General features: G+C 64.8%; 38 protein-coding genes and 1 riboswitch (1 of these 39 running past the window's edge). Of the genes, 15 read left to right on the top strand and 23 right to left on the bottom strand.

Annotated elements, in window-relative coordinates:
- A partial coding sequence (locus AWB66_RS18560) for a YadA family autotransporter adhesin (RefSeq protein WP_200819013.1) occupies positions 1–1,666 on the top strand: 1,666 nt, incomplete at its 5' end.
- 216 nt (positions 1,667–1,882) lie between these two features.
- Here the strand turns inward: AWB66_RS18560 and AWB66_RS18555 are convergent.
- Positions 1,883–2,722, bottom strand: coding sequence for a MurR/RpiR family transcriptional regulator (locus tag AWB66_RS18555; RefSeq protein WP_087631634.1), 840 nt, complete (start codon positions 2,720–2,722; stop codon positions 1,883–1,885).
- Positions 2,723–3,025: 303 nt separating this feature from the next.
- Between AWB66_RS18555 and edd the strand changes: the two genes are divergently transcribed.
- From edd to AWB66_RS18530, 5 genes are all read left to right on the top strand, one after another.
- Positions 3,026–4,924 carry a phosphogluconate dehydratase gene (edd, locus tag AWB66_RS18550; protein ID WP_087631633.1) on the top strand — a complete coding sequence of 633 codons (1,899 nt, stop codon included), beginning with the start codon at positions 3,026–3,028 and terminating at the stop codon, positions 4,922–4,924.
- Between the two features lie 74 nt (positions 4,925–4,998).
- Positions 4,999–5,631, top strand: a complete 633-nt coding sequence (eda, locus tag AWB66_RS18545) for a bifunctional 4-hydroxy-2-oxoglutarate aldolase/2-dehydro-3-deoxy-phosphogluconate aldolase (RefSeq protein WP_087631632.1) — start codon at positions 4,999–5,001, stop codon at positions 5,629–5,631.
- Positions 5,632–5,896: 265 nt separating this feature from the next.
- Positions 5,897–7,258, top strand: a complete 1,362-nt coding sequence (locus AWB66_RS18540; protein ID WP_087631631.1) for a GntP family permease — start codon at positions 5,897–5,899, stop codon at positions 7,256–7,258.
- Positions 7,259–7,317: 59 nt separating this feature from the next.
- A complete protein-coding gene (locus AWB66_RS18535) occupies positions 7,318–7,812 on the top strand; it encodes a gluconokinase (protein WP_087631630.1) in 495 nt (164 codons plus the stop codon).
- Positions 7,813–7,934: 122 nt separating this feature from the next.
- Complete coding sequence (locus AWB66_RS18530) at positions 7,935–8,600, top strand: hypothetical protein (RefSeq protein ID WP_125469746.1); 666 nt, start codon at positions 7,935–7,937, stop codon at positions 8,598–8,600.
- Between the two features lie 67 nt (positions 8,601–8,667).
- Here the strand turns inward: AWB66_RS18530 and purB are convergent, their stop codons facing one another.
- From purB to AWB66_RS18515, 3 genes are all read right to left on the bottom strand, one after another.
- A complete protein-coding gene (gene purB / locus AWB66_RS18525; protein WP_087631628.1) occupies positions 8,668–10,056 on the bottom strand; it encodes an adenylosuccinate lyase in 1,389 nt (462 codons plus the stop codon).
- Positions 10,057–10,153: 97 nt separating this feature from the next.
- Positions 10,154–10,879 (bottom strand): N-acetylmuramate alpha-1-phosphate uridylyltransferase MurU, encoded by a 726-nt coding sequence (gene murU / locus AWB66_RS18520; protein ID WP_087631627.1) that lies wholly within the window; start codon positions 10,877–10,879, stop codon positions 10,154–10,156.
- Positions 10,880–10,888: 9 nt separating this feature from the next.
- Positions 10,889–11,914 (bottom strand): aminoglycoside phosphotransferase family protein, encoded by a 1,026-nt coding sequence (locus AWB66_RS18515; protein WP_087631626.1) that lies wholly within the window; start codon positions 11,912–11,914, stop codon positions 10,889–10,891.
- A 260-nt stretch (positions 11,915–12,174) separates the two neighbouring features.
- Between AWB66_RS18515 and AWB66_RS18510 the strand changes: the two genes are divergently transcribed.
- The 4 genes from AWB66_RS18510 (at position 12,175) to rsmA (ending at position 17,871) form a co-directional block, all read left to right on the top strand.
- Positions 12,175–14,544, top strand: a complete 2,370-nt coding sequence (locus AWB66_RS18510; RefSeq protein WP_087631625.1) for an LPS-assembly protein LptD — start codon at positions 12,175–12,177, stop codon at positions 14,542–14,544.
- Between the two features lie 104 nt (positions 14,545–14,648).
- On the top strand, positions 14,649–16,010 hold the full coding sequence (locus tag AWB66_RS18505; RefSeq protein WP_087631624.1) for a peptidylprolyl isomerase: 1,362 nt from the start codon (positions 14,649–14,651) through the stop codon (positions 16,008–16,010).
- A gap of 16 nt (positions 16,011–16,026) precedes the next feature.
- On the top strand, positions 16,027–17,013 hold the full coding sequence (gene pdxA, locus AWB66_RS18500; RefSeq protein ID WP_087631623.1) for a 4-hydroxythreonine-4-phosphate dehydrogenase PdxA: 987 nt from the start codon (positions 16,027–16,029) through the stop codon (positions 17,011–17,013).
- Between the two features lie 45 nt (positions 17,014–17,058).
- Positions 17,059–17,871, top strand: coding sequence for a 16S rRNA (adenine(1518)-N(6)/adenine(1519)-N(6))-dimethyltransferase RsmA (gene rsmA, locus AWB66_RS18495; RefSeq protein ID WP_087631622.1), 813 nt, complete (start codon positions 17,059–17,061; stop codon positions 17,869–17,871).
- A 7-nt stretch (positions 17,872–17,878) separates the two neighbouring features.
- On the opposite strand, the gene AWB66_RS18490 is transcribed toward rsmA, so the two are convergent.
- From AWB66_RS18490 to AWB66_RS18425, 14 genes are all read right to left on the bottom strand, one after another.
- Positions 17,879–18,808 carry a DMT family transporter gene (locus AWB66_RS18490; protein WP_087631621.1) on the bottom strand — a complete coding sequence of 310 codons (930 nt, stop codon included), beginning with the start codon at positions 18,806–18,808 and terminating at the stop codon, positions 17,879–17,881.
- Between the two features lie 173 nt (positions 18,809–18,981).
- Positions 18,982–19,383, bottom strand: a complete 402-nt coding sequence (gene gloA / locus AWB66_RS18485; RefSeq protein ID WP_087631620.1) for a lactoylglutathione lyase — start codon at positions 19,381–19,383, stop codon at positions 18,982–18,984.
- Positions 19,384–19,515: 132 nt separating this feature from the next.
- Positions 19,516–20,415, bottom strand: a complete 900-nt coding sequence (locus AWB66_RS18480; RefSeq protein WP_087631652.1) for a M48 family metallopeptidase — start codon at positions 20,413–20,415, stop codon at positions 19,516–19,518.
- A gap of 82 nt (positions 20,416–20,497) precedes the next feature.
- Positions 20,498–21,271: a lysophospholipid acyltransferase family protein gene (locus tag AWB66_RS18475; protein ID WP_087631619.1), complete on the bottom strand. Its 774-nt coding sequence runs from the start codon at positions 21,269–21,271 to the stop codon at positions 20,498–20,500.
- A gap of 46 nt (positions 21,272–21,317) precedes the next feature.
- Positions 21,318–21,875 carry a D-glycero-beta-D-manno-heptose 1,7-bisphosphate 7-phosphatase gene (gene gmhB, locus AWB66_RS18470; RefSeq protein ID WP_087631618.1) on the bottom strand — a complete coding sequence of 186 codons (558 nt, stop codon included), beginning with the start codon at positions 21,873–21,875 and terminating at the stop codon, positions 21,318–21,320.
- Between the two features lie 25 nt (positions 21,876–21,900).
- Positions 21,901–24,000 carry a glycine--tRNA ligase subunit beta gene (gene glyS, locus AWB66_RS18465; protein ID WP_087631617.1) on the bottom strand — a complete coding sequence of 700 codons (2,100 nt, stop codon included), beginning with the start codon at positions 23,998–24,000 and terminating at the stop codon, positions 21,901–21,903.
- Positions 24,001–24,017: 17 nt separating this feature from the next.
- Positions 24,018–25,025: a glycine--tRNA ligase subunit alpha gene (gene glyQ, locus AWB66_RS18460; protein WP_087631616.1), complete on the bottom strand. Its 1,008-nt coding sequence runs from the start codon at positions 25,023–25,025 to the stop codon at positions 24,018–24,020.
- Positions 25,026–25,168: 143 nt separating this feature from the next.
- On the bottom strand, positions 25,169–26,824 hold the full coding sequence (gene lnt / locus AWB66_RS18455; protein ID WP_087631615.1) for an apolipoprotein N-acyltransferase: 1,656 nt from the start codon (positions 26,822–26,824) through the stop codon (positions 25,169–25,171).
- Between the two features lie 99 nt (positions 26,825–26,923).
- On the bottom strand, positions 26,924–27,829 hold the full coding sequence (locus AWB66_RS18450; protein WP_087631614.1) for an HlyC/CorC family transporter: 906 nt from the start codon (positions 27,827–27,829) through the stop codon (positions 26,924–26,926).
- A 224-nt stretch (positions 27,830–28,053) separates the two neighbouring features.
- A complete protein-coding gene (locus AWB66_RS18445; protein ID WP_200819012.1) occupies positions 28,054–28,728 on the bottom strand; it encodes a gamma-glutamylcyclotransferase in 675 nt (224 codons plus the stop codon).
- Positions 28,729–28,744: 16 nt separating this feature from the next.
- Positions 28,745–29,215, bottom strand: a complete 471-nt coding sequence (gene ybeY / locus AWB66_RS18440) for an rRNA maturation RNase YbeY (protein WP_087631612.1) — start codon at positions 29,213–29,215, stop codon at positions 28,745–28,747.
- A gap of 22 nt (positions 29,216–29,237) precedes the next feature.
- Entirely contained in the window at positions 29,238–30,347 is a 1,110-nt protein-coding gene (locus tag AWB66_RS18435; RefSeq protein WP_087631611.1) for a PhoH family protein, read from the bottom strand.
- A 31-nt stretch (positions 30,348–30,378) separates the two neighbouring features.
- Positions 30,379–31,740 (bottom strand): tRNA (N6-isopentenyl adenosine(37)-C2)-methylthiotransferase MiaB, encoded by a 1,362-nt coding sequence (gene miaB / locus AWB66_RS18430; protein ID WP_087631610.1) that lies wholly within the window; start codon positions 31,738–31,740, stop codon positions 30,379–30,381.
- 72 nt (positions 31,741–31,812) lie between these two features.
- Complete coding sequence (locus AWB66_RS18425) at positions 31,813–32,799, bottom strand: LysR family transcriptional regulator (RefSeq protein ID WP_087631651.1); 987 nt, start codon at positions 32,797–32,799, stop codon at positions 31,813–31,815.
- Between the two features lie 142 nt (positions 32,800–32,941).
- On the opposite strand from AWB66_RS18425, the gene AWB66_RS18420 reads away from it, so the two are divergent.
- The 3 genes from AWB66_RS18420 to AWB66_RS18410 are packed head-to-tail and all read left to right on the top strand — an operon-like array spanning position 32,942 to position 35,255.
- Entirely contained in the window at positions 32,942–33,334 is a 393-nt protein-coding gene (locus AWB66_RS18420; RefSeq protein WP_087631609.1) for a VOC family protein, read from the top strand.
- Between the two features lies 1 nt (position 33,335).
- Positions 33,336–34,511 (top strand): MFS transporter, encoded by a 1,176-nt coding sequence (locus tag AWB66_RS18415; protein ID WP_087631608.1) that lies wholly within the window; start codon positions 33,336–33,338, stop codon positions 34,509–34,511.
- 57 nt (positions 34,512–34,568) lie between these two features.
- Positions 34,569–35,255, top strand: a complete 687-nt coding sequence (locus AWB66_RS18410) for an HAD family hydrolase (protein WP_087631607.1) — start codon at positions 34,569–34,571, stop codon at positions 35,253–35,255.
- Here the strand turns inward: AWB66_RS18410 and ribB are convergent.
- The 3 genes from ribB to glpD all read right to left on the bottom strand — a co-directional run bounded on the left by ribB (position 35,252) and on the right by glpD (position 39,503).
- A complete protein-coding gene (gene ribB / locus AWB66_RS18405; RefSeq protein WP_407642291.1) occupies positions 35,252–35,992 on the bottom strand; it encodes a 3,4-dihydroxy-2-butanone-4-phosphate synthase in 741 nt (246 codons plus the stop codon). The genes AWB66_RS18410 and ribB overlap by 4 nt on opposite strands.
- A gap of 147 nt (positions 35,993–36,139) precedes the next feature.
- Positions 36,140–36,300: riboswitch (FMN riboswitch) on the bottom strand.
- A gap of 99 nt (positions 36,301–36,399) precedes the next feature.
- Positions 36,400–37,896 (bottom strand): glycerol kinase GlpK, encoded by a 1,497-nt coding sequence (glpK, locus tag AWB66_RS18400; RefSeq protein WP_087631649.1) that lies wholly within the window; start codon positions 37,894–37,896, stop codon positions 36,400–36,402.
- Between the two features lie 50 nt (positions 37,897–37,946).
- Positions 37,947–39,503, bottom strand: a complete 1,557-nt coding sequence (gene glpD, locus AWB66_RS18395) for a glycerol-3-phosphate dehydrogenase (protein ID WP_087631606.1) — start codon at positions 39,501–39,503, stop codon at positions 37,947–37,949.
- 224 nt (positions 39,504–39,727) lie between these two features.
- Here glpD and AWB66_RS18390 point away from each other — a divergent pair, with 224 nt between their 5' ends.
- The gene (locus tag AWB66_RS18390; protein ID WP_087631648.1) at positions 39,728–40,108 is read left to right on the top strand and encodes a hypothetical protein; all 381 of its coding nucleotides are present in this window, start codon (positions 39,728–39,730) and stop codon (positions 40,106–40,108) included.
- 74 nt (positions 40,109–40,182) lie between these two features.
- On the opposite strand, the gene AWB66_RS18385 is transcribed toward AWB66_RS18390, so the two are convergent.
- Positions 40,183–40,380, bottom strand: coding sequence for a hypothetical protein (locus AWB66_RS18385; RefSeq protein WP_062632610.1), 198 nt, complete (start codon positions 40,378–40,380; stop codon positions 40,183–40,185).
- A gap of 306 nt (positions 40,381–40,686) precedes the next feature.
- Positions 40,687–41,466, bottom strand: a complete 780-nt coding sequence (locus AWB66_RS18380; protein ID WP_062632611.1) for a DeoR/GlpR family DNA-binding transcription regulator — start codon at positions 41,464–41,466, stop codon at positions 40,687–40,689.
- Positions 41,467–41,719: 253 nt separating this feature from the next.
- On the opposite strand from AWB66_RS18380, the gene ggt reads away from it, so the two are divergent.
- Positions 41,720–42,498, top strand: the 5' end (the start) of a protein-coding gene (gene ggt / locus AWB66_RS18375) for a gamma-glutamyltransferase (protein WP_087631605.1). The gene runs 859 nt beyond the window's last position; the window shows 779 of its 1,638 coding nt (coding positions 1–779); it begins with the start codon at positions 41,720–41,722; its stop codon lies beyond the right edge, outside the window.

Raw genomic sequence — 42,498 nt, 5'->3', positions numbered from 1 at the left:
TCCGCTGACCCGCATTGCTGACACACATCACGCGCTCTCCACCTTACTCCGAGGGGCGTCGTTCGTGGATCGCATACAGTTGAACGACAAGGTTGCAGGTCTTGGCGCGGGCGGTCCGAGCCTCGTGACGCAGGCTGCTCCTGACCAGGACGTTCTGGTTGCAGGATCGACGGGCGGCACGCACGTGAACTTCGCAGGCACCGCAGGTCCGCGTGAGCTGACGGGCGTTGCCAACGGCACGGGCGACAACTCCGCAGCAACGGTCGGTCAGTTGAGGCCGGTGGCTGCAGCCCTTGGCGGTGGCGCCGCAGTTGGCGCGGACGGCAAGGTGACGCCTCCGACATATAACGTCCAGGGCGGTACGCAGAACAACGTCGGCTCCGCACTGGGTGCGCTGGATAGCGGTCTTGACGCAGTGAAGACCCAACTCGGTAAGGTCGGTACCAGCCTCGTTACGCAGGACTCCCCGACGAGTGCCATCACCGTCGGCGCGTTGACGGGCGGCACGGAACTCAACATCGCCAACAAGGACGGCGCTGCTCGCAAGATCACCAACGTCGCAGCCGGTGACGTGAGCACGTCGAGCCTCGACGCGATCAACGGTTCGCAGTTGCATTCCGTGGGTCAAGGCCTGGCAACGGCCATCGGCGGTGGTGCGGCATTGGGCAGCGATGGCTCGATCACGCAGCCGACGTTCACCGTTGGCAGCGCCCAACTGCATAACGTCGGTGACGCGTTCGCAACGGTTGATGCGAGCTTGACGAAGACCACGAACGACATCAACGGCATCAAGGATACGTTGAGCACGATCGGTACGGGCGGCGGTACGGCGAATCCGAACGCGGTTGCGTACGACTCGGCGGCGCACGACAAGCTCACGCTCGGCACCCCGGGCACGACGACCACGTCGCTGACGAACCTGACGGACGCAACCCTGTCGGATAGCAGCACGGACGCTGTGACGGGCAAGCAGTTGTACGCCACGAACCAGCAGGTCAGCGCACTCGGCGACGCGATCAAGAACGTCAACACGACGGGCAGCACGGTGATTTCGGCGGGTCCGGTTGCAGGTGGTGACACCGGCCCGGCAGCGACGGCATCCGGTTCGGGCGCGCTCGCCATCGGCAGCGGTGCCAACGCAGGCGGCGATAATGCGCTTGCAATCGGTAACGGTGCGGGTGCTGCCGGCCTCGGCAGCACTGCAGTCGGTGCGGGCTCCTCGTCTGCTGGCACGGACTCGGTGGCTCTGGGCCACAACGCTCAGGCTCCGGCCAACAACGCCGTCGCGCTGGGTGCAAACTCGGTTGCCGACCAGCCGAACACGGTTTCGATCGGTTCGGAAGGCAACGAGCGTCGTTTGACCAACGTCGCGCCGGGCATCAACGGCACGGACGCGGTCAACCTGAACCAGTTGCAGGCCGGACTGGGCGGGATTGCTCGCAAGGCTTACAGCGGTGTCGCGGCAGCTACCGCGCTGAACATGATCCCGGACGTCGACGCGAACAAGACGCTGTCGATCGGTATCGGCGGCGGCACGTACCAGGGTTATGCGGCAACGGCCATCGGCGGCACGGCACGTATCACGCAAAACCTGAAGGTGCGCGTCGGTGCGGGCTGGAGCTCCAGCGGCACGACGGTCGGCGCAGGCGCTGCGTACCAGTGGTAAGTCGATAGTCGAACGGCCAGCCAGCAGCGCGCTCCGGTGCGCTGCTTCTGGCGGCCGGTCCGGCACAGCGGTCGATTCGCGAGAGTCGGCCGTGACGGACGGATTGGCGCTATCGCAAGCGACTCAAAAGCAACGGGCTCTTCTTCGGAAGAGCCCGTTTTTTTGCTCGAAACGCGCGACCGATCCGTCTCAATCACGCCAGGCCGCGCAACCCGATCAGTTCCCCACCCGCCGCTTCTCCAGCACGTCCTTCGCCTGCGCGAGCTTCTCCGCCAGTTGCGGCCCGCGCGCCAGCGCGACCCCTACCGCCAGAATGTCGCCGATCGCGAGATGCGAGACGCGCGACGTCATCGGCGAAAAAATATCCGTGTCTTCGTCGACGTTGGCCAAGAGACCCACGCTCGCCATACGCGCGAGCGGCGAGTTGCCGTGCGTGATCGCGACGACCTTCGCGCCGCCCACGAGCGCCGACTTGCACGCGTCGAGAATGTCCTTCGTGCGCCCCGTGTTCGAAATCGCGACGACCACATCGCCCGCGCCGAGCAGCGCGGCCGAGGTCGTGTACGTGTGAGGATCGGAATAGGCCACCGACGGCACGCCGAGCCGGAAGAACTTGTGCTGCACGTCGAGCGCGGCAATGCCCGATCCGCCCGCGCCGTAGAACTCGATGCGCCGCGCGTCGGCGAGCAGGGCGATCGCCGCGGCGACGCTGTCCGTCGACAAGCTGTTGCGCACCTGAATCAGCGCGCCGATCGTCCGGTCGAGCACCTTCGCGGCGACGCCGGACACGGGCTCGTCGGTTCGCACGTCGCGATAGACCGTGGGCACGTCTCCTGCGACGCTTTGCGCCAGCCGGATCTTGAATTCGCGAAAACCGGAAAAGCCGAGCGCCCGGCAAAAGCGCGCGATGGTCGGCTGGCTCACGCCGACGCGCGCGGCAAAGTCGGTCATCGCGAGATCGAGCACTTCGCGCGGCGCTTCCAGGACGTAGTCGGCGAGCTTGCGCTCGGACGGCCGCAATTGTTCGCGCATTGTTTCGACTTGGGACAGCAACATCGGGAATCTCGCCTATGCTGGAAATTGCGTGGACTATAGCCGATGAACGATCATGTACAAATACTACATAACACCGTCGTGCGCCGATCAGGGATTTCCCTGATCTGTATATGCAGTAAGCGTCGCTGGTCTAAGCGTTTGCATAACGAGACACGGTAAAAGCCCGTTGCAGACGTGTAGTTTTTCTACTAACATCGGGTCACTCGGCAAGGAGACGCATCGAACCAGAACTGCCGATCCCCGCGACATTCAACCCAAGCACCTCGGCGGCGTCTGCACGCGGATCGAGGCGAAGGAGTTTCGATGGTTTCCCCGCATCCGCAATTGAAGAAGGTCACCGACCGCGTGATCGAACGCAGCAAGCCGACGCGCGCGGCCTATCTGGCGCGCATCGCTGCCGCGCACGGCCAGTTCCCGGCGCGCGGCGCGCTGTCGTGTGCGAACCTCGCGCACGGTTTTGCCGGTCTCGAAGGCCAGGAAAAGATCGCGATCAAGTCGGTGCGCGAGCCGAACATCGGCATCGTTTCGTCGTACAACGAGATGCTTTCGGCACACGCGCCGTACAAGAACTTCCCCGACATCATCAAGCAGGCCGCGCGCGAGAGCGGCGGCATCGCGCAGTTCGCGGGCGGCGTGCCGGCGATGTGCGACGGCATCACGCAGGGCAACGCGGGCATGGAACTGTCGCTGTTCTCGCGCGAAGTGATCGCGATGAGCACGGCCGTCGCGCTCACGCACAACATGTTCGACGCGGCGCTGTGCCTCGGCATCTGCGACAAGATCGTGCCGGGCCTCTTGATCGGCGCGTTGCAGTTCGGCCATCTGCCGACCATCTTCATCCCGGCCGGCCCGATGACGAGCGGTCTCACCAACGACGAAAAGGCGAAGGTCCGCCAGCAGTTCGCGACCGGCGCATGCGATCGCAGCGCGCTGCTCGAAGCGGAATCGGCGGCGTATCACAGCCACGGCACCTGCACGTTCTACGGCACGGCGAACAGCAACCAGATGCTGATGGAAGTGATGGGTCTGCATCTGCCGAGTTCGGCCTTCGTCCATCCGCACACGCCGCTGCGCGACGCGCTCACCGCGCAGGCCGCGAAGCGCGTGCTCGAACTCACCGCCGAGCGCGGCGACTACACGCCGATCGGCCACGTCGTCGACGAGAAGTCGATCGTGAACGGCATCGTCGCGCTGCTGGCGACGGGCGGCTCGACCAATCACACGCTGCATCTGGTGGCGATTGCGCGCGCGGCGGGCATCGTGATCGACTGGAACGACTTCGACGAACTCTCGGCCAACGTGCCGCTGCTCGCCAAGATCTACCCGAACGGCAAGGCCGACGTGAATCATTTCCACGCGGCGGGCGGCGTCGCGTTCCTCGTGCGCAATCTGCTCGAAGCGGGTTTGCTGCACGAAGACGTGAAGACCGTCGCGGGTCCTGGGCTCACGCACTACACGAAGGAGCCGAAGCTCATCGACGGCAAGCTGCAATGGGTCGACGGCGCGCCGGAAAGCCACGACACGACGGTGCTTCGCGGAATCGAAGCGCCGTTCGCGCCCGATGGCGGCCTGCGTCTGATGCAGGGCAAGCTCGGCCGCGGCGTGATCAAGATTTCGGCGGTGGCGCCGGAGCATCGCATCGTGAAGGCGCCGGCGATCGTCTTCAATTCGCAGGAAGAAGTGCAGGAAGCGTTCGACAAGGGTGAACTGAAGCGCGATTTCGTCGCGATCGTGCGCTTTCAGGGCGCGCGGGCGAACGGAATGCCGGAGTTGCATCGATTGACGCCGCTTCTCGGCGTGTTGCAGGATCAGGGCTTTCATGTCGCGCTCGTCACCGACGGCCGCATGTCGGGCGCGTCGGGCAAGGTGCCGGCGGTGATCCACGTGTCGCCGGAAGCGCTGCTGCAAGGTCCGCTTGGCAAGGTGCGCACGGGCGATATCATCGTGATCGACGCACAGGCCGGCGTGCTCGACATCGACATCGACTCCAAGCAATGGGCCGCGCGTGAAGTCGAAGCGCCGCGCCATCAGGCGGAAAACGAAGTCGGTTTCGGCCGCGAACTCTTTGGCGTGTTTCGCAGCGCGGCATTGCCGGCGGAGCAGGGCGCCTCGGTGTTCGGTCCGATGGTGGGCGAGACCGAAGCGACGCGCGCCATGCATCAGACGACGCAGGCAACGCACGTATCGCATGCGACGCATTGAGCGCTGGGCAGGAATCTGAGAGACAAACTCGCGGACAGAACAACACACGCCGCACAAGACAGGAGTTGCATCACATGAAAACAGTCAGCGAAATCGTGCGTCTCGGCCCGGTGATTCCGGTCCTCGCCTTCGATTCGATCGAGCAGGGCGAGCACGTGTCGCGCGCGTTGCACGCGGGCGGCGTGAAGGTGCTCGAAATCACGCTGCGCACGGCGGCGGGCATTGGCGCCATCGAGCGCGCGAGCCAGCTCGCGGACGACATCGTCGTCGGTGTCGGCACGATCACGAAACCGGAGCACTGCGCGCAGGCGAAGAAGGCGGGCGCGCAGTTCGGCGTGTCGCCAGGACTCACGAAGGACATGCATAAGGCCGCGCAGGACGCCGGCCTGCCGCTTCTGCCCGGCGTGATGACGCCGAGCGATATCGTCCAGGCGCTCGAACTCGGCTACGAGATCGTCAAGTTCTTCCCGGCGCAGCAGGCGGGCGGCATCCCGATGCTGCAAGCGTTCTACGGCCCGTTTCCGACGCTCAAGTTCTGCCCGACGGGCGGCATCACCGCCGAAACCGCGACGAATTTCCTCGCGCAGCCGAACGTCGTGTGCGTCGGCGGATCGTGGCTGACGCCGAAAGCGGCGCTCGCGGCGCAAAACTGGGAGGAAGTCACGCGACTCGCGCGAGCGGCAAGCGCGCTGGCCGCACCGGCCTGATCGCCCGCGCTTGCCCGTAACCGGTCGCGCGAACGTCCGGCAACCCGCGAAAGCCTCTGCGACCACGGCGTCACGGAGGCTTTTTTTGTATTTATAGGAGCTTTCGGATTGATGTTTTGATGGTGTAGGAGCGCTGCAAATCGAAGGCAACAAGTAAAATCCGGATTCCTCGGCGCCGCGTGTGCGCTTGCCGGACGCCGCTGATGCAAAGCGACGGCAAACGCACCCGTAGCGATAACGTCAACAAAACCAAAGGAGGCGCTTCATGGAAGCCGTCCACGGCAGCATGCTGCTCGTCTACGCGGTCATCGCGATCGCAGTGCTGATCCTGATGATCACGCGCTACAAGGTCTACCCGTTCCTCGTTCTTCTGATTGTCTCGCTGTTGCTGGGCCTCGCCGTCGGCATGCCGATGGACAAGATCGTGAAGGCGTTCGAAACCGGCAACGGCAACACGCTCGGCCACATCGCGGTGGTGGTGGGCCTCGGCACGATGCTCGGCAAGATGATGGCGGAATCGGGCGGCGCGGAGCGCATCGCGAACACGCTCATCCACCTGTTCGGCGAGAAGAACATCCACTGGGCGATGATGTTCGTCGCGATCATCGTCGGCTTGCCGGTGTTCTTCGAAGTCGGCTTCGTGCTGCTGATTCCGATCGCGTTCAACGTCGCGAAGCGCACGGGCAAATCGCTCCTGCTGATCGGCCTGCCGATGGTCGCGGGTCTGTCGGTCGTGCACGGCCTGATTCCGCCGCACCCGGCCGCGCTCCTCGCCGTGCAGGCGTATCACGCCGACATCGGCAAGACGATCGCCTACGGACTGATCGTCGGCGTGCCGACGGCGATCGTCGCCGGTCCGCTCTTCGCGCTCCTGATCCACAAGTACATCAAGCTGCCGGAGAACAATCCGCTCGCGGCGCAGTTCGTCGAGCAGCATACTGAAGGCCAGAAGCGCGAGCTGCCGGGCTTCGGCGTCACGTTGTTCACGATCCTGCTGCCGGTGATCCTGATGCTGGTCGGCAGCTGGGCCGACCTTGTCTTCACGCCGAAGACGCTGCCGAACGACTTGCTGCGCTTCATCGGGCAGTCGGACATCGCGCTCCTGATCGCCGTGCTCGTCAGCTTCTACACTTTCGGCGCGGCGCGCGGCTTCAATCGCGAGCAGATCCAGAAGTTTTGCGGCGAGTGTCTCGCGCCGATCGCGGGCATTACGCTGATCGTCGGCGCGGGCGGCGGCTTCGGCAACATCCTGCGCGAAAGCGGCATTTCGCAGCAGATCGTCGCGTCGGCTTCGCAGGCGAACTTGTCGCCGCTGTTGCTCGGCTGGTTCGTCGCCGCGCTGATTCGTCTGGCGACAGGCTCGGCGACGGTCGCGATGACGACCGCGTGCGGCATCGTCGCGCCGATCGCGGCGGCCGCGGGCGGCGCCACGAAGCCCGAGTTGCTGGTGCTCGCGACGGGCGCCGGCTCGCTGATCTTCTCGCATGTGAACGACGGCGGCTTTTGGCTGATCAAAGAGTATTTCGGGATGACGGTGGGCCAGACGTTCAAGACCTGGTCGCTGTGCGAAACGATCATCTCGATCCTGGGTTTGGGGCTGACCTTCGCGCTTGCGGCGGTTTTGTAAGGAACAGATGGGGATCGGAGTGAGGTGATGAAGTCCCTCACTCTTTTCAGGAGAATTCGATGATATTCATCGCAATGGGCGTCTCGGGTTGCGGCAAGACGCGGATTGGCGAACTGCTGGCCGAGCGGCTCGACTGCCCCTTTACCGACGGCGACGCGTTTCACAGCGAAGCGAACAAGGAGAAGATGCACAAGGGCATCCCGCTGACGGACGACGACCGCTGGCCGTGGCTTCGGACGATCCGCGCGGCGATTGAGGAGAAGCAGCGCGCGGGCGAGACGGCGGTATTCACGTGCTCGTCGCTCAAGCGCTCTTACCGCGACATCCTGCGCGACGGCGACCGTGACGTGATCTTCGTCTATTTGCACGGCACGGTGGAATTGCTGCGCGAGCGGCTCGGCGAGCGCAAAGGCCACTTCTTCGATCCGTCGCTGTTGCAAAGCCAGCTCGATACGCTGGAGCCGCCGGGCGCGGACGAGGCGATCGAAGCGGATATCGCGATGACGCCGGATCAGATCGTCGAGAAGGTGCTGAAGGAAGTGAAGGAGCGCTAAGAGAAAGCCGTCAGGAGAAGGATGAAGTTCTCAAAAGGCCATGCCGATGTGAGTCGGAATGGCCTTTTGAGTTTCATCAAGCAATAGGGTCAGGAACGGGAGCGGTCGGAATATTCCTATGTTTGGCGGTCACCGAAAGGCGGAGACTTGCGCATTCGTTTCCATTCATACTCCGCGTCTTAAAACGCGGGCTCTTAAGCGCGCTAATCTCGCTCCCTGTCATGCCCTTCAGCGATACACCTCGGCCAGAACCTTTGCACATCGAACGCGCCGCCATCGAATACGATCAAGTCCGTTTGGACTCGACGCTCGCTCAAGAAACTGCATCGCACGGACGTGACGACGACATCCAGCGCCTCGCGATCCGCGCGCGCGACGCTGCGGTGCTGCCGGGTGCCACGACCGGATTTCACCTCATCGGCCCGTTCGATGAGCATCATGTCCTGAATCTCAGTGCGCTCGTTACCGGTAGCGGGAATGACGTTTCGGTCGGCGACGAAGGCGCGTTCCTGCCGAATGCGGCGTCGCTGCCGCAACTGTCCCTTTCGCTGACCGACGTGCTGGAGCTCGGTCGACATGATCTGATGCTGCTGCAAAGTATCGAGGCAGTCGCGAGCCACATGCCGGACGTGATTTCCGTCGCGCAGTTGGGGCCGACAGCCGGTCTCGACGAATCCGAATGGCGGGTGCAGGATTTCGTCGATCAACGCGGTGACGCCCATCACATGATCGATTTTTCGTTGCTCCACGCAGATCCGTTCATGCCCGACCCGCACGTACTGCAGTGATGGCGGAAATGCAAAAGGCCGCTTCGACAGACTGAAGCGGCCTTCTTTTTCACGACGCGCAGGTGCGTTAGCGAATCCGCTTCGCCAGTTCCACCGCCTTGCCGATATACGAACCCGGCGTCATCTCCAGCAGCAGGTTCTTCGCGTCGTCGGGAATGGCGAGGCCGTTGATGAACGCCTGCAGGCCCTCGCGCGTGATGCCCTTGCCGCGCGTCAGTTCCTTCAGTTGCTCATACGGATTCTCGATGCCAAAGCGCCGCATCACCGTCTGCACCGGCTCGGCGAGCACTTCCCACGTGTTGTCGAGGTCTTCGTTCAGACGCGCCGCGTTCACTTCGAGCTTGTCCAGCCCGCGGATCAGCGAATCGTAGGACAGCAGCGAATACCCGAACGCCACGCCGATGTTGCGCAGCACGGTCGAATCGGTCAGATCGCGCTGCCAGCGCGAGATCGGCAGCTTGTCGGCGAGATGGCGCAGCGTCGCGTTCGCGAGACCCAGATTGCCCTCCGAATTCTCGAAGTCGATCGGATTGACCTTGTGCGGCATCGTCGACGAACCGATTTCACCCGCCTTCGTCTTCTGCTTGAAATAGCCGACCGAAATGTAGCCCCACACGTCGCGGTCGAGGTCGAGCAGGATCGTGTTCGCGCGCGCGATGGCGTCGAACAGTTCGGCCATGTAATCGTGCGGTTCGATCTGGATCGTGTACGGGTTGAAAGTGAGCTTCAGCCGCTCTTCGACGACTTCCCTCGAAAACGCTTCCCAGTCGAATTCCGGATAGGCGGACAAATGCGCGTTGTAATTGCCGACCGCGCCGTTCATCTTGCCGAGGAGCGGCACGGCGGCGATGCGCTCGATCGCGCGCGACAAACGCGCCGCGACGTTGGCGATTTCCTTGCCGAGCGTCGTCGGGCTGGCGGGCTGGCCGTGCGTGCGCGAGAGCATCGGCTGCGCGGCGTGTTCGTGCGCGAGTTTGACGAGCCGCTCATGCACCGAGCGCAGCGCGGGCAGGATCACGTGCTCGCGGGCGCCGGCGATCATCAGCCCGTGCGACGTGTTGTTGATGTCCTCCGACGTGCACGCGAAGTGGATGAATTCGCTTGCGCGCTCCAGTTCGGGCTGTCCCTTCACCGATTCCTTCAGCCAGTATTCGACCGCCTTCACGTCGTGATTCGTCACGCGTTCGATGTCCTTGATGCGCGCGGCGTCGTGCGCGGTGAAGCGCTCGACGAGTTGCAGCAGGAACTGCTCGGACGCTTCGGAAAAGCGCGGCACTTCGGCGAAACCGGCGCGCGAGAGCGCGATCAACCAGTGAATTTCGACGGTCACGCGATGGCGCATGAACGCGGCTTCGGAGAGCCATTCGCGCAGGGCTTCGGTCTTGGCGGCGTAGCGGCCATCGAGCGGCGACAGTGCAGTGAGCGCGAAGAGGGTATCGGGACGGGTATCGGACATGGTGGCAGCCGCGCTCGGAGGCGGGATTGGGACGGGAGAACCGGGGATTTTACCATCGGAGCTGGATCGACCCGGGCGCACGGCGGCGCGCCTGCGCCTATCGCGCGGCCGGGCGTTCCCGCAGCGCTAGATCGAGCGCGCTCAGTTGCGCGGGCGTGCCGACGTTCTCCCAGCGGCCTTCGTACAGCTCGCCGCTCGCGCGTCCCGCCGCGATGGTCTCGCGGTAGTACGGCGTCAGTGCGCGCCGCGTGCCGGGCGCGAGGTCGCGGAACATGCGCGTGTCGTATAAGCCGATGTTGCCGAACGTGAAGCGCGGAGCGCCTTCGAGCGACAGCGTGCCGTCCTTCAGCGCGAAGTCGCCTTTGGTGTGAAAGGGCGGATTCGGCACCATCACGAGATGCATGCCGGGTTGCGCCGACGAAGCGAGCCGCGCCGCATGCGCGCCGAGCGAGCCGTAGTCGAAATCGCAGAACACGTCGCCGCTGACGGCCACGAACACGTCCGGTTCACCGCGCGTTTCGATCAGCGGCAGCGCCTGCGCGATCCCGCCGGCCGTTTCGAGCGCCTCGGTTTCCGCCGAGAAGCGCAGTTGCACGCCCCAGCGCGAACCGTCGCCGAGCGCGGCCTCGATTTGCGCGCCGAGCCACGCATGATTGATCACGATCGTTTCGATGCCCGCCGCCGCCAGCCGCTCGATCTGCCAGACGATCAGCGGTTTGCCGCCGGCTTCGAGCAGCGGCTTCGGACAGGTATCGGTGAGCGGACGCATGCGCTCGCCGCGTCCGGCGGCGAAGATCATCGCCAGCTTGAGAGAAGACGTCATGCGGCGCGCTCAGAAGGTATAGCCGACATCGTCGGCGCGGCCTTCGAGCGTATCGAGAAGACGCGCGAACGGACGCAGCGGCCCGTAGCGCTCGGCCACCTTGCGCGCGTAGCCGATGAATCGCGGGAGATCGGCGAGATAGACCGGCTTGCCGTCGCGATAATTGATGCGGCAAAAGAGGCCCAGCACCTTGATGTGGCGCTGCAAGCCCGTCCATTCGACCTGCCGGTAGAACTCGCCGAAGTCGGGATCGACGGGCAAGCCGGCCTTCTTCGCGCGTTCCCAGTAATAGGCGATGCAGTCGAGCTGGAACTCTTCGTCCCAGCTGATGAAGGCGTCGCGCAGCAGCGATGCGAGATCGTAGGTAATCGGCCCGTAGACCGCATCCTGGAAGTCGAGCAGGCCGGGATTCGGCTCGCTCACCATCAGGTTGCGCGGCATGAAGTCGCGCAGCATGAAGACCTGCGGCTGCGCAAGCGCGCTCTGGACGAGCAGCCTAAAGGTAGTGTCGAGCACCTTGCGATCGGATTCGGCGAGCGCACGCCCGAGATGCCGGCCGACGAACCATTCCGGCATCAGTTCCATCTCGCGGCGCAGGAACGCTTCGTCGAAGGGCGGCAGCACGCCTTCGCGCGAAGTCGCCTGAAAGCGGATCAGCGCGTCGAGCGCGGCGCGCATGAGCCCGCGCGCGTTTTTCTCGTCGAGCACGGAGAGATAGGTCGTCGTGCCGAGATCGGTCACGAGCATGAAGCCGGCGTCGAAATCGGTTTCGAGGATGGCCGGCACATGCACGCCGGCCTCGGCCAGCAAGCCGGCGACCTGGACGAACTCCTGGCACTTCTCGGGCGGCGGGGCGTCGACGGCGATCAGCGTTTTGCCGTGTTCGTCGGCGCAGGCAACGCGGAAATAGCGGCGAAAACTGGCATCGGTCGACGCCGGCGCGAGGCTCGCAAGATCCAGCCGATAGCGTTCGGCGAACGATTCGAGCCAGGCGTAAAGCTGTGTAAGGCGGGCGTCGGTGGGAATGTGCGTCATAAATTCGAAGGGCAAAACATCTTGCCATATAATACCCCACGACTTTTTTAAGCGATCCGTTTTCGCCCGGCGCCAAGGCCCGAGCAGCGCAGCTTCACTTTCGATCGAGTGTCATCCTTCGTTCGCAACCGCTTTCGCTTGCAGCGTTTTTGCAGCGGGTTCGTCGGATACGACTGCGCGGCTTCCAGTGCAAACTCGGGTGCGAGTTCAAGGCATTGCGGGCTCGCGAACGCATAACGGCATCGAACCGCCACCCATACATGCCGCCACGACAGTTTCCAAAATCGATTACCAAGCGCCAGGCTTTGCCACGCAGACGGCGGCTCGTCGCGGCGCTGCTTGCCGCTCCGGGTCTCATGCCGGCGCTTGCGCACGCGCAACTCGCGGGCGCGGCGGCCGAGCCCCAGCCGCTCGACGGCGCGGGCAACCTGCGCCTCGCGCCGCAGCTGGAAGAGCGGCCGCTGCGTGCGGGCCAGCAGCCGGCCACGTTCCTGCTGGGCGACAAAACCACCGGCACCACCGATGAAGACATGGCCGCCAAGGGCTCGGCAGAAGTGCGCAGGAACGTGTCGATCATCAAGTCGGATGCGCTGCACTACGACCAGGACACCGACACGGCCGACGCATACGGCAATGTCAGGATCATCAGCAACGGCAATACGTTCGTCGGCCCGGAAGCGCACCTGAAGGTGGAAGCGAACGAAGGCTACATGACGAACCCGAAGTACCGCTTCAACCTGTCGGGCGGTTCGGGCAGCGCCGAGCGCGTCGACATGCTCAACAACGAGCAGGCGCGGGTCGATCACGGCACCTACACGGCGTGCGCGTGCGAGACCGACCCGGCGTGGTACATCAAGGGCACGTCGTTCGATTTCGACACGGGTTCGGAAGAAGGCATCGCGCATAACGGCGTGCTGTTCTTCCAGGGCGTGCCGATCATCGCGAGCCCGTGGCTGTCGTTTCCGCTGACGAGCGAACGGCGCAGCGGTCTGCTGCCGCCGACGTTCTCGCTCAGTTCGACGACCGGCTTCGAAGCGACGATTCCGTATTACTTCAACATCGCGCCGAATCGCGATTTGACCCTGACGCCGCGCCTGATGACCCGCCGCGGCGTGCAGACGGCGGCGACCTACCGTTATCTGTCGCCGACGTATTCGGGCACGATCACGGGCGAGTTCCTGCCGAACGACCGCCAGACGCACACGAACCGCTACGCGATCTACCTGCAGCATCAGCAGAACTTCGGCGGCGGTTTCGGCGGGTACATCAACTACAACAAGGTCTCCGACGATCAATACCCGGAAGACCTGGCGAACGCGTCGAACCAGTTCCTGAACGGCACGCAGTTGCTGTATCAGCAGGAAGCCGGGCTGACGTACAACAACGGGCCGTGGTCGGTGCTCGCGCGCGAACAGCGCTGGCAGACGCTGCAGCCTTCGGTTCCGCCGTACGCGCGCGAACCGCAGTTGAACGTGCTGTACAACAAGTACAACGTCGGCGGCTTCGACTACGGCGCGGAAGCCGACTACACGCGCTTCACGATCACGCAGACCGGCGCGACCGACGGCCAGCGCGCCGTCTTCAATCCGTACCTGAGCTACAGCGTCAACGCGCCGGGCTATTTCATTACGCCGAAGGTGCAGTGGCACTTCGCGTCGTACGATCTGTCGCATATCGCGACCGGGGCCCCGGCCGGCCAGCCGAAGAATTTCACCGAATCGATTCCGACCGTCTCGTTCGATACGGGCCTCGTGTTCGACCGCTCGGTGCGGATCTTCGGCCAGGACTACATCCAGACGCTCGAACCGCGGCTCTATTACGTCTACACGCCGTATCGCAACCAGAACTTCGCGCCGATCTTCGATACCGCCGAAGCCGACTTCGGTCTCGCGGAGATCTACACGCCGAACACGTTCGTCGGCAACGACCGGATCGCCGACGCGAACCGGCTGACCGTCGGTCTCACGACGCGCTTCATCAACCCGGCGACGGGCGACGAGCGCGCGCGCTTCGTCATCGCGCAGCAGTACTATTTCCAGAGCCAGCGCGTCACGATCACGCCGGACCAGATTCCCGGCCAGGCGAAGCACTCGGACCTGATCGCGGGCGCGGCGATCAAGCTGGGCGCGGGTTTCGCTTCGGAAACGGCGTTCCAATATAATGCGGACAACAACCAGCTCGTGCGATCGAGCGTCGGCTTCTCGTTCAGTCCGGCCGACCGCAAGGTGATCAACGTCGGTTATCGCTACACGCGTCAGAACGAAACCACGCTCGCCAACGAGCCGATCAACCAGATCCTGTTGTCGGTGCAGTGGCCGATCACGCAACGGCTCTACGGTGTCGGCCGCGTGAATTACGATCTCGCGGGGCATCGGCTCGTCGACGGTCTGGTCGGCTTCCAGTACGATGCCGACTGCTGGCAGTTCGGCTTCGGCATGCAGCGCTACGCAAACGGGGTCACGACCACCGGCGAGTCGGCATCGGGCACGCGCGTGCTTGCCCAGTTGACATTCAAGGGCCTGTCGAACGTCGACAACGGTCTCGTGAACGCATTCCGTTCGAGCGTGCAGGGCTACCAGACGCCGCCGCCCGCGGCCGCGCCGCTCGCGCGGTTCACGAATTACGAGTGACGCAACGCATGACATGTGGTCGATCGGAAGAGTCACAGCGGGCAAAAACCACCGCAAGACGAGCAGCACACTAGCGGGCAAGACCCGTATTTGATGGAGTATTTGTGGCAAACATGAACAGGTTTCGATCGACAACGCTGGCAGCGGGCGCTTTCGCCGCGGCACTGATCCTGAGTTCCCCCGCCGGCGCGCAGGCCTTGTCGAAGGGCAACGTGCAACTCGCCGATTCGGTCGTCGCGGTCGTCAATAGCGACGTCATCACGCAGCGCGAACTCCTGGACCGCGTCGGGCTCATCACGCGGCGTCTGCAGCAGCAGAACGCGCCGCTGCCGCCCACGCCGCAGTTGCAGCGTCAGGTGCTCGACCAGATGGTGATCGAGCGCGTCCAGTTGCAGAAGGCGAAGGAAGACGGCATCAACGTCGACGACGCTACCGTGAACCGCACGCTAGAACGTCTCGCGCAGCAGAACCAGATGACGCTCGACGTGTACCGCGCGCGCATCGAGGCGCAAGGCGTGCCCTGGTCGACATTCACGCGCGACGCGCGCACCGAACTCACGCTCTCGAAGCTGCGCGAGAAGGAAGTCGACAGCAAGATCACCGTGTCCGACGCGGAAATCGCGAACTACGTGGCGAGCCAGCGCGGCCCGAACGCGAAGCAGTCAAGCGACCTGCATCTGCAGCACATCATGTTCAAGCTGCCGCCGAACGCGTCGCAGACCGACGTCGCCGCGCTCCAGGCGAAGGCTGAAGCCGTGCTGAAGGAAGCGCAGTCGGGCGACGATTTTGCGAAACTCGCGAAGCAGAATTCGCAGGACACCGATGCCGCGAAGGGCGGCGATCTCGGCTTTCGCACGCAAGGCTCGCTGCCCGCGGGCGTCGTGTCGGCGGTTGCCACGCTGCGTCCGGGCCAGGTCGTGCCGCAACTGATCCGCACGGATGGCGGCTTCGAGATCATCAAGCTCGTCGAGCGCCGCTCGGGACAGGGCACGGCAGCCGACGCGCCGAAGCTCGTACAGACGCACGTGCGCCACATTCTGCTGCGCGTGTCGGACGGCATGTCGGAGTCGGCGGCGCGGCAGAAGCTGCTCGACATCAAACGCGACGTGGTCGGCGGCGGCGACTTCGCGAACTTCGCGCGCACGTATTCGCAGGACGGTTCGGCGTCGCAAGGCGGCGATCTCGGCTGGATCAGCCCGGGCGAAACGGTGCCCGAGTTCGAACGCGCGATGAACAATCTGAAGGACAACGACGTCAGCGATCCGGTGCGCAGCGAGTACGGCTATCACTTGATTCAGGTGCTCGCACGCCGCGAAGCCGAAGGCTCGGCCACGCAGCAGCTCGACATCGCGCGCCAGGCCATCGGCCAGCGCAAGGCCGAGCAGGCGTATTCAGACTGGCTGCGCGAACTGCGCGATACCGCCTACGTGCAATACAAGGGCATCGCGGCGCAAGCGGACCAGTAACGCGGAGCCCGCCACGATGAACGCCGCCTCCGACGCCCGTCCGCTTTCCATCGCGATCACCACCGGCGAGCCTGCCGGAGTCGGTCCCGAATTGACTGCGGCGGCACTCGGTCATGCGGCGACACGCTGGCCTTCCGCGCGTTTCACCGTGCTCGGCGACCGCGCGTTGTTGCAGGATCGCGCGGGCTCGCAGGCAGCGCTCCAAAGCGCCCAGATCGACATCGAGCATCACGCGCTTGCGGTGCCGTCGCTGGCGGGCAAGCTCGACGCGGCCAACGGACGCTATGTGCTCGCCCTGCTCGATGCCGCGATCGACGGCGCGCTCGCCGGCCGGTTCGACGCGATCGTCACGGCGCCGTTGCAAAAGAGCACGATCAACGACGCCGGTGTTGCCTTCACCGGCCACACCGAATATCTCGCCGAGCGCACGAATACGCCGCGCGTCGTGATGATGCTGGCGGGCACGGGCGAACGGCCGCTGCGCGTCGCGCTCGCGACCACGCATCTGCCGCTCAAGGACGTGTCTGCGGCGCTCACGGCCCGTGGCATCGTCGAGACGCTGCATATCATCGATCACGACCTGCGCGCGCATTTCGGCTTGTCCGCGCCGCGCATTCTCGTGACCGGGCTCAATCCGCACGCGGGAGAAAACGGCTATCTGGGCCGCGAGGAAATCGACGTGATCGCGCCCGCGCTGGAACGCGCGCGCGCACTCGGCATCGACGCGCCGGGCCCGTATCCGGCGGACACGCTGTTCCAGCCGCGCTATCTGAAAGACGCGGATTGCGTGCTCGCGATGTTCCACGACCAGGGCCTGCCGGTGCTGAAATTCGCGACGTTCGGTGAAGGCATCAACGTCACGCTCGGGCTGCCGATCATCCGCACGTCGGTCGACCACGGCACCGCGCTCGATCTCGCGGGCACCGGCCGCGCGGACGCCGGCAGCATGATCGCGGCCATCGATACCGCCGTTTCGATGGCGAGCCATCGGCGCGCGGGCTGACCCGTTCGATCCCATCCATCTCGCAGTCCTTAAGCGGTTCTTTCGATGTCGACCAAGCACCAGGGCCATTTCGCGCGCAAGCGCTTCGGGCAAAACTTCCTCGTCGATCAGGGCGTGATCGACTCGATCGTCGATACGATTCGGCCTGCGCGCGGCGAGCGCATGGTCGAGATCGGCCCGGGCCTGGCTGCGCTCACAGAGCCGCTGATCGAACGGCTCGCCACGCCCGAGTCGCCGCTGCACGCGGTCGAACTGGACCGCGACCTGATCGCGCGGCTCGGCAAGCGCTTCGGTGACCTGCTCGTGCTGCACGCAGGCGACGCGCTCGACTTCGACTTCGGCGCGCTTGCGCTGGAAGGCGACAAGCCGTCGCTTCGGATCGTCGGGAACTTGCCGTACAACATTTCCAGTCCGCTGCTGTTTCATCTCACTTCGTTCGCGCCGAAAGTCGTCGATCAGCATTTCATGCTGCAGGACGAAGTCGTCGACCGGATGATCGCCGAACCGGGCACGAAGGATTTCGGCCGGCTGTCGGTGATGCTTCAGTATCGCTATTCGATGGACAAGCTGATCGACGTGCCGCCCGAGTCGTTCCAGCCGCCGCCGAAGGTGAATTCCGCGATCGTGCGGATGATTCCGTTCGCGCCGCACGAGTTGCCTTCAGTCGACGCTCGCGTGCTCGGCGAGGTCGTGCAGGCGGCGTTTTCGCAGCGTCGCAAGATGATGCGCAATACGCTCGCCGCCTATCGCGACACGGTCGATTTCGATGCGCTCGGTTTCGATCTCGCGCGCCGCGCGGAAGAAGTGCCGGTTGCCGAGTATGTGACGCTCGCGCAGGCGGTCGCGAAGACGCGCTGAGCGCTCGTCACGCGCGCTTTGCGGGCGTGTTCACGAGCGCGATCCCGGCCAGCACCATCGCGGCCGCGATCAGGAAACGCAGCGTGAAGTGCTCGCCCAGCAGCACCACGCCGAAGGTCACGCCGAAGATCGGCGTCAGAAACGAAAACACCGAGAGTCTCGACGCCATATAGCGCGTCAGCAGCCAGAACCACGTCAGATAGCTGATGAACGCCACGACGATCGCCTGATACGCGAGACTCGCGAGCGCGCGCGGCGTGACCGTCGCGACGTGCGTCTGGTCGAACGCGAACGCGAGCGCCAGCAGCATGATCGCCGATACCGCCAGTTGATAGAACAGCGTCTTGCTCGCGCTCGCATGCGCGAGCGAACTCGCGCGCACGACGACCGTCGTCGCGGCCCATAGCAGGCCGCCGAGGACGCCGAGCGCGTCGCCGGCAACGCCGTGCAACGTCGAAGCGCGGTTCGGGTCGGCGTGCAGGAAACCGTCCGCGAACGCGAGCGCGATGCCGCAAAACGCGACGGCGATGCCTAGCCATTGCATGCGGCGCATCTTCTCGCCGGCTATGAACCAGTGCAGCCCGAGCGCCGTGAAGCACGGCGCGGTGTAGAGGAAGACGGCCATGCGCGTGGCCGTCGTGAGCGTCAGGCCGAAGAAGATGCAGACGAATTCGCCGCCGAACAGCACGCCCGCGAGCAGGCCGGCGCCGAGCGTATCGTCGCTCGCGAAGAGCGAGGTGCCGCGCGAGCGCGTCCAAAGCCACACGAGCACGGTTGCGATGGCCGAGCGGATGCCCGCTTGCAGCATCGGCGGAAAGGACGCGTTCGCTTCCTTGATGGCGACCTGCTGGAAACCCCATGCGGCGCACAGGACCACCATCACGATGACAGCCGTCGCGTCCGGCGCGCGACGCAGGGAAAGGGCAGGGGTGCTCATGTCTCGTCTTATGCGGCGTTCGCGCTCAGGCGAATGCACGGTTATGGAGCGTCGATTTTGCCACCGAACGGCAGGCGGCGCGAATGAATGGTCGCGCGCAGACGCGGCGCGCACGAAACAAAACGCCGGCTCGCCGCATGGCGAGCCGGCGCCCGGCAGGCTTGCTCGAAGCGTCAGACACCCGCGACGTGCGAGTGCTTTTCGATCAGCTCGATCTTGTAGCCGTCCGGGTCTTCGACGAACGCGATCACGGTCGTGCCGCCCTTCACCGGGCCCGCTTCGCGCGTCACCTTGCCGCCTGCTTCTCGGATGCGGTTGCACGCGCCGGCGGCGTCGTCGACTTCGATCGCGATGTGGCCGTAAGCGTTGCCGAGATCGTATTGGTCGGTGCCCCAGTTGTAGGTGAGTTCGAGCACGCTGGCTTCGCTTTCGTCGCCGTAGCCGACGAACGCCAGCGTGTACTTGTACTCGGTGTTCTCGCTCTGGCGCAGCACTTTCATGCCGAGAATGCGCGTGTAGAAGTCGATGGAACGCTGCAAGTCGCCGACGCGCAGCATCGTGTGGAGAAGTCGCATGGTGGGTTTCCTGTGGGGTTGTCTTGGGCGGATTCGGAGACCGTGAGCGCCGGTGTCTTTCGCACTCGTGCGCGCGAGGGCCGCGTGCAAAATTGTAACGCCGGCCATCGAGGCTCGCAGGCCGTGTGCGGCTCAGAGCGCCGGCAGCAGTTCCGGCGGATGGTGCTTGAGCGTGTGCCGCGCTTCGCGGAATTCGGGAAAGATCGACTCGACCGTCTGCCAGAAACGCGGACTGTGGTTCATCTCGCGCAGATGCGCGAGCTCGTGCGCGACGACGTAATCGATGATCGAAAGCGGAAAGTGAATCAGCCGCCAGTTGAGGCGAATCTTGCCGTCGCTGGAGCAACTGCCCCAGCGCGTCGCCGCCGACGAGAGCCCGTACGCACGAAACTCGACATCGAGTTTGTGCGCGTACAGGACGAGCCGGTCGCCGAAAATGCGTTTCGCCTCGGTCTGCAACCAGCCTTGCACGCGGTCCTTGATCTGCTGCGGATCGGCGAGCGCGGGCAGCGCGAGGGAGAGCACGCCGCTCGGCTCGTCGAAATGAAGCGTCCGTTGCGCCGATCCCAGCGACACGCTGATCGTCCTGCCGAGATAAGGAAACTGCGCGCCGTCCTTCCAGTCGATGCGTGGCAGCGCACGCTGCTCGACGCGCGTCTGCCACTCGCCGAGCTTCTTGAAGATCCACTGCTGCTTGTCGACGATCGCGCTTTCGATGTCGGCGAGCGTGACCCAGCGCGGTGCGGTGATCGCAAGGCCGGTGCCGTCGATCATGAAGCCGATCGTGCGGCGCGACGAGCGCTTCAGTCGATAGTCGAGCGTCCGCTGACCGAGCACGAGGCGGCGCAGACGCGTGCCATCGGGCGCGTACGACGGCGGGACGGCATTCGCGCCCGGCGTGATCTCACCGAGCAGGGGCGCGGGCGTCTGCGAGGCGGGCTCGGCGGCGCCCGGCGTATCCGCGAACGGCAGATCGAGTTGCAGGTTGTCGAGCGCGACAGCGGGACGCTGCCGCGATGGGGTCTTCTGCATCGGCTCAGCTTTGCGCTCGCGGCGCAGGAAGGACGAGAACAACGAAAAGGACAATGCGCGGCTCGGCGTGGGTGCAGTCGTTTCAGCGGCCCGCGGACGCGCGGGGCGCGTGCGTCGAACCTGCGTCTGTCGACCTGTAAGCAGCCGGATCGATACGGCGCATTTCCGCTTCGATCCAGGCCTCGACGCGCTGGTTCACTTCTTCCGGCGTGAGGCCCGCAGTGTCGATTGGCTTGCCGATCGACACCGTGACTATACCCGCATATTTGAGAAACGAATGGCGCGGCCAGACGTGCCCGGCGTTATGCGCGATCGGCACGACGGGCACGCCGGTCGCCACCGCGAAGCGCGCGCCGCCCGTCTTGTACTTCCCCTGGCTGCCGACGCGCGTGCGCGTGCCTTCGGGAAACATGATGACCCACGCGCCTTCGTCCATGCGCGCGCGGCCCTGGCGCGTCACCGAGGCGAACGCATCCTTGCCCTGCTTGCGGTCGATGTGAACCATCTTTAAAAGCCCGAGCGCCCAGCCGAAGAAGGGCACGAAGAGCAGTTCGCGCTTGAACACGTAGCAGAGCGGACGCGGCATCAGCGCCGGAAACGCGATCGTCTCCCATGCGGACTGGTGCTTCGACAGCAGCACGGCGGGACCGTCGGGCAGGTTCTCCCAGCCTTCGATCGTATAGCGAATGCCGTTCAGATGGCGCAACACGACGATCGTCGATTTGCACCAGCCCGCGGCCATCCAGTAGCGCTTGTCGGCGCGCAGGAACGGAAACGCGATGAAGCAGGCGATCGCGTACGGCACCGTGTACACGACTAAGTAAATCAGCAGCAGCAGCGAACGGATGAAGCGCATTGGCGTGAATTCTTATGGTGCGCCGCTCATCGAGTGAATGAGCGGGTCAATCCTGATTCTGGGCGAGGAAATCGAGAGCGAAAGTACGCAGGTTCTTGTGCACCTTCGTGCCCGCCGGCAGGTTGCCTGCGGCGAGCGTCTTTTCGCCCTTGCCCGTCAGCACCAGATGCACCGGAAAGCCGAGCGCCGCGCCGGCTTGCAGATCGCGCAGCGAATCGCCGACCACCGGCGTGTGTTCCGGATCGATCTCGAAGCGGTCGATGATCTGTTGCAGCATGCCCGGCTTCGGCTTCCTGCAATCGCATTGATCCTCGGCGGTATGCGGGCAGAAAAACACGGCGTCGATACGCCCGCCCACGGCCGCCGCCGCGCGATTCATCTTCTGATGCATCGCGTTGAGCGCGGCCATGTCGAAGAGACCGCGGCCGATGCCCGACTGGTTCGACGCGATCGCGACGTGCCAGCCCGCCTGGTTCAGGCGCGCGATGGCGTCGAGGCTGCCGGGAATCGCGACCCATTCGTCGGGCGACTTGATGAAGGCGTCGGAATCGACGTTGATCACGCCGTCGCGATCGAGAATGACGAGCTTTCTGTTCGGATTCATGGAGAGGGCGCCTGAACTCGCACGCTTACGCGGCGAGCTTCGAAATGTCCGCGACGCAATTCATCTGCTGATGCAGCGCGTTGAGAAGTGCCAGCCGGTTGCTTCGCAGCGCCGGGTCTTCCGCATTCACCATCACGTCGTTGAAGAAAGTGTCGACGGCATCGCGCAGCGCGGCGAGCGCCGACAGCGCTTCCGTATAGTTGCGCTCGGCAAGCTGGCTCTGCACACGCGGCGCGACTTGTTCGAGCTGCGCGTAGAGCGCCTTTTCAGCGGCTTCGACGAGCAACTCGGGTTTCACGCTCGACGGCACCGCTTCCGTCGACTTCTTCAGGATGTTCGAGATGCGCTTGTTGGCCGCCGCGAGCGATGCCGCTTCCGGCAACGCCGCGAATTCGCGCACGGCTTCGAGGCGCGCGACGATGTCATCGAGACGCGTCGGGTTCAGGCTCAGCACGGCGTCGATTTCGCTCGCGTTGAAGCCGCGCTCGCGCAGCACGCCGCGCAGGCGGTCCAGGAAGAATGCATAGATCGCGTCCGTCGATTCGGCCACTTGCGGGATCCCGGCGAACTGCCTTTGCGCGACGCGCAGCAACTCCAGCAGATCGATGGCAAGGCGCTTTTCGAGCAGGATGCGCAGCACGCCGAGCGCATGGCGGCGCAGCGCGAACGGATCTTTTTCGCCCGTCGGTTGCAGTCCGATGCCCCAGATGCCGACGATCGTCTCCAGCTTGTCCGCGAGCGCGACCGCGCAGCCGACGCCCGTCGACGGCGTTTCGTCGCCGGAGAAGCGCGGCTGGTAATGCTCGGAGCACGCGAGCGCCACTTCTTCCGGCTCGCCGTCGTGACGCGCGTAGTAGGTGCCCATCGTGCCTTGCAGTTCGGGGAATTCGCCGACCATGTCGGTGAGCAGATCCGCCTTCGCGAGCAGCGCGGCGCGCTTCGTCAGCGCGACATCGACGCCGACCATCGGCGCGATCTCCCCCGCGAGCGCTTCGAGCCGCTTCACGCGTTCGAGTTGCGAGCCGAGCTTGTTGTGATAGACGACGTTCGCGAGCAGCGGCACGCGATCCGCGAGACGCTTCTTCTTGTCCTGCTCGAAGAAGAACTTCGCGTCGGCGAGACGCGGACGCACGACGCGCTCGTTGCCCTCGACGATGTCGCCGGGCGTCTTGGTGTCGATGTTCGACACGATCAGGAAGCGCGAACGCAGCTTTCCATTGGCGTCGGTCAGCGCGAAGTACTTCTGGTTCGTCTGCATCGTGAGGATCAGGCATTCCTGCGGCACCTGAAGGAATTCCTCGCCGAAGTGGCACTGATAAACCACCGGCCATTCGACCAGCGCGTTCACTTCGTCGAGCAGCGCTTCGGGCATCACGACGCGATCCTCGCCCGCGAACGCCTGCAATTGCGTGCGGATCGATTCCTTGCGGTCGTCGAAATTCGGCACGACATGCGCTTTCGACAGCAGCGTTTCGGCGTAGCTATCGGCGTGCGGGATTTGCACGAAGCCATGCGACATGAAGCGATGGCCGATGGTCGTGTCGCCCGAATCGATGCCGAGCGCCGAGACCGGCACGACTTCGCGCCCATGCAGCGCGACGAGCCGTTGCACCGGACGCACGAACTGCACGTTGGTGCCGTCCGGGCGCTGGTAGGTCATGACCTTCGGAATCGGCAGCTTGGCGAGCGTTTCGTCGAGCGCGGATTGCAGGCCGTCGGCGAGCGTCGCGCCCGGCGCCGCGTAGCGCAGGAAGAACGCTTCGGCTTTGCCGTCCTGCGCGCGTTCGAGTTCCGCGAGCGGGACGTCGGGGAAACCAAGCGCCGCGAGTTTCTTGGCGAGGGGCGCGGTGGGCTGGCCGTCCTTGTCGAGCGCGACGGACACCGGCAGCACCTTTTCGCGCACCTGTCTTTCCGGCGCGACCGCGCGCACGTTCTTCACCAGCACGGCGAGACGGCGCGGCGTCGCGTATTTTTCGAAGCTCGGCTCGCCGTCGATCAGATCGCGTGCGGCAAGACGTTGCACGATGCCTTCGGCGAACGCGGTGCCAAGACGCGCGAGCGCCTTCGGCGGCAGTTCTTCGGTGAGCAGCTCGACGAGCAGCGTTGCTTGATTGGATTGCGTCATTGTTCTTTCGTGTCTCGTCAAACCGGGTCGATGTTGCGTTCGACCTTCAGCGGCGGCGCCCAGGCGGGCATGGCGGCGTCGTGTTCGTCGGTGGTGAGGTTGGCCGCCGGATGCACCGGATTGCCGAGCATCGGAAAGCCGAGCGCTTCGCGCGACTCGTAGTACGCCTGCGCGACGAGCCGCGACAGCGCGCGAATCCGGCCGATATACGCCGCACGTTCCGTGACCGAGATCGCGCCGCGCGCGTCGAGCAGGTTGAACGTGTGGCCGGCCTTCAGCACGAGTTCGTAGGCGGGCAGCGCGAGCTTCGCGTCGATCATCTTCTTCGCTTCGGCCTCGTAGCTGTTGAAGAACGTGAAGAGCAGTTCGACGTTGGCGTGCTCGAAGTTGTAGGTCGATTGCTCGACTTCGTTCTGGTGATAGACGTCGCCGTAGGTGAGGCGCCGTGTTTCGCGGCCGTTCGGGCCGTCTTCTTCCCATTCGGTCCAGACGAGGTCGTAGACGTTCTCGACCTTTTGCAGATACATCGCGAGGCGTTCCAGCCCGTAGGTGATCTCGCCGAGTACCGGCTTGCAGTCGATGCCGCCCACTTGCTGGAAATACGTGAACTGCGTCACTTCCATGCCGTTCAGCCACACTTCCCAGCCGAGTCCCCACGCGCCGAGCGTCGGATTTTCCCAGTCGTCCTCGACGAAGCGCACATCGTTCTGCTTCAGGTCGAAGCCGAGCGCTTCGAGCGAGCCGAGATACAGATCGAGGATGTTTTCCGGCGCCGGCTTCAGCACGACCTGATACTGGTAGTAGTGCTGCAGGCGGTTCGGGTTGTCGCCGTAACGGCCGTCCTTCGGGCGGCGCGACGGCTGCACGTAGGCCGCGCGCCACGGCTCCGGCCCGATCGCGCGCAGGAACGTGTGGACGTGCGAGGTGCCCGCGCCGACTTCCATGTCGATCGGCTGGAGAAGCGCGCAACCCTTGTTGTCCCAATAGGATTGCAGCGTCAGGATGATTTGCTGAAAAGTGAGCATGATTGCCTTTGAGGCGGACCGGCGCCAGAGCGTCGCGAGAGCGGACGCCAAAGGCCGGTCAAAGTGCTAAAACCTTGAATTTTAGCTGAATGAAGGGCGCGTGCGGCTTTGGGGCGTTTCGTGCCGCCTTCCGGCCGACTGTTTCACTTCCTGCGGCCATTCCGGTTCGACGGCGCGAAGGCAAACGCAAACGCGAGCAGCAACAGCGACACGGCGATCACGGTCAGATTGCCGCTCGTGACATACGGCGTGCGCCCGGACGTGCCTTGCACGGTGGCTTCGAGCGTGCCGGTGGTGTAGGTCGGCAGTTTCGAGACGACCTCGCCGTTCGCCGCGATCACCGCGGTCATCCCGGTGTTGGTCGCGCGCAGCATCGGCCGACCGGTTTCGATCGAGCGCATCCGGGCGATCTGCAAATGCTGGTCGAGCGCGATGGTATCGCCGAACCAGGCGAGATTCGTCGAGTTGACGAGAATGCCCGCCGGCGCGACCTGCTCGCGCAGCGTCTTCGCGATCTCCTCGCCGAAGATGTCCTCGTAGCAGATATCCACGGCGACCGGCTGGTTGTGCACGAAGAACGCCTTTTGCACCGACGGCCCGCGCGCGAGATCGCCGAGCGGAATGCCCATCAGGTTCACGAACCAGTGAAAGCCGAGCGGCACGAATTCGCCGAAGGGCACGAGGTGATGCTTGTCGTAGCGATAGACGTCGAACGAGCCGGGCGTGATGCCGAAGAGACTGTTGGTGAAATCCTTCGCGCGGCCTTCCGGCGTGATCGTCACGCCGATGGCGCCGAACAGGATCGACGATTTTGTCGTATCCGCGAACTGGCGCAGCGCGAGCGCGAGGTCCTCCGGCACCTGCACGGCGAGCACCGGCAGCGCGGTTTCGGGCGTGACGATGAGATCGGCGGGCTTCTCGGTGATCATCCGCCGATACAGCGCGAGCGATGCGTTCACGCCTTCCTGCTCGAACTTCATCTCCTGCTTCACGTTGCCTTGCAGGAGGCGCACGGTGAGCGGCGAGTTGGCGGGCGTCGTCCACTGGACGAGCGAGAGCAGCATCCCCGCGACGACGAGCGTCACCGCGACGATGCCCGGTGCGAAGCGCGCAGCCCGTTCATGGCGTCGCACGCTGTAGAACGTCTGCACGACGAGCGCGGCCACGAGCGCGAGCACCCAACCGACGCCGTACACGCCCGCGATGGCGCCATATCCGGCGAGCGGTCCGTCGACTTGCGCATAGCCGCTCGACAGCCACGGGAAGCCGGTGAAGACGAGTCCGCGCAGCCATTCGCCGAGCGCCCACGCGCTCGCGAACGCGAACGCGCCGTGCCAGGTCGGAACGAAGCGCGGCTCGGCGGCGGCGCGTTCCGTGTCGTCGTATCGAGCGCGACCGGCCACGAGCGACCACACGACCGCAGCCGCCGCCGGATAGATCGCGAGATAAAGCGAAAACAGCGCGACGGCGGCCGCCGCGAGCGGCGCGGCCATGCCGCCGTAGAAGTGCATGCTGACGTAGAGCCACCACACGCCCGTCACGAAATTGCCGAAGCCGAACGCCCAGCCGGTGAGCGCGGCGCTTTTCCAGCCGCTCGTGCGCGAGAGCCACGCGAAGAAGAGCGCGAAGACGACGAGTTCGAGCCAGCCGCCATGCGGCGTCGGCGCAAAGGAAAACGTGTTGGCCGCGCCGAGCACCGCCGCGACGAGGTAATGCCAGAACGGCAGTGCGGCGGCTTCGCTGGCTTCGGAAGACGGGCTGCGCCGGCGGCGCAAGAGGCGAAACGATGAATCGGCCATTGATTACACGGTCGGAGGTCTGCTGGAGGGCGGGATGGAGCGGCGCGCGTTCACTCGCGCGCCGGCACGACGGCGGCTCACGCGAGCCGCACGAGACGATCAGCCGCGGTCGTCTTCTTCGCCCTCGTGCAAGCGGCGCTCGTGCTGGCTCATGTGCGGCACGCGCCGCACGAGCAGTACGTGGATCTGCCGGGCGTCGCCGCGCAGGATTTCGAACACGAAGTCGTCGATACGCACTTTCTCGCCGCGATGCGGCACGCGCCCAAAGCGGTGTGTGACGAGCCCGCCGATGGTATCGACTTCCTCGTCGGAGAACTCGGTGCCGAATTCCTCGTTGAACTGCTCGATGCCGGTGAGCGCGCGCACGCGGAATTTGCCGTCCGGTGACGAAATGATGTTGCCGGCTTCCTCGTCGAAGTCGTATTCGTCTTCGATGTCGCCGACGATCTGCTCCAGCACGTCCTCGATCGTGATGAGGCCCGCGACGCCGCCGTATTCGTCGACGACGATCGCGATGTGATTGCGGTTCACGCGGAAATCGTGCAGGAGCACGTTCAGGCGCTTCGATTCCGGGATGAACACGGCGGGGCGCAGCATGCCGCGCACGTCGAATTCCTCTTCGGCGTAATAGCGCAGCAGGTCTTTCGCGAGCAGCACGCCGATGATGTTGTCGCGGTTGCCCTCGAACACCGGGTAGCGCGAGTGCGCCTTTTCGAGCACGAAGGGGATGAATTCGGCGGGGGTTTCGGCGATGTTGATCGCGTCCATCTGGGCGCGCGGCACCATGATGTCGCGGGCGCAAAGGTCGGAGACCTGGAACACGCCCTCGATCATCGAAAGCGAATCGGCGTCGAGCAGATTGCGTTCGTGGGCGTCCTGCAGCACTTCGAGCAATTCGTCGCGCGACTCGGGTTCGTGCGAGATGAAATCGGTCAGACGCTCGAGAAGGGAGCGTTTTTCCTGCGGTTTGTCGGTGTTTCGTCGACTGGGATAAGCGTCGTTCATAGCGGGGCGCCCGCAAGTTTCGGGGCGCGAATTGGCGGAGAGTTAAGCATACACGAAGGAAAAAGCGCGGCTGCACGGCCCGGCGCACGCGGCGTTGGAATCTCGGCAACCATGCTAACTGATAAATGTGCGGGAAGTATGTCGAGAAAAACACGTTGTCCGAACGGACGAGCGTGCGCTTTTCAGGTCATAGGAATGTTCATAGGAATGACGTCGGAAGGATCTCATTCCTGCGATTGGCAGCGCTTCAGGAGCGCTTCGAGCGCGCGGTCCGGCATGCCGCTCTCGCGCAGCGCGACGACCGTGCGGCTCACGTAATCGAAAGTCGTGCCATAGCGGCCGCTCGCGCAGCCGAGCACCGTGCGCACGACCGGATCGGCGAGCTTGCCGGTGTAGGACGTGGCGTCGCGCCGCATCACGAACGCGAGCGCCGCGACGCGCCGGCCGTCCGCGAGCGTGCACGGCAGCCATGCGGGCCGGTAGGACGCCATCGCCATTTCGCGTCGCCAGAGCACTTCGAGATGTTCCTGCGCGCCTTCTCCGTCGAGACGGAACGCGATACCGGTGCACGAGCCGCCGCGATCGAGCGCGAGCACGAGGCCGGGCTGCTCGGGCGTGCCGCGATTCACGCGCGACCACAGATAAAGCCCGCGATGATAGCCGTGTACCTTGCTGCGCACGGCTTCGACGGTCGGCAGCCCCGGGTTCCAGATCAGCGATCCGTAGCCGAAGAGCCACAAATCGGACTTCCCATCCCAGTTCCTCAACGTATGTTCGCGCGACACGGCGAGTTCTTCGTCGGTGAGGAGCGGCGAGTCGACGAGCTTCGGCGGATAGTCCGCCGGAACGGGCGCCGACGTGGGCGCAAGCGACTGGATTTCGGGCGTCTCGTCTTTCACGGCGGCTCGGGCGTCGTCAGGGAATCGGAACGTAGGGATCGGAAAAGCCGAGCGCGCGCATGATGTCGGTCTCGATCGATTCCATTTCGGCGGCTTCGATGTCGTCCTCGTGATCGTAGCCTTGAGCATGCAGCGTTCCATGCACGATCAGATGCGCGTAGTGCGCGGCGAGCGGCTTGCCCTGCTCGGCGGCTTCCTTCTCGACGACGGGACAGCACAGGATGAGGTCGCCCGCGACCGGATCGTCTTCCGATTCGGCGTAGGCGAAGGTGAGCACGTTGGTCGCGTAATCCTTCTGGCGATACGTGCGGTTGAGCGTGCGTCCCTCGTCTTCGCCGACGAAGCGGATGGTCAGCTCGGCGTCGGCGAAGAGCGACGCCTTGATCCAGCGCGCGACCGTCGCGCGCGGCAGGACGGCCTTGTGCGACGGATACGCCTTCGCGGCGGGGAACTGCATCGTCAGCGCGAGTTTGTGCGGGCGTGTCATGGGCGAATGATCGGGCGGCCCGCTATTCCGGGCGTTGCGCCGACTTCGCCGCCTCGGCGAGCGCGGCGTCCTTCTGCGTCTGCGCGTCGTAAGCCTCGACGATGCGCGCGACCAGCGGATGCCGCACCACGTCGGCCGACGTGAAATGCGTGAGCGCGATGCCGCGCACGTCGGTCAGTACGTGCTGCGCCTCGACGAGCCCGCTCTTGTGGCCGCGCGGCAGATCGACCTGCGTCGTATCGCCGGTGACGACCGCCTTCGAGCCGAAGCCGATCCGCGTCAGGAACATCTTCATCTGCTCGGGCGTGGTGTTCTGCGCTTCGTCGAGGATGATGAACGCGTGATTCAGCGTGCGGCCGCGCATGTACGCGAGCGGCGCGATCTCGATCATCTGGCGCTCGAACATCTTCGCGGTCTTGTCGAAGCCGAGCAGGTCGTAGAGCGCGTCGTACAAGGGGCGCAGATATGGATCGACTTTCTGCGCGAGATCGCCCGGCAAGAAGCCGAGCCGCTCGCCGGCTTCCACGGCGGGACGCGTCAGCACGATGCGTTTCACCTGATCGCGTTCGAGCGCATCGACCGCGCACGCCACCGCGAGATAGGTCTTGCCCGTGCCCGCCGGACCGATGCCGAAGGTCAGGTCGTGGGCGATGATCTGGCGCAGATACTCGCGCTGCGCGGGCGTGCGGCCGCGCAGGTCGGCGCGCCGCGTATAGAGCTTCGGGCCGGGATCTTCGGTTTCATCGAGATCGATGGTCGCGCTCGGTTCGTCGAACGGATGATCCGGGTCGCCGCGAAAACGCGGATCGACCGGTTGATCGTTCTGACCATTGCCGTTGTTCGGCCCGCGCGTGCGCCGCTGCGCATGGCGCGCCTCGACCAGCGCGAGCTGGATGTCGTCGACGGAAATCGGGTCGCGCGCGCGGTTGTAGAAGTTTTCGAGCGCCGCGAGCGCCACTTTCGCGCCGCGTCCGCGAATCGAGATCTTGTGGCCGCGCCTCGACAGCGTCACGTCGAGCGCCTGCTCGATCTGCCGCAGGTTTTCGTCCAGCGGGCCGCAGAGGTTGGCGAGCCGCGCGTTGTCTTCGCGCGGTGCGGTGAATTCCAGATGCTGCTGAGGAGCGGTCTTCAAGGCGAAAGTGGGTGTCCGGTCTGGGTGCTGCTCAATGTGTGGTCGAAGGCGCCATGATCAAGGCGCCGCGCAGCGAGTGCGGATACGCGTGATTGATCTCGACGTCGATCATCTGGCCGACGAGCCGCGCGTGCGAAGCCACCGGCGCCGGGAAATTCACCACGCGGTTGTTTGCCGTGCGGCCGGCGAGTTCGGTCGGGTCCTTGCGCGACGGGCCTTCCACCAGAATACGCTGCACCGAGCCGAGCATCGAATTGCTGATTTTCGTGACGTTCGCTTCGATGGTCGCCTGCAAATGTTGCAGCCGCTTGAGCTTCACTTCGCGCGGCGTGTCGTCGTGCAGGTTCGCGGCGGGCGTGCCGGGGCGCGGGCTGTAGATGAACGAAAAACTCGTGTCGTAGCTCATCTCGTCGACGAGCGCCATCATCTTCGCAAAATCTTCCTCGGTTTCGCCCGGAAAGCCGACGATCATGTCCGTCGACAGCGACAGGTCGGGGCGAATTGCCCGCAGCTTGCGGATCACCGATTTGTATTCGAGCACCGTGTAGCCGCGCTTCATCGCCATCAGAATGCGGTCGGAGCCGTGCTGCACCGGCAGATGCAGGTGGGAAACGAGCTTCGGCACCTTCGCGTAGGTGTCGATCAGGCGCTGCGTGAATTCCTTCGGATGCGACGTCGTGTAGCGAATCCGCTCGATGCCCGGCACGTCGGCCACGTATTCGATCAGCGTGGCAAAGTCCGCAATGTCGTGCGAGCCGGACGTGAGCGGACCGCGATACGCGTTCACGTTCTGGCCGAGCAGCGTGACTTCGCGCACGCCCTGGTCGGCGAGGCCGGCGATTTCGGTCAGCACGTCATCCAGCGGGCGCGACACTTCCTCGCCGCGCGTGTACGGCACGACGCAATAGCTGCAGTACTTGCTGCAGCCTTCCATGATCGAGACGAACGCGCTCGGACCCTCGACGCGCGCGGGCGGCAAGTGGTCGAACTTTTCGATTTCGGGGAAGGAAATGTCCACTTGCGCGCGGCCGGTCGAACGACGCTTGTCGATCATCTCGGGCAGGCGATGCAACGTCTGCGGGCCGAACACGAGATCGACGTAGGGCGCGCGCGAGATGATCGACGCGCCTTCCTGGCTTGCGACACAGCCGCCGACGCCGATCAGCAGATTCGGGTTCGCCTCCTTCAGTTCGCGCACGCGGCCCAAGTCCGAGAAGACTTTTTCCTGCGCCTTTTCGCGCACCGAGCAGGTGTTGAACAGAATGACGTCCGCGTCTTCGGGCGTGTCCGTCTTGACGAGGCCTTCCGCTGCGCCGAGGACGTCGACCATCTTGTCGGAGTCGTACTCGTTCATCTGGCAGCCAAAGGTTTTTACATAAACTTTCTTGGTCATGAATTTCGCCGGTCGCAGTTGTTAACCTGGGGGCGCGGTAATCGAGGTTGAAGGGGCGCTTATTGTTCTAATTTAGCCCGCTATTATAGCGCCCGCCGATTCCTTACGTTTCGGCCGGCCGCAGGCGTCGGGCGGGTAGGCGAGATCGCCGAGCAGCTCGGCGGTCGCCGTCGCGAAACGTTCGACCAGAAAATCCAGCAACACGCGCACGCGCGGCGCCATGTAACGGTTCGCGTGAAACAGCGCGTGAACCGCCGCTTCGTGCGTGCACCAGTCGGGCAGCAGCATCTTGAGCGTGCCGGCGCGCACGTCGGCGGCGATATCCCAGATCGACTTGTGCGCGATGCCGTGGCCCGCCAGCGCCCACGCGCGGGTCAATGCGCCGTCGTTCGATTCCCACGACCCCTCGACCGGCATCGTGAAGCTCGCGCGTTCGTCGCCGCGCACGAAGTTCAGCTCGTTCAAAGGCCCCGTCGACGTGACGCCGATCACGAACTGATGGCCTGCGAGATCGGCGGGCGCGGCGGGCGTGCCGCGCCGCGCCAGATAGTCGGGCGACGCGCACAGCACGCGCCGGTTCGGTGCCAGCAGCCGCGAGGCGAGGCCGCTGTCGGGCGGCGCGCCGAAGCGGATCGCGAGATCGATGTCCTCTTGCAGCAGATTCGACACCGAATCGGACAGCGTCAGCGCGAAACGCACGTCGGGATAGCGCGCGTTGAAATCGTCGAGCCAGCCGCGCAGCAGATAGCGTCCGAAATCCGACGTCGCGGAAATGCGCACCTTGCCGCGCACGAGATTCTGGCCGGCTTGCAGCGCGGCTTCGGCGTCGTCGATAGCTTGCAGCGCGATGCGGCAATGCTGGAGATAGAGGCGCCCTTCGTCGGTGACGCGCAACTGGCGCGTCGTGCGCTCGAAAAGCCGCGCATGCAGCGACTTTTCGAGCTTGATGAGACGCGCGCTCGCCGCCGCAGGCGACAAGCCGAGCTTGCGCCCCGCCGCCGACAGGCTGCCGAGCGCCGCCGCTTCCACGAAAAGGCGCATGTCGCCGAGCCGGTCCATCGCCATGTGCAGATTCTCAATTCAGATTTGATAATGATTCAAATGCTACGCCAATTATCAAAACAATGCGCGTCGCGCAGAATGCGCGCATTGTGCTCGTGCCTCGGGTTTTCCCGAGGCATCACTGTCCGGAGAAATGTCCATGCAACTCGATCACGTGACGATCGTCGCGACCGATTGCGAAGCGATGAAAGATTTTTTCGTCGACGTCGCGGGAATGACGCTCGGGACGCGGCCGCCGTTCGGCGTCGGCGGGTACTGGCTTTATCTCGACGGGCGGCCGGTCGTGCATCTGATCGCGTCGTGCGCGACTTCCGGCGCTCAGCCGCCAGCGACCCGCATCGACCATCTGGCGCTGCGTGTCGAAGGCGAAACAGCGTGGGAAGCGTTGCTCGACCGCCTGCATCGCCACGGCACGGCCTATCAACTCGCGGAAGTCCCGATTACGGGAGAGCTTCAACTGTTCGTCCGGCTCGCGCCGGCTGTCGTCGTGGAATTCGTGACGACGCGCACCCGACCATCCACAGGAATTTGACATGCCCATTCCACTTCTCGCGCTGGCGATCAGCGCATTCGCGATCGGCACGACCGAATTCGTGATCATGGGGCTGTTGCCCAACGTCGCCCGCGATCTCGCGGTGTCGATTCCGTCGGCCGGTTTGCTCGTGACGGGCTACGCGCTCGGCGTCGCCGTCGGCGCGCCGCTGCTCGCGGTGCTCACGAGCCGGATGCCGCGCAAGCTCGCGCTGCAATTGCTGATGGCGGTGTTCATCGTCGGCAACGTGCTGTGCGCCGTCGCGCCGGGCTACGGCTTGCTGATGGTCGCGCGCGTGGTGACGTCCTTCGCGCACGGTTCGTTCTTCGGCATCGGCGCGGTGGTCGCGGCGTCGCTCGTGCCGGCGGAAAAGCGTGCGAGCGCCATCGCGCTGATGTTCACCGGGCTCACGCTCGCGAACGTGCTCGGCGTGCCGTTCGGGACCTTCATCGGCCAGGAATTCGGCTGGCGCGCGACCTTCTGGATCGTCGCGGGGCTCGGCGTGCTGTCGGCGCTCGGCGTGACGGCGCTCGTCCCCAACCGGCACGATGCCGGTCCGAGCCGTCTCGGCCACGAAGTGCGCGTGCTGAAAGACCGCCAGGTCTGGCTCGCGCTCGCGATGACCGTGATCGGCTTCGGCGGCGTGTTCGTCGTGTTCACCTATATCGCGCCGATCCTGGAGCAGGTCGGCGGCTTCTCGCCGCGCGGCGTGACGCTCGTGCTCGTCTTGTTCGGCGTCGGGCTGACGATCGGCAACACGATCGGCGGCAAGCTCGCGGACCGCGCGCTGATGCCTTCGCTGATGGGCATCCTGATCGCGCTCGCGCTCGTGATGGCCGTCTTCGCGACGACGAGCCACAGTCAGATCGGCACCATCGTGACGGTCTTCGTGTGGGGCATCGCGGCGTTCGCGACGGTGCCGCCGCTGCAGACGCGCGTCGTCGAGAAGGCGAAAGCCGCGCCGAACCTCGCTTCGACGCTCAATATCGGCGCGTTCAACGTCGGCAATGCGGGCGGCGCGTGGCTCGGCGGCGTGGTGCTGGAGCGCGGGCACCCGCTCGATTCGCTGCCGTGGGTCGCGGCGGCGGTCGCGATCGTCGCGCTCGCGGTGACGTGGTACGCGGCGCGGCTCGACGCGCGGCCCGTGGTGAGCGGCGCGAAGGCTGTCGACGCCTGAGAGTCGGCTGGCGGATGTCGACCGATTATGATGTCGGCTCAACGTAACCGAGCCATCATGATCGACCATCTCATCTGTGACTGCGACGGCGTGCTCGTCGACAGCGAAGTCATCGCCGATCGCGTCATGCTGGAGGCGCTGACCGAAAACTTCCCCGGCGTCGATTTCGAGCCGGTGATGAAGACGGCGTTCGGCCAGCAGACCTCGCGCTTCCTCACGCATCTCGAAACGAAGTTCGGCATCGCGATGCCCGCCGGCTTCGTCGATACGCTCGGCGAGCGCGTGAGCCTCGAGCTGGCGCGCTCGGTCGGACCGATCGCCGGCGTGTGTCGTGCGCTGCGACGCGTGAGCCTGCCGGTGGCGGTGGTGTCGAACAGCGGGATGGAGCGCGTGCGCGCGTCGGTGCGGCGCGCGGGACTCGACGAGATCGTCGGGGAACGCCTCTTCAGCGCCGAGCAGGTCGCGAAGCCGAAGCCTTATCCCGACGTCTATCTGTTCGCGGCGAAAACGCTCGGCGTGGCCCCGGAGCGCTGTCTCGTCATCGAGGACAGCATCGCCGGACTGACGGCCGCGCGCGCCGCCGGCATGATGACGATCGCGTTCGTCGGCGCGAGCCACATTCCGGGTGGCTACGCGCAAGTGCTGCGCGAGAGCGGCGTCACGCGCATCATCGATTCGATGGACGACTTGCCCGCACTCGTCGAGGCGGGCATGCGCGGCCAATTCCGCGGCGTGCAGTCTTAAGCCTGGACGGTTTCTTCCTCCACGACTTCCCGCGCGGCCGCCAGCGCCGCGCGGAATTCGACCAGTTCCGCGATCGTCAGCATCGGCAGGCCGTGCTCGGCCGCGAAGCGTTCGACCTGTGCGCCGCGCGTCATGGTTCCGTCGGCGTTCATCAGTTCGCACAGCACGCCGGCGGGTTTCAAACCGGCGAGGATCGCCAGGTCGACCGTGCCTTCCGTATGCCCGCGACGCGCGAGCACGCCGCCCGGCATCGCGCGCAGCGGAAACACGTGACCGGGGCGCACGATGTCGGCGGGTTTTGCGTCGTCGGCGATGGCGGCGCGGATCGTCGTCACGCGATCGGCCGCCGAGACGCCCGTCGTCACGCCGTCGCACGCTTCGATCGACACCGTGAACGCCGTGCCGTAGCGGCTGCCGTTGGCGGCGGCCATCGGCGGGAGTTCGAGCGCGCGCACGGTCTCGTCGGGCAGGCACAGGCACACGATCCCGCTGCATTCGCGGATCAGGAGCGCCATCGTGGCATCGGTGATTTTTTCAGCGGCGACGATCAGATCGGCTTCGTTCTCGCGGTCGTGATCGTCTTGCAACACGACGGCGCGGCCATCGCGCATGGCTTCCAGCGCGGCGGCGATGCGTGGCGGAACGTCGACGGACGCGAGCAGGGAAAGATCGGCGAAGGAGTCGTCGGCGATGACGGACGGTGCCGCAAAAGACGGGTTCTGAATAGAAACGGACATGTGAAACGCTCTCGCTAAGGAATGGGCGAAAAACGTTTCAGGGCATTGCAGAAAGGCATAACGACACCCGGACCGCGCCGTTTGCACGACGCCGTCTGGTCCGGCACGCAACGCGCGCCGTCACCGTGGGAACGGACATGACCATCTGCACATCTTCTTCCATCCGGACTATGACCGTCGGCTCTGGCTTCGCACCAGATCTGCTGACCCCGCCGATCCTGCCGGCGGGCGCTCGCGGGCTCGTGAAAGGCGTTTCGGCCCTTGCACATACCGCCGGTGGGGAATTTCGCCCCGCCCTGAAGACGCACTGATTTCCCGCTAATTAAGCAACTAGCGGAGATTTCAGGATACAACAGACCGGCGAAAGTTGCAGCACGGCGCGACCGCGAATCTGCCGGAAAGCGACATCACGCGTCCGCCCACGCCTTCGCCGCGTTGATCGCGCGCTGCCAGCCGGCGAGGCACGCGTCGACGTCCGCTTTTTGCATCGACGGCGTGAAGCGGCGTTCGAGCTTCCACTGCTGCTTCAGTTCGTCGACGTCCTTCCAGTAACCGACCGCCAGCCCGGCGAGATAGGCCGCGCCGAGCGCGGTCGTTTCCGCGACCTGCGGACGCACGACATCGACGCCGAGAATGTCGGCCTGGAACTGCATCAGCAGGTTGTTCGCGCATGCGCCGCCATCGACGCGCAATTCCGCGATCCCGCCGCCCGAGTCCGCTTCCATCGCCTTCAGCACGTCGAGCGACTGATACGCGATCGAATCGAGCGCCGCGCGCGCGATGTGGCCCGCGCTCGTGCCGCGCGTCACGCCGAACAAAGTGCCGCGCGCCCGCGCGTTCCAGTGAGGCGCGCCGAGGCCCGCGAACGCCGGCACGAGATAGACGCCGTCGCAATGCGGCACGCCGCGCGCGAGCGTTTCGATTTCGCTCGCGCTCTTGATGAGGCCGAGGCCGTCGCGCAGCCACTGCACCACCGCGCCCGCGATGAAGATGCTCCCCTCCAGCGCATAGTTGATCTGGCCGCCGATCTGCCAGGCGATTGTCGTGACGAGGTTGTTGCGCGATTCGATCGGCTTGTCGCCGGTGTTCATAACCAGGAAGCAGCCGGTGCCGTAGGTGTTCTTCACCATGCCGGGTTCCGTGCACATCTGGCCGAAGAGGGCGGCGTGCTGGTCGCCGGCGATCCCGCCGAGCGCGATTTTCGACGCGAACACGGTGGTTTTGGTCGGTCCGTAGATTTCCGACGACGCTCTCACCTCGGGCAGCATGCTGCGCGGAATGTCGAGCGCGTCGAGCAGTTCGTCGTCCCATTGCAGCGTGTGGATGTTGAACAGCATCGTGCGCGACGCGTTGGTGACGTCGGTGATGTGCAGTTCGTGCCGCGTGAAATTCCACACGAGCCAACTGTCGACGGTGCCGAACGCGAGGCGTCCCTGCCGCGCCTTCTCGCGCGCGCCGTCGACGTTATCGAGAATCCAGCGGATCTTGGTGGCCGAGAAATACGAATCGATCGGCAAGCCGGTTTTCGCGCGGACTGTTTCTTCGAGTCCCTGCGCTTTCAACTCGTCGCAGAATTCCGCGGTGCGCCGGTCCTGCCAGACGATCGCGTTGTAGATCGGATGGCCGGTGTCGCGGTCCCAGACGATGGTCGTCTCGCGCTGGTTCGTGATGCCGATCGCGGCAATCGACGTGCCGTTCAGCCCCGCGCGCGTGACCGCTTCGGCCGCGACGCCCGCCTGCGTCGACCAGATTTCCTGCGGATCGTGTTCGACCCAGCCGGGCTGCGGATAGATCTGCTGGAATTCCTTCTGCGCCATCGACACGACGTTGCCGTTGCGGTCGAACAGCATGGCGCGGGAACTCGTCGTGCCCTGGTCGAGCGCGAGGACGTACTGATCCTGCATGGTCTTCTCCACTGGTTTTTTAAGGACGCTTTGTTCTTCGTTCGATGCCTTCAAGGCGAGTGTAGCCGCGATGCCGCGCGCAATGACGGCGCAGTCGGGGTCGCGCTCGCGAGCCAGCGGTCGATGCGCTGGCTCACTTCGTCGAGCGACGCGCGGCCGATATGCAACCCGAGCTTCGAGCGGCGCCACAGCACGTCCTCGGCGCGCAACGCCCATTCGTTGTCGCGCAGGTAGCGCAGTTCAGCTTCGTAGAGACCGGGCGCGAACGCTTCGCCGAGTTCTTCGACGGAGCGCGCCGCGCCGATCACCCGCGCCGCACGCGTGCCGTACGCGCGCGCATAGCGGCGCGCGAGCGCGGGAGGAAGCCACGGATGATGCTGTTGGAATTCGCGAAGAAAGCGCTCGAAGTCGGCATCCGCGAAATCGCCGCCCGGCAGCGGCACGCCTTCGGTCCACGTGCGCGCGGGTGACTGCAACGCGTCGGCGAGCTTGTCGACGGCCTCTTCCGCGAGCTTGCGGAAGGTCGTGATCTTGCCGCCGAAAACGGACAGGAGCGGAGCGCCGCCGGCGTCGAGTTCCAGCAGATAGTCGCGCGTGACCGCCGATGCGTTCTCCGCTGTCTCGTCTTCGAGGAGCGGCCGCACGCCGGAGTAGCTCCAGCAGACGTCTTCCGGCGAGATGTGATGCTTGAAATAGCGGTTGATCGAATCGCAGAGATAGCGGATTTCGTCGGCGCCGATTTCGACCTTCGATGCGTCGCCGCCGTATTCGATATCGGTCGTGCCGATCAGCGTGTAGTCGGCCTCATACGGAATCGCGAAGATGATCCGCTTGTCGGGGTTCTGGAAGATGTACGCGTGGTCGTGCGAGAACAGACGCTTCGTCACGATGTGGCTGCCTTTCACGAGCCGCACGCTGTGCCGTGTTCTCGTGTTGCCGAGCGCGCCCTTGAGCAGGTCGCCGACCCACGGACCCGCCGCGTTGGCGATGGCGCGGGCGTGCACGTCGATGCGCTCGCCGGCCGGCCCTTCGAGCGTCGCGTGCCATTCGCCCTCCGAGCGCTCGGCGCCGACGAGCCGCGTGCGCGTCAGGACGGTCGCGCCGCGCTCGTGCGCGTCGAGCGCGTTGAGCGCAACGAGGCGTGCGTCGTCGACCCAGCCGTCGGAGTAGACGAAGCCGCGCCGGATCGAATCGACGAGCGGCTCGCCTGCCGGATGCCGGCGCATGTCGATGCCCCGCGAACCGGGCAGCAATTCGCGCCGCGCGAGGTGATCGTAGAGAAAAAGGCCCGCGCGGATCATCCAGGCGGGGCGCAGGTTCGGCATGTGCGGCATGACGAAGCGCAGCGGCCACATGATGTGCGGCGCGGCGTGCAGCAACACCTCGCGCTCCTGCAACGCCTTGCGCACGAGCTTGAACTCGCCGTATTCCAGATAACGCAGCCCGCCGTGAATGAGCTTCGTGCTCGACGACGACGTGTGCGAAGCGAGGTCGTCCTTTTCGCACAGCAGCACGGACAGGCCGCGGCCGGCCGCGTCGCGCGCGATGCCCGCACCGTTGATGCCGCCTCCCACCACGAGCAAGTCGTACTGTCCGCGCTGCGCCACGTTGGTCCTCTCCCGTCCGCCAAAGGAAAATCTGACGAACCTGTAATGTTCGAATTCGAAATCTAACGAACATAAACGAAAAAGTAAAGTCGGCCGAATGGGCTAGGTGTTTTCGCCGATGCCGGAACGCTTCGTCATTTGTGCGTACGCCATCTGGCCGAGTGGCGCGAATACGCGCTCCGGCCGATACTTGGGCGTCGAGGGAAAACCAAAAGGTGGATGCGATGCGAAAGCTGTTTTGCGTGGGCGCGGCGGGCGCGCTATTGCTCGCGGGTTGCGTGGGCACGCCGAGCCTGAGCGGCACGCCGGGCGCGCCGTCGTTCAGTGCGTTGCAGGAGATCTGTGGAAGCGCGTCGGCGGACTACGGTCCCGACGCGCAGGACGTCTATTCGGCGTTCTTCGACGCCTACGTCGCGTTCAGGCGCAACGGGCTTTCGAAGGAGCGCTTCTGCGCGTTCCAGGGCGCGATCGCGGAGCGGCACGCCGCCTATGCGGCCAACCCTGGCCCGCAGGCACAGAATGCATGGGCGAGCTTTTTCCTCGACCAGCGCGCGCAGGCATTGAGCTGGCGTGCAGCCGTCGATCCGACGTTGCGGGCAGGATGATCGGGAATGAACCCGCGCGCGGCGGCGAAGCCGGGCGCGAGCTTTCAACAGGGAAAAAGCAAAGCAGAAGCGCGCTATGAGAACCGCTTGAACGCCTTCATCGTCGAGTCGCCTGAGGCCGTGAGGCGCCATTGTTGTCGTCCGGACGCGAGGTTTTCGAGCTGGACGAGTTGACGTTCGAGCAGGGCGTCGAGTTCTTCGCGCGCCATTTCGACTTGATTCGGAGCTTCCTGAACTAGCAGCAGCGTGGCAAATTCGTGCGGACTCAGCATCTCGTGTTCTCCATGACGACAGAACGGCACATAAGTGACCGGCTAAGGCCGGCGCTCAAGGCTCGCAACGTTGCGTGGGGGAACTGCAATAGCCGGGCAGACGCAGTGTTCTTCAGGCTTTTTTGAGGCTGCGGGTGCCGGGAATCTGGATTGTAGGGAAAGTGTCTGACGAGTGCCAAACGGTTGCGGAAAATATTGGGTTTGACTTTTCTTGGACGCGAAAGCGGTCCGTCGAAGAAGCGAGTTCGGAGAATTCACTTGAACTTCGCGCCGCACTGCACACAGCAACGCGGCTTCCGGGCGGGGCTAATCGGCGATGTAGACCTGCGTGCTGGCGGCCGCGAGTGCATCGGCCATTTCGGGCGGCGTCGGTGCGTCGGTGAAGAGCGCGTGGATCTGGTTCAGATGGCCGAGCCGCACGAGCGCTGGACGGCCGAATTTTGAGTGATCGGCCGCCAGAAAGACGGTGCGCGCGTGCTGGATGATCGCCTCGGCGACGCGCACTTCGCGCGTGTCGAAGTCGCGCAGCGTGCCGTCTTCCTCGATGCTCGAGGTGCCGATGATCGCGAAGTCGACCTTGAATTGACGAATGAAATCAATCGCCAGTTCGCCGACAATGCCCTTGTCCCACGGCCGCACGATGCCGCCAGTGACGAGCACTTCGCAATCGGGATAGCCGCCCATCATGCTTGCCACGTTCAGGTTGTTCGTGATGACGCGCAGCCCGCGGTGCCGGTTCAGCGCCCGCGCGACTTCTTCGGTGGTGGTGCCGAGGTTGATGAAAAGCGAGGCCTGGTCGGGAATATGCGTGGCGACGAGCGCCGCGATGCGTCGCTTTTCGTCGTGGAACATGCGCTGGCGCGCGGTGTACGAGACGTTCTCCGAACTGGTCGGCAGGCTCGCGCCGCCGTGGTAGCGGCGCAGCAGGTTCATGTCGGAGAGCCAGTTGACGTCGCGCCGGATGGTTTGCGGCGTCACCTCGAAATGCGCGGCGAGATCGTCGACGGTCACGAAGCCGTCGCGTTGCACCCAGTCGAGCAGTTCCTGCTGTCGTGCGTTCAAGGTGAGGCGGGGGTCTCGTGTCATGGCGATGTTCTTTTGCGAGCGGCGCGCATCGTTTTGTTAGCCCTATTGTAAGTTGGAAATGTTCGAACGAACGACAGACCTATGCGGCGAGGTAGACTGATGTGAGGGCTTCATTAATTTGATGTTGTTTTTCGCAAGCGTTCGCGATGGAACGCCCGGCTTTCATGCGTTTCGTTGTTTTTGAAAACCACGCGAGCCGCCGCCGGCCGTCCCGGCGCTCCCGGCGCGCCAGCCGCACCCGAACTGGAATCCCATGACCCGCTTCAACTGGCAAAACCCGTATCCGACGCCGCGTCTGCCCGTCTTCGCCCGCAACATCGTTTCCACTTCGCATCCGCTCGCTGCGCAAGTCGGTCTGCGCATGTTGTGGAAGGGCGGCAATGCCGTCGATGCCGCAATCGCCGCCGCGGCCGCGATCACCGTCGTCGAGCCGGTATCGTGCGGTTTGGGCGGCGATGCGTTCGCACTCGTCTGGGACGGCGCGAAGCTGCACGGTTTGAATGCATCGGGCGTGTCGCCGGCGGCGTGGAACGTCGACTACTTCAAACGCAAGTACGGTGAGGAGAACGGCCTCGCGAAGCAGCCAAAGCGCGGCTGGGACACGGTCACCGTGCCCGGCGTGATCGCGGGCTGGGAAGCGCTGCACGCGAAATTCGGCTCGCTGCCTTTCGGCGACCTGATGGAACCGGCCATCGAGATTGCCGAGCGCGGGCACGCCGTGGCGAGCATCGTGGCGTACAAATGGGCGGCGGCGGTGCCGGAACTGAAGGACCAGCCGGGTTTCGCCGACGTTTTCATGCCGCGCGGCCGCGCACCCGACATCAGTGAACTGGTCCGCTTTCCGGGCCACGCGAAGACACTGCGCAAGCTGGCAGAGCAAGGCCCGCGCGCGTTCTATGAAGGCGAGATCGCCGAGCGCATCGCGGCGTATGCGAAGGAAGGCGGCGCCGCGCTGACGGCCACGGATCTGCGCAACTACCAGGCCGACTGGGTCGAGCCGATCAGCAAGGACTATCGCGGCCACACCGTGCA

Source organism: Caballeronia telluris (assembly GCF_001544495.1).
GTDB classification, from domain to species: Bacteria; Pseudomonadota; Gammaproteobacteria; order Burkholderiales; family Burkholderiaceae; genus Caballeronia; species Caballeronia telluris.
The sequence above is the reverse complement of the archived record's forward strand: the minus strand, read 5'-3'. Positions and strand labels throughout refer to the sequence as shown.

Coding starts and splice junctions, on each gene's coding strand:
- AWB66_RS18540 (WP_087631631.1), top strand. CDS start 5,897: ATGGAAGCCGTCCACGGCAGCATGCTGCTCGTCTACGCGGTCATCGCG.
- AWB66_RS18425 (WP_087631651.1), bottom strand. CDS start 32,799: ATGGACCGGCTCGGCGACATGCGCCTTTTCGTGGAAGCGGCGGCGCTC.
- glpK (WP_087631649.1), bottom strand. CDS start 37,896: ATGCAGGATCAGTACGTCCTCGCGCTCGACCAGGGCACGACGAGTTCC.
- AWB66_RS18510 (WP_087631625.1), top strand. CDS start 12,175: ATGCCGCCACGACAGTTTCCAAAATCGATTACCAAGCGCCAGGCTTTG.
- pdxA (WP_087631623.1), top strand. CDS start 16,027: ATGAACGCCGCCTCCGACGCCCGTCCGCTTTCCATCGCGATCACCACC.
- miaB (WP_087631610.1), bottom strand. CDS start 31,740: ATGACCAAGAAAGTTTATGTAAAAACCTTTGGCTGCCAGATGAACGAG.
- AWB66_RS18450 (WP_087631614.1), bottom strand. CDS start 27,829: ATGAACGACGCTTATCCCAGTCGACGAAACACCGACAAACCGCAGGAA.
- lnt (WP_087631615.1), bottom strand. CDS start 26,824: ATGGCCGATTCATCGTTTCGCCTCTTGCGCCGCCGGCGCAGCCCGTCT.
- ybeY (WP_087631612.1), bottom strand. CDS start 29,215: ATGACACGCCCGCACAAACTCGCGCTGACGATGCAGTTCCCCGCCGCG.
- gmhB (WP_087631618.1), bottom strand. CDS start 21,875: ATGAATCCGAACAGAAAGCTCGTCATTCTCGATCGCGACGGCGTGATC.
- AWB66_RS18385 (WP_062632610.1), bottom strand. CDS start 40,380: ATGCTGAGTCCGCACGAATTTGCCACGCTGCTGCTAGTTCAGGAAGCT.
- AWB66_RS18420 (WP_087631609.1), top strand. CDS start 32,942: ATGCAACTCGATCACGTGACGATCGTCGCGACCGATTGCGAAGCGATG.
- ribB (WP_407642291.1), bottom strand. CDS start 35,992: ATGTCCGTTTCTATTCAGAACCCGTCTTTTGCGGCACCGTCCGTCATC.
- gloA (WP_087631620.1), bottom strand. CDS start 19,383: ATGCGACTTCTCCACACGATGCTGCGCGTCGGCGACTTGCAGCGTTCC.
- murU (WP_087631627.1), bottom strand. CDS start 10,879: ATGACGTCTTCTCTCAAGCTGGCGATGATCTTCGCCGCCGGACGCGGC.
- glyQ (WP_087631616.1), bottom strand. CDS start 25,025: ATGCTCACTTTTCAGCAAATCATCCTGACGCTGCAATCCTATTGGGAC.
- AWB66_RS18515 (WP_087631626.1), bottom strand. CDS start 11,914: ATGACGCACATTCCCACCGACGCCCGCCTTACACAGCTTTACGCCTGG.
- glyS (WP_087631617.1), bottom strand. CDS start 24,000: ATGACGCAATCCAATCAAGCAACGCTGCTCGTCGAGCTGCTCACCGAA.
- AWB66_RS18490 (WP_087631621.1), bottom strand. CDS start 18,808: ATGAGCACCCCTGCCCTTTCCCTGCGTCGCGCGCCGGACGCGACGGCT.
- eda (WP_087631632.1), top strand. CDS start 4,999: ATGAAAACAGTCAGCGAAATCGTGCGTCTCGGCCCGGTGATTCCGGTC.
- AWB66_RS18415 (WP_087631608.1), top strand. CDS start 33,336: ATGCCCATTCCACTTCTCGCGCTGGCGATCAGCGCATTCGCGATCGGC.
- AWB66_RS18380 (WP_062632611.1), bottom strand. CDS start 41,466: ATGACACGAGACCCCCGCCTCACCTTGAACGCACGACAGCAGGAACTG.
- AWB66_RS18555 (WP_087631634.1), bottom strand. CDS start 2,722: ATGTTGCTGTCCCAAGTCGAAACAATGCGCGAACAATTGCGGCCGTCC.
- AWB66_RS18410 (WP_087631607.1), top strand. CDS start 34,569: ATGATCGACCATCTCATCTGTGACTGCGACGGCGTGCTCGTCGACAGC.
- AWB66_RS18535 (WP_087631630.1), top strand. CDS start 7,318: ATGATATTCATCGCAATGGGCGTCTCGGGTTGCGGCAAGACGCGGATT.
- edd (WP_087631633.1), top strand. CDS start 3,026: ATGGTTTCCCCGCATCCGCAATTGAAGAAGGTCACCGACCGCGTGATC.
- AWB66_RS18480 (WP_087631652.1), bottom strand. CDS start 20,415: ATGCAGAAGACCCCATCGCGGCAGCGTCCCGCTGTCGCGCTCGACAAC.
- AWB66_RS18390 (WP_087631648.1), top strand. CDS start 39,728: ATGCGAAAGCTGTTTTGCGTGGGCGCGGCGGGCGCGCTATTGCTCGCG.
- purB (WP_087631628.1), bottom strand. CDS start 10,056: ATGTCCGATACCCGTCCCGATACCCTCTTCGCGCTCACTGCACTGTCG.
- AWB66_RS18475 (WP_087631619.1), bottom strand. CDS start 21,271: ATGCGCTTCATCCGTTCGCTGCTGCTGCTGATTTACTTAGTCGTGTAC.
- rsmA (WP_087631622.1), top strand. CDS start 17,059: ATGTCGACCAAGCACCAGGGCCATTTCGCGCGCAAGCGCTTCGGGCAA.